This window comes from Vibrio marinisediminis (genome assembly GCF_014050145.1).
GTDB lineage: Bacteria > Pseudomonadota > Gammaproteobacteria > Enterobacterales > Vibrionaceae > Vibrio > Vibrio marinisediminis.
Genome location: NZ_JACFYF010000005.1, coordinates 55,600 through 113,270, shown reverse-complemented (window position 1 = coordinate 113,270; position 57,671 = coordinate 55,600). Strand labels below are relative to the sequence as shown.

Annotated in this window: 48 protein-coding genes and 1 pseudogene (1 of these 49 running past the window's edge); 32 read left to right on the top strand and 17 right to left on the bottom strand. The window is 45.3% G+C overall.

Annotated elements, in window-relative coordinates; all coding sequences use genetic code 11:
• Window positions 1-16: 16 nt before the first annotated feature.
• The 3 genes from metF to H2O73_RS10505 form a co-directional block, all read right to left on the bottom strand.
• Window positions 17-907: a methylenetetrahydrofolate reductase gene (metF, locus tag H2O73_RS10515; protein WP_182108799.1), complete on the bottom strand. Its 891-nt coding sequence runs from the start codon at window positions 905-907 to the stop codon at window positions 17-19.
• 255 nt (window positions 908-1,162) lie between these two features.
• On the bottom strand, window positions 1,163-3,574 hold the full coding sequence (locus tag H2O73_RS10510) for a bifunctional aspartate kinase/homoserine dehydrogenase II (RefSeq protein WP_182108798.1): 2,412 nt from the start codon (window positions 3,572-3,574) through the stop codon (window positions 1,163-1,165).
• Entirely contained in the window at window positions 3,575-4,741 is a 1,167-nt protein-coding gene (locus H2O73_RS10505; protein WP_182108797.1) for an O-succinylhomoserine (thiol)-lyase, read from the bottom strand.
• Window positions 4,742-4,962: 221 nt separating this feature from the next.
• On the opposite strand from H2O73_RS10505, the gene metJ reads away from it, so the two are divergent.
• Window positions 4,963-5,280: a met regulon transcriptional regulator MetJ gene (gene metJ / locus H2O73_RS10500; protein WP_053410191.1), complete on the top strand. Its 318-nt coding sequence runs from the start codon at window positions 4,963-4,965 to the stop codon at window positions 5,278-5,280.
• A 160-nt stretch (window positions 5,281-5,440) separates the two neighbouring features.
• Here metJ and H2O73_RS10495 read toward each other — a convergent pair whose 3' ends face one another.
• Window positions 5,441-6,715: a malic enzyme-like NAD(P)-binding protein gene (locus H2O73_RS10495; protein WP_182108796.1), complete on the bottom strand. Its 1,275-nt coding sequence runs from the start codon at window positions 6,713-6,715 to the stop codon at window positions 5,441-5,443.
• A gap of 229 nt (window positions 6,716-6,944) precedes the next feature.
• Window positions 6,945-7,163: a 50S ribosomal protein L31 gene (rpmE, locus tag H2O73_RS10490; RefSeq protein ID WP_040987186.1), complete on the bottom strand. Its 219-nt coding sequence runs from the start codon at window positions 7,161-7,163 to the stop codon at window positions 6,945-6,947.
• Between the two features lie 329 nt (window positions 7,164-7,492).
• Here rpmE and priA point away from each other — a divergent pair, with 329 nt between their 5' ends.
• The 3 genes from priA to H2O73_RS10475 all read left to right on the top strand — a co-directional run bounded on the left by priA (window position 7,493) and on the right by H2O73_RS10475 (window position 11,676).
• Window positions 7,493-9,694: a primosomal protein N' gene (gene priA, locus H2O73_RS10485; RefSeq protein WP_182108795.1), complete on the top strand. Its 2,202-nt coding sequence runs from the start codon at window positions 7,493-7,495 to the stop codon at window positions 9,692-9,694.
• A gap of 229 nt (window positions 9,695-9,923) precedes the next feature.
• Window positions 9,924-10,985, top strand: a complete 1,062-nt coding sequence (gene cytR / locus H2O73_RS10480; protein ID WP_368737158.1) for a DNA-binding transcriptional regulator CytR — start codon at window positions 9,924-9,926, stop codon at window positions 10,983-10,985.
• A 154-nt stretch (window positions 10,986-11,139) separates the two neighbouring features.
• The gene (locus H2O73_RS10475) at window positions 11,140-11,676 is read left to right on the top strand and encodes an SPOR domain-containing protein (protein ID WP_182108793.1); all 537 of its coding nucleotides are present in this window, start codon (window positions 11,140-11,142) and stop codon (window positions 11,674-11,676) included.
• 237 nt (window positions 11,677-11,913) lie between these two features.
• On the opposite strand, the gene galE is transcribed toward H2O73_RS10475, so the two are convergent.
• The gene (gene galE, locus H2O73_RS10470; protein WP_182108792.1) at window positions 11,914-12,930 is read right to left on the bottom strand and encodes a UDP-glucose 4-epimerase GalE; all 1,017 of its coding nucleotides are present in this window, start codon (window positions 12,928-12,930) and stop codon (window positions 11,914-11,916) included.
• A 179-nt stretch (window positions 12,931-13,109) separates the two neighbouring features.
• Between galE and hslV the strand changes: the two genes are divergently transcribed.
• The 3 genes from hslV (at window position 13,110) to H2O73_RS10455 (ending at window position 16,998) form a co-directional block, all read left to right on the top strand.
• Window positions 13,110-13,652, top strand: coding sequence for an ATP-dependent protease subunit HslV (gene hslV, locus H2O73_RS10465; RefSeq protein ID WP_182108791.1), 543 nt, complete (start codon window positions 13,110-13,112; stop codon window positions 13,650-13,652).
• A gap of 40 nt (window positions 13,653-13,692) precedes the next feature.
• Complete coding sequence (gene hslU, locus H2O73_RS10460; RefSeq protein ID WP_182108790.1) at window positions 13,693-15,027, top strand: ATP-dependent protease ATPase subunit HslU; 1,335 nt, start codon at window positions 13,693-13,695, stop codon at window positions 15,025-15,027.
• 360 nt (window positions 15,028-15,387) lie between these two features.
• A complete protein-coding gene (locus tag H2O73_RS10455) occupies window positions 15,388-16,998 on the top strand; it encodes a BCCT family transporter (RefSeq protein ID WP_182108789.1) in 1,611 nt (536 codons plus the stop codon).
• A gap of 76 nt (window positions 16,999-17,074) precedes the next feature.
• On the opposite strand, the gene frdD is transcribed toward H2O73_RS10455, so the two are convergent.
• The 4 genes from frdD to frdA are packed head-to-tail and all read right to left on the bottom strand — an operon-like array spanning window position 17,075 to window position 20,427.
• Window positions 17,075-17,452, bottom strand: coding sequence for a fumarate reductase subunit FrdD (gene frdD / locus H2O73_RS10450; protein WP_182108788.1), 378 nt, complete (start codon window positions 17,450-17,452; stop codon window positions 17,075-17,077).
• Window positions 17,453-17,462: 10 nt separating this feature from the next.
• Window positions 17,463-17,846 carry a fumarate reductase subunit FrdC gene (gene frdC / locus H2O73_RS10445; RefSeq protein ID WP_182108787.1) on the bottom strand — a complete coding sequence of 128 codons (384 nt, stop codon included), beginning with the start codon at window positions 17,844-17,846 and terminating at the stop codon, window positions 17,463-17,465.
• Window positions 17,847-17,848: 2 nt separating this feature from the next.
• Window positions 17,849-18,613 (bottom strand): succinate dehydrogenase/fumarate reductase iron-sulfur subunit, encoded by a 765-nt coding sequence (locus tag H2O73_RS10440; protein WP_182108786.1) that lies wholly within the window; start codon window positions 18,611-18,613, stop codon window positions 17,849-17,851.
• A complete protein-coding gene (gene frdA, locus H2O73_RS10435) occupies window positions 18,613-20,427 on the bottom strand; it encodes a fumarate reductase (quinol) flavoprotein subunit (RefSeq protein WP_182108785.1) in 1,815 nt (604 codons plus the stop codon). Before frdA ends, H2O73_RS10440 begins: the two co-directional genes overlap by 1 nt.
• A 413-nt stretch (window positions 20,428-20,840) precedes the next feature.
• Between frdA and epmA the strand changes: the two genes are divergently transcribed.
• The 5 genes from epmA (at window position 20,841) to cysE (ending at window position 25,078) form a co-directional block, all read left to right on the top strand.
• Window positions 20,841-21,806 (top strand): elongation factor P--(R)-beta-lysine ligase, encoded by a 966-nt coding sequence (gene epmA / locus H2O73_RS10430; protein WP_182108784.1) that lies wholly within the window; start codon window positions 20,841-20,843, stop codon window positions 21,804-21,806.
• Between the two features lie 155 nt (window positions 21,807-21,961).
• Window positions 21,962-22,396 carry a rhodanese-like domain-containing protein gene (locus tag H2O73_RS10425; protein ID WP_182108783.1) on the top strand — a complete coding sequence of 145 codons (435 nt, stop codon included), beginning with the start codon at window positions 21,962-21,964 and terminating at the stop codon, window positions 22,394-22,396.
• 147 nt (window positions 22,397-22,543) lie between these two features.
• Window positions 22,544-23,014 carry a protein-export chaperone SecB gene (secB, locus tag H2O73_RS10420; protein WP_182108782.1) on the top strand — a complete coding sequence of 157 codons (471 nt, stop codon included), beginning with the start codon at window positions 22,544-22,546 and terminating at the stop codon, window positions 23,012-23,014.
• A gap of 171 nt (window positions 23,015-23,185) precedes the next feature.
• Window positions 23,186-24,220, top strand: coding sequence for an NAD(P)H-dependent glycerol-3-phosphate dehydrogenase (gene gpsA, locus H2O73_RS10415; protein WP_182108781.1), 1,035 nt, complete (start codon window positions 23,186-23,188; stop codon window positions 24,218-24,220).
• Window positions 24,221-24,256: 36 nt separating this feature from the next.
• Window positions 24,257-25,078, top strand: a complete 822-nt coding sequence (gene cysE, locus H2O73_RS10410; RefSeq protein ID WP_182108780.1) for a serine O-acetyltransferase — start codon at window positions 24,257-24,259, stop codon at window positions 25,076-25,078.
• Between the two features lie 88 nt (window positions 25,079-25,166).
• Here cysE and H2O73_RS10405 read toward each other — a convergent pair whose 3' ends face one another.
• The 3 genes from H2O73_RS10405 to argE form a co-directional block, all read right to left on the bottom strand.
• On the bottom strand, window positions 25,167-25,706 hold the full coding sequence (locus tag H2O73_RS10405; protein WP_182108779.1) for a PadR family transcriptional regulator: 540 nt from the start codon (window positions 25,704-25,706) through the stop codon (window positions 25,167-25,169).
• A gap of 444 nt (window positions 25,707-26,150) precedes the next feature.
• Window positions 26,151-28,784 carry a phosphoenolpyruvate carboxylase gene (gene ppc / locus H2O73_RS10400; protein WP_182108778.1) on the bottom strand — a complete coding sequence of 878 codons (2,634 nt, stop codon included), beginning with the start codon at window positions 28,782-28,784 and terminating at the stop codon, window positions 26,151-26,153.
• A 333-nt stretch (window positions 28,785-29,117) separates the two neighbouring features.
• On the bottom strand, window positions 29,118-30,257 hold the full coding sequence (argE, locus tag H2O73_RS10395) for an acetylornithine deacetylase (RefSeq protein ID WP_182108777.1): 1,140 nt from the start codon (window positions 30,255-30,257) through the stop codon (window positions 29,118-29,120).
• A 147-nt stretch (window positions 30,258-30,404) separates the two neighbouring features.
• Between argE and argC the strand changes: the two genes are divergently transcribed.
• The 4 genes and pseudogenes from argC to argH all read left to right on the top strand — a co-directional run.
• Complete coding sequence (gene argC, locus H2O73_RS10390) at window positions 30,405-31,406, top strand: N-acetyl-gamma-glutamyl-phosphate reductase (RefSeq protein WP_182108776.1); 1,002 nt, start codon at window positions 30,405-30,407, stop codon at window positions 31,404-31,406.
• Window positions 31,407-31,428: 22 nt separating this feature from the next.
• Window positions 31,429-32,220: an acetylglutamate kinase gene (argB, locus tag H2O73_RS10385; RefSeq protein ID WP_182108775.1), complete on the top strand. Its 792-nt coding sequence runs from the start codon at window positions 31,429-31,431 to the stop codon at window positions 32,218-32,220.
• A 55-nt stretch (window positions 32,221-32,275) separates the two neighbouring features.
• Window positions 32,276-33,493: an argininosuccinate synthase gene (locus H2O73_RS10380; RefSeq protein ID WP_182108774.1), complete on the top strand. Its 1,218-nt coding sequence runs from the start codon at window positions 32,276-32,278 to the stop codon at window positions 33,491-33,493.
• 133 nt (window positions 33,494-33,626) lie between these two features.
• Window positions 33,627-34,994: pseudogene (argH, locus tag H2O73_RS10375) on the top strand (argininosuccinate lyase); the annotation flags it as partial.
• A 902-nt stretch (window positions 34,995-35,896) separates the two neighbouring features.
• Here the strand turns inward: argH and H2O73_RS10370 are convergent.
• The 3 genes from H2O73_RS10370 to H2O73_RS10360 form a co-directional block, all read right to left on the bottom strand.
• On the bottom strand, window positions 35,897-36,145 hold the full coding sequence (locus tag H2O73_RS10370) for a DUF3624 domain-containing protein (RefSeq protein WP_182108772.1): 249 nt from the start codon (window positions 36,143-36,145) through the stop codon (window positions 35,897-35,899).
• Window positions 36,146-37,008: 863 nt separating this feature from the next.
• Window positions 37,009-38,481: a dihydrolipoyl dehydrogenase gene (locus tag H2O73_RS10365; RefSeq protein WP_182108771.1), complete on the bottom strand. Its 1,473-nt coding sequence runs from the start codon at window positions 38,479-38,481 to the stop codon at window positions 37,009-37,011.
• 220 nt (window positions 38,482-38,701) lie between these two features.
• Window positions 38,702-39,430, bottom strand: a complete 729-nt coding sequence (locus H2O73_RS10360) for a glutathione peroxidase (RefSeq protein ID WP_182108770.1) — start codon at window positions 39,428-39,430, stop codon at window positions 38,702-38,704.
• Between the two features lie 165 nt (window positions 39,431-39,595).
• Here H2O73_RS10360 and oxyR point away from each other — a divergent pair, with 165 nt between their 5' ends.
• Window positions 39,596-40,483 carry a DNA-binding transcriptional regulator OxyR gene (gene oxyR / locus H2O73_RS10355; RefSeq protein WP_182108769.1) on the top strand — a complete coding sequence of 296 codons (888 nt, stop codon included), beginning with the start codon at window positions 39,596-39,598 and terminating at the stop codon, window positions 40,481-40,483.
• Between the two features lie 111 nt (window positions 40,484-40,594).
• Here the strand turns inward: oxyR and H2O73_RS10350 are convergent, their stop codons facing one another.
• Complete coding sequence (locus tag H2O73_RS10350; RefSeq protein ID WP_182108768.1) at window positions 40,595-43,147, bottom strand: penicillin-binding protein 1A; 2,553 nt, start codon at window positions 43,145-43,147, stop codon at window positions 40,595-40,597.
• A 141-nt stretch (window positions 43,148-43,288) separates the two neighbouring features.
• On the opposite strand from H2O73_RS10350, the gene pilM reads away from it, so the two are divergent.
• The 15 genes from pilM to astA form a co-directional block, all read left to right on the top strand.
• Window positions 43,289-44,287 (top strand): type IV pilus assembly protein PilM, encoded by a 999-nt coding sequence (gene pilM / locus H2O73_RS10345; RefSeq protein WP_182108767.1) that lies wholly within the window; start codon window positions 43,289-43,291, stop codon window positions 44,285-44,287.
• Entirely contained in the window at window positions 44,277-44,855 is a 579-nt protein-coding gene (locus H2O73_RS10340; RefSeq protein WP_182108766.1) for a PilN domain-containing protein, read from the top strand. Before pilM ends, H2O73_RS10340 begins: the two co-directional genes overlap by 11 nt.
• Window positions 44,848-45,438 carry a type IV pilus inner membrane component PilO gene (locus H2O73_RS10335; protein WP_182108765.1) on the top strand — a complete coding sequence of 197 codons (591 nt, stop codon included), beginning with the start codon at window positions 44,848-44,850 and terminating at the stop codon, window positions 45,436-45,438. The genes H2O73_RS10340 and H2O73_RS10335 overlap by 8 nt, the downstream gene beginning before the upstream one ends.
• Complete coding sequence (locus H2O73_RS10330; RefSeq protein ID WP_182108764.1) at window positions 45,428-45,943, top strand: pilus assembly protein PilP; 516 nt, start codon at window positions 45,428-45,430, stop codon at window positions 45,941-45,943. The genes H2O73_RS10335 and H2O73_RS10330 overlap by 11 nt, the downstream gene beginning before the upstream one ends.
• A gap of 22 nt (window positions 45,944-45,965) precedes the next feature.
• Window positions 45,966-47,702 (top strand): type IV pilus secretin PilQ, encoded by a 1,737-nt coding sequence (locus H2O73_RS10325; protein WP_182108763.1) that lies wholly within the window; start codon window positions 45,966-45,968, stop codon window positions 47,700-47,702.
• A 164-nt stretch (window positions 47,703-47,866) separates the two neighbouring features.
• Window positions 47,867-48,385 (top strand): shikimate kinase AroK, encoded by a 519-nt coding sequence (gene aroK / locus H2O73_RS10320; protein WP_182108762.1) that lies wholly within the window; start codon window positions 47,867-47,869, stop codon window positions 48,383-48,385.
• A 30-nt stretch (window positions 48,386-48,415) separates the two neighbouring features.
• A complete protein-coding gene (aroB, locus tag H2O73_RS10315) occupies window positions 48,416-49,504 on the top strand; it encodes a 3-dehydroquinate synthase (RefSeq protein ID WP_182108761.1) in 1,089 nt (362 codons plus the stop codon).
• 33 nt (window positions 49,505-49,537) lie between these two features.
• Window positions 49,538-51,007, top strand: coding sequence for an SPOR domain-containing protein (locus H2O73_RS10310; protein ID WP_182108760.1), 1,470 nt, complete (start codon window positions 49,538-49,540; stop codon window positions 51,005-51,007).
• A 133-nt stretch (window positions 51,008-51,140) separates the two neighbouring features.
• Window positions 51,141-51,971: a Dam family site-specific DNA-(adenine-N6)-methyltransferase gene (locus tag H2O73_RS10305; protein WP_182108759.1), complete on the top strand. Its 831-nt coding sequence runs from the start codon at window positions 51,141-51,143 to the stop codon at window positions 51,969-51,971.
• Window positions 51,972-52,162: 191 nt separating this feature from the next.
• Window positions 52,163-52,834 (top strand): ribulose-phosphate 3-epimerase, encoded by a 672-nt coding sequence (rpe, locus tag H2O73_RS10300; RefSeq protein WP_182108758.1) that lies wholly within the window; start codon window positions 52,163-52,165, stop codon window positions 52,832-52,834.
• Between the two features lie 9 nt (window positions 52,835-52,843).
• Window positions 52,844-53,524 carry a phosphoglycolate phosphatase gene (locus H2O73_RS10295; RefSeq protein ID WP_182108757.1) on the top strand — a complete coding sequence of 227 codons (681 nt, stop codon included), beginning with the start codon at window positions 52,844-52,846 and terminating at the stop codon, window positions 53,522-53,524.
• 184 nt (window positions 53,525-53,708) lie between these two features.
• Entirely contained in the window at window positions 53,709-54,725 is a 1,017-nt protein-coding gene (trpS, locus tag H2O73_RS10290) for a tryptophan--tRNA ligase (RefSeq protein WP_182108756.1), read from the top strand.
• 137 nt (window positions 54,726-54,862) lie between these two features.
• Window positions 54,863-55,441, top strand: a complete 579-nt coding sequence (locus H2O73_RS10285) for an aminodeoxychorismate/anthranilate synthase component II (protein ID WP_182108755.1) — start codon at window positions 54,863-54,865, stop codon at window positions 55,439-55,441.
• A gap of 421 nt (window positions 55,442-55,862) precedes the next feature.
• Complete coding sequence (locus H2O73_RS10280; RefSeq protein ID WP_182108754.1) at window positions 55,863-57,077, top strand: aspartate aminotransferase family protein; 1,215 nt, start codon at window positions 55,863-55,865, stop codon at window positions 57,075-57,077.
• Between the two features lie 98 nt (window positions 57,078-57,175).
• Window positions 57,176-57,671, top strand: the start of a protein-coding gene (gene astA / locus H2O73_RS10275) for an arginine N-succinyltransferase (RefSeq protein WP_182108753.1). The gene runs 524 nt beyond the window's last position; only the first 496 of its 1,020 coding nucleotides appear in the window; the start codon lies at window positions 57,176-57,178; its stop codon lies beyond the right edge, outside the window.

Sequence of the window (57,671 nt, the reverse complement as noted above, 5' to 3'; positions counted from 1 at the left end):
TTTGAAGAGGAAGGTTTTACTCTTCAGGGCGAACACCTAATGTGTGGCACAGTGCGTAAGTCATTTCCGCTCGGTTAAGCGTATAGAAGTGGAAATCTTTGACGCCTTCACGGCTAAGAATACGTACCATATCGATGGCTTGGCTTGCACCAACTAACTGGCGTGTGGTTGGGTCATCATCGAGCCCTTCAAATTGTTTTGCCATCCAGCCCGGTACTTTTACTTGGTTTTGCGCAGCAAAGCGGGAAGCTTGTTTGAAGTTAGATACTGGTAGAATGCCTGGCACAATTTCCACATCAATACCCGCCGCCACACAACGGTCACGAAAACGCAGGTAGCTTTCTACATCAAAGAAAAATTGCGTGATGGCTCGGTTAGCGCCAGCATCGACTTTACGCTTTAAGTTAAGTAAATCGGCTTGAGCGCTTTTAGCTTCAGGATGAACTTCAGGAAACGCCGCAACCGAGATATCAAAATCGTGACGCGATTTTAATAGTTTTACTAGGTCAGAGGCATACATCTCTGGCGCCCCTCCGCCTGGTGGGATATCACCGCGTAGTGCCACAATGCTTTCGATACCATTTGACCAGTAATCATCGGCAATTTGGATTAGCTCTTCACGTGATGCGTCAATACAAGTTAGGTGAGGGGCGGCGATTAATCCGGTAGATGACTTGATCTCTTTGATAATTGAGTGGGTGCGGTCACGTTCGCCTGAGTTTGCTCCATAAGTAACAGAGACAAATTTAGGTTTAAGTGTTTTCAAGCGGTGTACCGAGTTCCATAGTGTTTCTTCCATCTTTTCACTGCTTGGTGGAAAAAACTCAAATGACACATTGATATTGTCTGATAATTCAGCAATATTTTGATTTAGTGCGTCGATATGACTGGCATGCGTGTATCCCATCTTGATCTCCCTGTGGCAACCTTTGCCACCCTCAATTATGTAATTCCTTTTGACGTTTAGACGTCTATATGTCTACAGGTTGTCTTGAATAGAGTTTAAAGTCAACAAAGTGGTTATGAATTTTATTCAAGTTGATAATTAATCTATTTCAAGTTGCTACCTGCAACTCCAACTAGTTTGGCTATATCCTCCTTCAAAGGAGCCATAAAATGAAAAAAGGTGTCATGGTTACCCATCACACCTCAAGTTTCACTATTACAGTTGGCTCGAAAGCAAATTCAAATCAGATTGAATTGCCCCCGCCGTGACTTCACGCCCAGCCCCGGGGCCTCTTATGACCAGCGGATTGTCTTTATACCACTTACTCTCAATGGCGAAGATATTATCGCAAGGTAGTAAGTTCGCGAGGGCGTGCTCACGAGAAAGTGCTTCAACGCCAACAGTAGCTTTGCCATTTTTCTCAAGTCGAGCAACGTAACGAAGTACCTTGTCTTCTCGTTGTGCCTTCTTCAAACGCTCAGCTAATAGCTCGCTGAGGATATGGCCGTTATCGAGAAAATCATCGAGTGACAACTCTGTTAGCTCGTCAGGGACTAAGCTCTCCACTTTGACCGCTTCCGGCTCCAGCTCTAGCCCTGATTCGCGTGCGAGTATCACCAACTTGCGCATCACATCTGAGCCATCAAGATCGTGTCGAGGGTCTGGCTCGGTTAAGCCTTGTTGCCAAGCCAAATCCAGCAATTCTGCAAATGGGATGCTGCCATCATATTGCTGAAATAACCAAGATAGGGTGCCCGAGAAGATGCCAGAAAGAGCCACAATATCGTCACCGCTTTCACGTAGGTCTCGAACGGTATGGTTGATCGGCAGTCCTGCACCAACAGTGGCATTGTAGAGCCAGTGGCGGTTAATTTTGGCAAAGGCATCTTGCACTTGGTGGTAGTACTCGCTTGATGCGGAGCCCGCCACCTTATTGGCAGAGATCAAATGCATGCCTTGCTCTGCAATATCAATATAAGATTCTGCGAGCTCTTGGCTGGCGGTGACATCCAGTACTACCGCATCGTCATAACCTTGTATTGCGCCGAGTTGTTCTATCCATTCGCCGGGTTGGTAGGCTATCGCTTCTGTCTCAAATTGTGCGTTTGCTTTAGTAGCATCAATGCCTTGAGGATTGAACCAATAGGTTTGGCTGTCGATGATGGCCACCAATTCAAAGTTCATTCCACGGCGCTTTTCCAGTTCCAGTTTTTGTTCAGCGAATAGTGAAAGCCAACTGCTGCCAATATTGCCTTTACCGCATAGGGCAATTGCAATACGTTTCTGTGCTTGAAAAAGCTGTTTGTGAACCCCTTGCACCAAAGCGTCCGTATCGGTTTTGCGTAGCACCGCCACTAAACTCAACCCTGAGCTGGACTCACAAATAAACTCAACAGGAGCGGTTTTTAGTTGTTGGTAAAAGCCGTAACAGTGGTTAGGGTTTTTAGTCACCCCCGCACCAACGGCTGCGACCATTGAGTAACCTTCTTTTAATTTAAGCTCTGCTTCTGTAGCAGTATCTTGCAAGTAGCGCATTGCACCACCAACAATTTCAGAGGTATAGGTTAAACGCAGACAATGTTGGTCGTCTTGTACTTCAAATGCGAGAGGTTCAAGCTGTGCTCGTGTCAAACTGGCAATGGTCTCTTTGCTTTGGCGCAAGAAATCATGACCAGAGGAGTAGTGCAGCTCAATAATCAGCACTTCATTTAATGAAGAGATGATTTTTGCTCCGCGACCAGAGGCGAGCACGCGCTCGATACGAGTTGAGCCAGACTCAGGCTCATAGCTGCAACGTAAATGGCAATCCATGGTGCTTTGAGCAACTGGCTGTAATGTGCGGCTATGTAGAACTGGGGCAGCTAAGCGAGCAAGCTCACTGGCTTCATCCAAGCGTAATAGTGGCAATAGGCAAGCGTCAGCGACTAGGCGAGGGTCGGCGCTGTAAACACCTGCCACATCGCTCCAAATGGTTACACGAGAAACTTCAGCCAGTGCGCCGATAACCGTGGCAGAATAATCTGAGCCATTGCGCCCCAGCAATACGGTTTGCCCCTGGCTATCTTGTGCCATAAAGCCGGTAATCACCACTCGATGATGTGCGTGCTGTGCCAGTATCTCTTTAAGTAACGGGTATGAGGCACCGCGATCAACCTCTGGTTGTGTTGCAACTTCAGCGCGTAAAAATATTCGCGAGTCTTGCGCTCGGGCTGCGAGCTTATTTTGATTGAGTAGCGCAGCTAGTAAACGTGAAGACCAACTTTCGCCATGACCAAGCACACAAGCTTGCTCCGCTTCGCTTAGTGGCGCTGTTAATTCGCCTAACAGTTTGAACTCATCGTTCAATTGAGCGAGTAAATTGTCTTTATCTTCACCTTCGAGCAGCTGTTCTATCAGGTCGAATTGGAATTTTTTCAGCTCTTGTAGTGCTTCATGGGCGAGTCGACCATCTTTATGTAGCCCATCGATAAACTCGATAAGACGGTTGGTGGTTTTGCCTGCAGCGGAAACAACGATCAGATCATCTTGTTTCGAATACTCTTTGAGAATATTAACTACACGGCGATAGCACTCTGGGTCAGCCAAGCTGCTACCACCAAATTTATGTAGCTGTCTCTCAACGCTCATTTAATTCTCCTCCAATGCCAACTTAAACGCTTGCTCAAGGTCAGCAATTAAGTCTTGTACGTCTTCTAAGCCTACCGATAGGCGCAGTAATTGCTGGGTGACTCCCGCAGCGGCGAGAGCCGTCTCACCCATGGCTCGGTGTGTCATGGATGCGGGGTGGCAAATCAAACTTTCAACGCCACCTAAAGATTCTGCCAGAGAAAATAACTTAAGTGCGCCAACAAATGTTTTTAGTTGTTCAAAATTGCCAGCAAACTCAAAACTCAGCATAGAACCAAAGCCAGATTGTTGCTTGATAGCAATTTGGTGCCCAGGATGTTCTGGCAAACTTGGGTGGTAAATCGTCCCGACGGTAGCATGAGATTTCAGGTATTGGAGAATTTGCGCTGAGCTCTCTTCATGTACTTTCATGCGAGCGCCAAGCGTACGTAAGCCACGCAGAGTCATATAGCTGTCGAATGGGGTGCCGGTAGCACCAATACAGTTGCCCCACCAAGCTAATTCCTCAGCATGTTGCTCGCTTTTGGTGATCACCACACCGCCAATCACATCGGAGTGACCGTTAATATATTTAGTGGTTGAATGGATAACAAAGTCAGCGCCAAGATCTAAAGGCTTTTGGAACACAGGTGTCAAAAAGGTATTGTCGACCGCCACTAAAGCATCAACTTGATGAGCCTGTTGGCAAACATCTTCAATATCCACCACTCGAACGAGTGGGTTTGAGGGGGTCTCGATGAGCACAAGTTTTGGTTTTTTTTCCAAGGCTTCAGCAAGGGCTTGTGGATCCGATTGGTCAACAAACAAGACTTTAAAATCGCCTTTTTGCGCTCGAGTGTTAAACAAACGATAAGTGCCACCATAACAGTCATGCGGCGCGACAATTAAATCATCAGGACCTAAAAAAGTGGTCACCCACAAGTTGAGTGCAGAAGTACCGCAGTTGGTAATAATCGCCCCTTTACCACTTTCTAACTCATACAGCGTTTGTTCTAACAAGCCTCGGTTGGGGTTGCCTGAGCGGGTATAATCGTATTTTGGTACATCGCCAAAAGCAGGAAAACCGTAATTGGTCGAGAGATAAATAGGTGGAACCACAGCATGGTGTTGGGTATCCGACTCTATACCAGTGCGGACCGCGATTGTTGCAGGCTTGCGGGTGCTCATAAGTGTTTCCTTCCAAACAATAGTGACTTGTCAGTTTGAATGCGTTATATCTACACAATACTTGTTGATACAATGCGTTCACAATCCATTCACTCTACTTTACTGCTGTTAAATTAAGACGTCAACACATCTAGACGTCTATATGTCTTTGCTTGTAGCCTTAAAAGCCGCTAAAATTACACTTTGCATAAATTACTGACTAACAATAACGAAGGTGCACAATGGCAGACTGGAATGGCGAATACATTAGCCCATATGCTGAACATGGAAAGAAGAGCGAACAAGTAAAGAAGATTACCGTTTCAATTCCATTGAAAGTATTAAAGGTATTAACTGATGAACGTACACGTCGCCAGATTAATAACCTACGCCATGCAACAAACAGTGAGCTGCTATGTGAAGCATTTTTGCATGCTTATACAGGGCAACCATTGCCAACAGATGAAGATCTACGTAAAGACCGCCCAGATGATATCCCAACAGAAGCAAAGCAACTGATGACTGAAATGGGCATTGAATTTGAAGCGTTTGACGACTAATTGTTAGAAGCTGGAATTAGCACCACTTCAGCTAAAATCAAAAAACCGCAGATAATTGAGTCTGCGGTTTTTTGATCGCCTAACATATAGACCTAGAGGGAGTATCGCTGAGCGACCTAAGCTATATAACTCAACCCCACATAGTTCTAAGCCATATGCTCTATAGCATATAATTTTCTGGCATCTCGATACGAGCCACACCAGAATCAACAGCCGCTTGTGCGACGGCTTTAGCCACTTTAGGCAGTAGGCGAGGGTCCATTGGTTTAGGAATGATGTATTCAGGTCCAAACTCTAATTTTTCTTCACCCGCCGCGGCAAGCACTTCCGCTGGTACAGGTTCTTTTGCTAACTGACGAATGGCATCAACCGCTGCGAGCTTCATTTCGTCATTGATCTCACTGGCACGCACATCGAGTGCACCACGGAAAATAAATGGGAAACAAAGGACGTTATTGACTTGGTTAGGGTAATCACTGCGACCTGTACCCATGATCAAATCATTACGAACTTGGTGAGCAAGCTCAGGTTTGATCTCTGGATCAGGGTTAGAGCACGCAAACACAATCGGCTTATCAGCCATGAGCTTCAATGCATTTTGCGGCATTAAGTTAGGGCCTGATACGCCTAAGAAAATATCTGCGCCTTCAATTACATCTTCTAGAGTACGTTTGTCTGTATTGTTGGCGAACAGTTTTTTATATTCATTCAGATCATCACGTCGAGTGTGGATCACACCTTTACGATCCAGCATGTAGATTTTTTCACGCATCGCACCACATTTGATCAGCAGTTCCATGCAAGCAACCGCGGCAGCGCCAGCGCCAAGACAGACAATAGTCGCTTCTTCGAGTTTCTTGCCTTGCAGTTCAATGGCGTTAAGCATGCCTGCTGCCGTAACAATCGCGGTGCCATGTTGGTCGTCGTGGAAGACCGGTACATCACAACGTTCAATTAGCTGTCTTTCAATCTCAAAACAATCCGGTGCTTTGATATCTTCGAGGTTTATACCACCAAAGGTATCAGCAATGTTTGCTACGGTATCGACAAACTCTTCAATGGTGCGATGCTTTACTTCAATATCAATTGAATCGAGACCAGCAAAGCGCTTGAATAGTAGAGATTTACCTTCCATTACTGGTTTTGAAGCCAGTGGGCCTAAATTACCCAAGCCAAGAATTGCGGTGCCGTTTGAGATAACCGCGACCATGTTGCCTTTAGCCGTGTATTTGTATGCGTTGTCAGGGTTTTGTGCGATTTCTCGAACAGGCTCTGCAACACCAGGGCTATAGGCGAGCGCTAGGTCTTTGGCGGTTTCTGCGGGCTTAGTGAGTTCGACAGAAATTTTACCGGCCACGGGATAGGCATGATAGTCCAGCGCTTGCTGACGGAATTGTTCTTCGGCGGTGAGTTCTTGAGCTTGGTCGTCTGACATAGTGGATGTTTCTCGTTATCGTGGATTGTTAAGCAGAAGTTATTCTAGTGGAAGCAAATCAAGCTGCATAGGTAAGATTGCGACTGATAAGGATATTATAGAGAGATTGGTTGCAGATAAGACCAGATAGCTCGCATTTTTAGCAAGGAAAAGTGGGAGTAAGGAAAGTTTAGGGAAATAAAAAAGGACGCCGAAGCGTCCTTTTTTTAATTCATTATCACAGCAGAAATTACTTCTTGCTTGATAGAGCACCGAAACGCTTGTTGAAGCGATCAACACGGCCGCCTGTATCAACGATACGTTGCTTACCAGTGTAGAATGGGTGACATTTGTCACATACGTCTAGGTGGATAGAATCCTTAGCTAGAGTAGAGTTGAACTCGAAAGAGTTACCGCAAGAACAAGTAGCGCTTACAGCTTTGTATTCTGGATGGATGCCAGTTTTCATGGGAGAACCTCAATTAGGCCGCGTCGCTATCCGATTCTAAGCCGGACACCACACGTAGTTAATAAAAAATATTGCCCTACCGCTTGGTGAATAGTTCTTCAAGCCATAGCGCTAAGGCGCAGTATATTAATGAATCTGCACTATGGGATCAACTGATTTACTTAAATTGTTGCTACTTTTTTCACCATAGTCTTACGGCAAAGTATTCGGTAACGTGACAAGTGCTGATTTCAAAGCTTAAGCATAGTAAACGGGGAGAAAATAGAATAGCGCTCCGTTTTGCTTTAGACTTGTCTGCGTTTATTACTCAATAGTATCTAGCCCTTTTTATGCGTCCAACCATTGCCCGAGTCGCTTTGCCAGTTCCACTGGATAAACAGTTTGATTACTTAATTCCTAACCACTTTTTTCCGGTGATTGGTGGGCGTGTGTCTGTGCCTTTTGGTCCTAAGACACTGATTGGTATTGTGACGGAGTTAACTAATCACTCTGATTTTAAACAAAGCCAATTGAAATCATTGAAGCAGGTGCTAGATACACAACCAGTTTGGTCCGACTCACTTTATCAATTGCTAAAGTGGTGCAGCCAATTCTATCAATACCCACTTGGCGATACGCTCGCCAATGCCATGCCGTCGGCATTACGTAAAGGAAAGCCTGCTGATTTCTCTACTTTGGTCGAATGGCAATTGACCGCCCAAGGTAAAGACCAGTTGATGGTGGGGTTTGGTCGAGCAGTAAAGCAAGAGCGAGCGATGCGTGCGCTAGAATACGGTGCGGTGTCGCATCAGCAGTTACTTGATCAAGAAATCAGTGGCACGGTACTAAAAGCACTACAAGAAAAGGGCTGGGTTGAATCTATAGAGCGCAAACCTGTGATTCAAGCATGGGCTGATCCAGTTGAAGCGGACGTAGAAAAACCAAAGTTAAACCAAGAGCAGGCAGTGGCGATAGCCACAGTGAATAGTGCACAAGGCTTTGGCTGCTATTTACTAGAAGGCGTTACTGGCTCAGGTAAAACAGAAGTGTATCTTAACCTGATAAAACCGATATTAGAGCAAGGCAAGCAAGCTTTGGTATTGGTGCCTGAGATTGGCTTAACACCACAAACCATCAACCGTTTTCGCCAGCGTTTTAATGTGCCGGTTGAAGTGATTCATTCCGGTCTAAATGAAACTGAGCGTCTGAATGCTTGGCTTTGCGCCCGTGATAAAGCAGCAGGTATTGTGATTGGCACTCGCTCAGCACTGCTGACCCCTTTTGCTGATCTCGGCATCATTATTGTCGATGAGGAGCACGACAGCTCTTATAAACAGCAAGACAGCTTGCGTTATCACGCTCGTGATGTTGCGGTAATGCGCGCTAACAAAGAGCAGATCCCAATATTACTTGGTTCAGCCACGCCAGCATTGGAAACATTACACAATGCTTTAACCGGTAAATATCACCACTTGCTGTTGTCTCAGCGCGCGGGCAATGCCAAACCCACCACTAATAAAGCGCTCGATGTGAAAGGGTTGTATTTGGAAAGTGGTCTGTCTGCGCCATTGATTGCCGAGATGCGCAAACACTTAACCGCAGGCAACCAAGTGATGCTGTTTCTTAATCGACGCGGCTTTTCACCCGCATTGATGTGCCACGAGTGTGGCTGGATTGCAGAATGTAAACGCTGCGATGCTTACTATACCTTTCACCAATACAACAATGAAATCCGCTGCCACCATTGTGGCTCACAACAGCCGGTGATTCATCAGTGTCAAGGTTGCGGCTCGACTAACTTAGTGACCGTTGGGGTGGGAACAGAACAGCTTGAAGGGCAACTCAAAACCCTTTTTCCTGATTACAAAGCGATTCGTATTGACCGTGATAGCACGAGACGAAAGGGCAGTTTAGAAAGCGCTCTAACCGCAATTCGAAAGGGTGAATATAAAATTCTGATTGGTACGCAAATGTTAGCGAAAGGGCATCACTTCCCAGATGTCACTTTAGTCGCATTGCTGGATGTAGATGGTTCGCTGTACAGTAGTGACTTCAGAGCGTCTGAGAGATTGGCTCAGTTATTCATACAAGTTGCTGGTCGTGCAGGGCGAGCGAGTAAGCCGGGTGAAGTGATTTTACAAACTCATCACCCTGAGCATTCGCTATTGCAAGCGTTACTGAACCAAAGTTATCGCCATTTTGCTCAAGCGGCATTACAAGAAAGAAAGGTGGCGATGCTGCCGCCCTATACTTATTTAACACTGTTTAAGGCAGAAGCTAACAGCAGTGAGGTGGTTGAAGACTTTTTACGCCAGGTCCGTTACACGCTTGAAGCGCACCCATTATTTGATGGTGGTTGCCAAGTTTTAGGCCCGACACCAGCACCATTGGCGAAGAAAGCCGGTAAGTTTCGTTGGCAGTTGCTGTTGCAAACGCAAACGCGACCAATGATGCAGCGTTTGTTAGCCAGTGCGAAACCAGCTATTGAGTTATTGCCTAATAGCAAAAAGGTGCGTTGGTCGCTAGACATTGAGCCGCAAGATCTAAGCTAGTTACCATTTTACAATGTTACGTACGCTAGACTAGAAAGTAATTTTGTGACGTACATCTCTATGTCGGGTTGGGTTTTGTTAATTATCCCGTAACTTTATAGCTCGAAATAAATAAACTAGTACTTAGGTAATTACGCATCACAGTGAATATTTCAGAAAGTAGCAGCGAACTGCACTTTCTGGTTGTGAATCGACACAATTAAGAGTGGGTATTAGCCCATCAATATTAATCAGGTTTGGGTGGCTAAGGCTACTAACAAGGAAATTAAAGAGGGTTACATTTATGGCGACAATGAAGGATGTTGCCCAGCTCGCGGGGGTTTCAACAGCGACGGTATCAAGAGCGTTGATGAATCCCGAAAAGGTCTCATCTGCAACGCGTAAGCGTGTAGAGGATGCTGTTTTAGAAGCTGGTTATTCACCAAACTCACTTGCACGCAATTTGCGTCGCAACGAGTCTAAAACTATCATCGCGATCGTTCCAGACATCTGCGATCCATATTATACCGAGATCATTCGCGGTATTGAGGATGCGGCAATGGAGCATGGCTATATTGTTTTACTTGGTGACAGTGCTCAACAGAAAAAACGCGAGAACTCTTTTGTTAACTTGGTTTTCACCAAACAAGCTGATGGTATGTTGTTGCTTGGTACGGACTTGCCGTTTGATGTGAGTAAACCTGAGCAGAAAAATTTACCGCCAATGGTCATGGCCTGTGAATTTGCTCCTGAGCTTGAATTGCCAACTGTCCATATTGATAACCTAACATCTGCTTTTGAGGTAGTGAATTACCTTACTCAGCTTGGTCATAAACGTATTGCGCAGATTTCAGGTCCGCAAGCAGCCGTGCTGTGCCAATTCCGTCAACAGGGTTATTTGCAAGCTTTGCGTCGTGCAGGAATTAGCATGAACCCTGCTTATAGCATTCATGGGCAGTTCACTTTTGAAGATGGGGCGAAAGCGGTGCGTCAACTACTGACGTTACCTGAGCCGCCAACCGCTATTTTCTGCCACAATGACGCCATGGCGATTGGTGCAATTCAAGAGGCAAAGCGTTTAGGCTTACGCGTACCACAAGATCTTTCGGTAGTGGGCTTTGATGATATTCAATTTGCTCAGTACTGTGATCCACCGTTAACCACTATATCTCAGCCGCGTTATGAAATTGGACGCCAAGCCATGTTGATGATGCTGGAAATTCTACGTGGGCATGATGTTCGTACTGGTTCTCGATTGCTAGAAACCAATTTAGTAGTGCGTAAGAGCGCCGCGCCCCCGCGAGTGATCTAACGAAAAAACAAACGGCGCTCATTGAGCGCCGTTTGTTTTGCAAACTTGTGTCAAAATTTCCACTTCATTCAGTCATGAATAGACCTCTAAGCTATTATCCTATGTCGTTCTGGATTAAGATACCGCGAGAACTTACTGATTTTATAGTACAACTGTGGCAAGTAGAGATTACGTAAAACGTGGTGCTAGCAAAAGGCCCGCAAAGAAAAAGCCTACACCAAAGCGCAAGCCTTGGCGTAGTGGTTTATTGGCGCTTATTATTCTGAGTGGCTTTGGTTATGGGCTATACACCCTAAGCCAAGATCCTGAGCCGCCTGCGCCAGTTGTACAAACAGAAAAGCCAGCCAAAGCAAAACCAGCTAAAGTTATTCCGCCACCGCCAGAAGAGAAGTGGGACTACGTTGATAGCCTGCCAAATCGAGAAGTGGAAGTGAAAGCGAAAGAGCAAGTGGTCTCTGAAATTCCTTACATCATGCAGTGCGGTGCCTATAAGAGCGCGCAGCAAGCCGAAGCTCGTAAGCTGGATGTTGCGTTCCAAGGTATTAATAGCCAAATTCGCAAGAAAGAAGGCAGCTCTTGGTACCGAGTCGTGCTAGGTCCGTACAAACTCAAACGTGATGCAGAACGTGATAAGCATAAGCTGCAACGCGCCAAGATTGAACCATGTGCTATCTGGAAAGAAACACAATAGCGTATACCCGTCCTACTTGAAGTTGCAGCGGTGTTGTCGACGCTTATTCACCCCAATCACCTAGTTTATCTAGGCTCATGGGGATTCTCGCACTTGCCGCCTACCTGCATCTTCAAGTCATTTGGGTATAGATGGCATCTTGACTGTATAGTCATGACGGCGAATTGAATAAAAAGAGGCATATCGATTGATATGCCTCTTTTTATGTTGTCCGATCTGAATGACGATCAGTTCGAGTTATTCATCAGAAAAACCGAGTGGGTTATTCGATTGCCAGCGCCACGAATCTTGCGTCATCTCTTCTAGCGTGCGAGTCGCTTTCCAAGCTAACTCCTTTTCCGCTTTGCTTGGATCTGCCCAGCACTCCGCAATGTCACCAGGGCGACGAGCGACCAGTTGGTAAGGTATTCGCTTATCGCAAGCTTTTTCAAAGGCGTGGATCATATCCAGAACACTATAACCTTTGCCGGTGCCTAAGTTATAAATATGCAGCCCCGCTTTTACTGCGACTTTTTCAAGGGCAGCTACATGACCGTCAGCGAGATCCATAACATGGATATAATCACGAACACCGGTGCCATCTTTAGTTGGATAATCACTGCCAAAAACAGACACAAACTCTCTTCGACCCACCGCAACTTGAGAAACGAACGGCATTAAGTTATTTGGGATGCCTTGAGGGTCTTCACCCAACTCACCTGACGGGTGGGAGCCGACCGGATTAAAGTAGCGTAGCAGCGTAATGCTCCAATCTGGATTGGCTTTTTGAAAATCGGACAGACATTCTTCGACAATTAATTTGCTGCGACCATAGGGGTTTGTCGCACTGGTTGGGAACTCTTCAGTGATTGGCACGCTGGCTGGATCGCCATAGACAGTAGCGGAAGAACTGAAAATTAGTTTTTTTACTCCAGCTTCTCGCATCGCATCAACAAGCACTAACGTACCATTGACGTTATTGTCATAGTATTCAAGTGGCTTTTCTACTGACTCTCCAACTGCTTTCAGTCCGGCAAAGTGGATTACCGCTTCGATATTGTGACTTGTGAGTACATTAACCAGTGCATCTTTATCACGAACATCGGCTTGGATAAATGTTGGTTGGCAGTTACTGACTTGCTTAATCTTTTTAAGAACTGCCACTTTGCTGTTATGTAGATTATCCACAATTATCGGAGTGTAGCCTGCCGCAAACATTTGAATACAAGTGTGGCTGCCAATGTAACCCGCTCCACCAGTGACTAAAACCTTCATTTGATACCTTTGCAGAATCTTTATTTATCGCTTAATTGTACATCTTTCTGCGAGTTATGCTCAAAGAGATGTAGCAGACAAGTGAGTTCGCTCATTTGGGCAAAAGCTCCCTTGAATTCTCCTGATCCGATCCGCATATAATGATTAATAGCGAATTTTAAAAATAAGAGGCCCTACTCGTGACTACCATCGTATCAGTACGTCGAAATAATAAAGTTGTCATCGCGGGTGATGGACAAGTATCACTTGGTAACACGGTGATGAAAGGCAATGCGCGCAAAGTTCGTCGTTTATATAACGGCAAAGTGCTGGCTGGTTTTGCTGGTGGTACCGCAGATGCTTTCACCTTGTTTGAACGTTTTGAAAGCAAGCTACAAATGCACCAAGGTCATTTAACTAAAGCCGCGGTTGAGCTGGCAAAAGATTGGCGTAGTGATCGCGCTCTGCGTAAGCTTGAAGCACTGCTTGCTGTGGCGGATGAGACCGCGTCGTTAATCATTACTGGTAACGGTGATGTTGTGCAGCCTGAGCATGATCTGATTGCGATTGGTTCCGGTGGTAACTTTGCACAAGCAGCGGCAACAGCGTTATTAGAAAATACAGAATTAGATGCGCGTGAAATCGCAGAAAAAGCACTGACAATTGCCGGTGATATCTGTGTGTTCACCAACCATCACCACACTATTGAAGAACTAGAAGCTCCAGCTGAAAAAGCGGAATAAAACCAAAGATAGTGGCACGACTCTATAAGGAATTTTGATTATGTCTGAAATGACACCTCGTGAAATTGTTCATGAACTAAACCGCCATATCATTGGCCAAGATAAAGCTAAACGTTCAGTTGCTATTGCACTGCGTAACCGCTGGCGTCGTATGCAGCTTGAAGAGAGCTTGCGTGCAGAAGTATCACCAAAAAATATTTTAATGATTGGTCCAACCGGTGTAGGTAAAACTGAGATTGCTCGCCGCCTAGCAAAGCTAGCAAATGCCCCATTTATTAAAGTGGAAGCGACTAAGTTTACCGAAGTTGGTTATGTGGGTAAGGAAGTGGAAACCATTATCCGTGACCTGACTGATGTGGCGATCAAGATGACTCATCAGCAAGCGATGGAAAAAGTAAAATTCCGCGCCGAAGAACAAGCAGAAGAACGCGTTCTTGATGCTCTACTACCACCGGCACGTGATGCATGGGGTCAAAATGAGCAACAAGACTCAAGCAGCTCAAACACACGTCAAATCTTCCGTAAGAAGCTACGTGAAGGTCAGTTAGACGATAAAGAAATCGAAATTGATGTTGCTGCACCACAAATGGGTGTTGAGATCATGGCTCCTCCGGGCATGGAAGAGATGACTAACCAATTGCAAAGCATGTTCTCAAACCTTGCGGGTGATACTAAAAAGCAGCGTAAACTGAAAATCAAAGATGCTTTGAAGGCGCTGGTTGAAGAAGAAGCAGCGAAACTGGTTAACCCAGAAGAGTTGAAAGAGCAGGCGATTTTCAATGTAGAAAACAACGGTATTGTGTTTATCGATGAGATCGACAAGATCTGTAAGCGTGGCGAAAGTTCAGGTCCTGATGTTTCGCGTGAAGGCGTACAGCGTGACCTATTGCCATTGATTGAAGGCAGCACGGTATCGACTAAGCATGGCATGGTGAAAACAGACCATATCTTGTTTATTACCTCGGGTGCATTCCAAGTGGCGAAACCATCGGATTTGATCCCTGAACTTCAAGGTCGTCTACCGATTCGTGTTGAACTTGAAGCACTTTCAAGCCATGACTTTAAGCGTATTCTGACTGAACCTAAAGCGTCGCTAACAGAGCAGTACATTGCGCTAATGAAGACCGAAGAAGTCGACATTGAATTTACCGAAGAAGGTATTGTGCAGATTGCCGAAGCGGCATGGACAGTCAACGAGACCACTGAAAATATCGGTGCTCGCCGCTTGCATACCGTGATGGAACGTTTGATGGATGAGATCTCATTTGAAGCAACGGACAAGCCAGGCACTAAGATGGTGATTGATGCTGCATATGTTCAGCAACGTCTAGGCGAGTTTGTGGAAGATGAAGATCTAAGCCGCTTTATCCTATAATCGTTTTAGCTGAAATATCGATTAGATTGGTTGCTATCTGTAATGTAGAAGAACCATCGTATTACTAGCCTCACCATTTGGTGGGGCTTTTTTATGCCTTTTATCTACCCAGATTGAGGTAATCTCAACATTTTTTATACAAAGTGTGGATTGCGATAAATTGACTGGATATTAGGGGTTTATGGAGCAAACCTTACATAATTTAATTACTTAGTTAGAGATTAACTCTGGCTAGCGGTGTGCAATTTGATAAAACTGTATGTATGATAGTTCGCTTTTGTGATCATCCTCGCGTTCTGGACGAGCTGTGAGGGAAATACGCCTAACCCGTTAATTCGGGCCAATAAAAGCGAGACTATAATGTCTAAAGGCACTTTGGCGGCAGGACTTACCTGCGTTTCTGAGGTCGAATATTCGACCGATTCGTTTACTGAACCCAGTAAACCTTCTATCCGCTCCCAATTGGAGCTGTCTAACCCTGTTCTATGGTTAAGTGGATCATTCCTAACCATTTTCGTTCTATTAGCGATTCTTGATGCCCAACTACTGACTTCTTTAGTTAACACCGGTTTTAGCTACGCAACCCAATGGTTTGGTGGCTACTGGCAAATTTTACTTTTCGCCAATTTCATCATCGGTCTATTCCTTGCCTTAGGGCAAACTGGTTACGTTCGTTTAGGTGCGCTTTCAACACCTGAAATGGACACCTCTAAATGGCTTTCGATTGTTCTTTGTACCTTATTGGCTGGTGGCGGCGTGTTTTGGGCTGCGGCTGAGCCGATTGCACATTTTGTTTCTGCCCCTCCTTTTTACAGTGCGCACGATAGCTCAATTAGTATGCGAGATATGGCGATCAACGCTTTATCACAATCCTTTCTTCATTGGGGGTTTTTGGCGTGGGCCATTCTTGGCTGCCTATCTTCGATTGTGTTGATGCACCTTCACTATGATAAAGGTTTACCACTTAAGCCGCGTACGCTGCTTTATCCGGTTTTTGGTCAACGTGCGATAGAAGGCTGGTTAGGCAATTCGATTGATGCCCTGAGTATCATCGCGGTAGCCGCTGGTACTATTGGACCAATAGGCTTTCTTGGCTTGCAGATCAGTTACGCGCTCAACTCACTATTTGGTCTGCCAGATCAATTTGAAACGCAAACACTGGTCGTTGTACTGGCGATGGTTTGTTATACCTTATCGGCATTGAGTGGCTTGAGCCGTGGTATCCAACTGGTTAGCCGCTATAACATTGTTTTGTCACTGGCATTGGTGGTCTTTATTTTGATTGCCGGTCCAACGAGCTTCATCATTGATGGCTATATTCAAGGTGTCGGTCGTATGGTTGATAATTTTGTGCCGATGGCTCTGTATCGTGGTGACACCGGATGGCTTAGCTGGTGGACGGTATTTTTCTGGGGTTGGTTTATTGGCTATGCACCCATGATGGCAATTTTCATCGCCCGAATTTCGCGTGGACGTACCATTAGGCAGCTTATATTAGCAATCAGTATTGCCGCGCCACTCATTACTTGTTTCTGGTTTAGTATTGTTGGTGGTAGTGGGCTTGCTTTTGAGTTAGCGAATCCAGGTAGTATTCAAGCAGGTTTTGAAGGGTTTAATTTACCGGGTGCACTGCTGGCGATTACTCAGCAATTGCCATTCCCAACTCTGATTTCTATTTTGTTCTTGATTCTGACCACCACATTCATTGTGACAACGGGTGACTCAATGACCTACACCATCAGTGTGGTGATGACAGGCAGCAGCCAACCTAACGCACTTATCCGCACTTTTTGGGGCGTGGTGATGGGCACGGTAGCCATCGTACTTATCTCGATGGGGGATGGTGGTATATCGGCATTGCAATCTTTCATTGTGATTACCGCAGTACCGACTTCATTTATCATTCTACCTTCTTTGTGGAATGCCCCGAAGATTGCTCAGCAGATGGCAAAGAAGCAAGGCTTGCTCTAAGAGCTTAAGCGGCGATGAAATGACAAATAAAAAAATCCCCCTTTGATAGGGGGATTTTTATTGCTAGTCAGTCAAGTTAAATCATGAAGATGAAAATAACGGACAGTGCAGAGATCAAACCAGCAAAGGCGTAACACAGCACTTTACCAACCACGCCTGCATGAATCTTCAGATCATGCATACCGTGGTGAAGGCGGTGCATCGCATGCCACATTGGTAGCGCAAGCGTACCTATGATGAACAGTGCGCCGATGATGCTAGTAGCAAATTCAGCCACACGCTCGTAGCTCAATGCTTCCGCATCAATAATGCCAAGCGGAGCAAGAATACCAAGTACTAATACTGTGATTGGCGTGATCATGGCAAACCATGTGCCGCCAGCGCCAAATAGGCTCCACCAAATAGGCTCATCTGAACGACGTGGAGCGCGATCAACTTTGAAATTCGGGGTCATAACGTAGCTCCTAAACAATGATCAGAACAACCAGAGAAATGAAAGCAACCGCCGCCCACTGAGCAAGGACGATTAATTTCTTATCTACCGGTTTGCCTTTGATGCGAATTGGCATCACTTGCGGCATCATGCTAAAGAAAGTTTGAGCATGAAGTAGGCTACCAGCCAGTGCCACGATGTTGATTGCGACAACGACCGGGTTAGCCATAAATTCTAGCCAACCTTGCCAAGTTTCAGGACCTTTCACCAATGCACCCAAACCAAAGGTTAGGAATAGAGTGAATAGGATCAGCGGTAGAATCGTCGCTTCACGCAACATGTAAAAGCGGTAGAAAGGACTGCTTTGCCACCAAGTACGTTTCATCTCACGTACATAAGGTTTACGATTACTCATCCTTAAGCCTCCTCAGTACTTTTTGCTGGTGTGCCATCAGGCTTTAGCATCGCAATAACGAAGTCCATTGAAGACTCCACTTTGCCTTGGTTTACTGCCGCCGCAGGATCGACGCTCTTCGGACAAACTTCAGAACAGTAACCCACGAACGTACAACCCCAAGCGCCGTTTTTACCATTGATAAGCGGCATACGCTCCGCTTTACCATTGTCACGACTGTCTAGGTTGTAACGGTGAGCGAGAGTCAGAGCTGCCGGACCAATAAACTCAGGGTTTAAACCAAACTGAGGACAAGCGGCGTAACACAAACCACAGTTGATACAGCCGGCAAACTGTTTGTATTTTGCCATTTGCTCCGGAGTTTGAATGTTGGTGCCATCTTCTGGTTTGCGATCGTTACCAATAATGTAAGGTTTAATCGCTTCAAGACGCTCAATAAATGGCGTCATATCGACAATCAAATCTTTCTCGATAGGGAAGTTCGCTAGAGGTTCGATTTTTACGCCATCTGGGTATTCGCGTAAGAAGCTTTTACACGCAAGCTTAGGTACGCCATTGACCATGATGCCGCATGAACCACAAATAGCCATACGACAAGACCAGCGGTAAGAGAGATCTTTATCAAGATGATCTTTTACATAACCCAGCGCATCAAGCACAGACATGGTTTCATCAAACGGTACTTCAAAATTTTGAAAATGCGGTTCTGCATCTTGTTCTGGATCGTAACGCAGAATATCGACTTTTTGGATGCGGTTTGCTGACATTATGCTTGCTCCTCTGCGTTTTTCTCTTCAGCCGCTTTTTCTGCTGCTGCGGCTTTCTCTGCGGCTTCACCGTATAGACGTGCTTTAGGCTGTGACTTAGTGATGGTTACATCGCTGTAGTCAATGCTTGGCGCCGCATCGGTTTGGTAGAATGCCAGAGTATGCTTAAGGAAGTTTTCATCATCACGTTCAGTGCAATTCTCATCAAGACGTTGGTGAGCACCGCGAGACTCTTTACGTAGAATCGCAGAGTGAACCATCGCTTCCGCAACTTCTAAGCCGTAGCCCACTTCAATTGCGTAAAGTAGGTCAGTGTTGAACACTTTGCCTTTATCTTTAATGCTAATGCGCTTGTAACGGGCTTTTAGCTCAGTGATCTTGTCGATAGTGGCTTGCATCAAGTCTTCTTGACGGTAGATACCACAACCCGCTTCCATTGAGTGACCCATCTCGGTGCGGATATCCGCCCAGTTTTCATCACCTTCTTGGTTCATTAGCGCCGCAATGCGTTCTTCTATCGCTTTAACTTGTGTGGCAATAGATTCGTCATTCCAGCCTTTGAATTCCGCAGCGCGTTTCACCGCATGCTCACCAGCCACACGACCAAATACCACGAATTCAGCCAATGAGTTTGAACCTAAACGGTTTGCACCGTGTAAGCCAACGGAAGCACATTCACCCACAGCGAACAGGCCTTTAATACGAGTTTCACACTGCTTGTCTGTTTCGATACCACCCATGGTGTAGTGAACCGTTGGGCGAATAGGGATTGGCTCTTTAGCTGGGTCAACGTTAACGTAAGCTTTTGCTAGCTCACAGATAAATGGTAAGCGTTCTTGCAGGTACTCTTCACCAAGGTGGCGAAGGTCAAGGTGTACCACATCACCAAGAGGATGCTTGATGGTGTTGCCTTTTTGCTGCTCGTGCCAGAATGCTTGTGAAACTTTGTCTCGTGGACCCAGTTCCATGTATTTGTTTTTCGGCTCACCAACCGGTGTCTCAGGTCCCATGCCGTAATCTTGCAGGTAACGGTAACCGTTTTTGTTCACGATAATACCGCCTTCACCACGACAACCTTCGGTCATCAAAATGCCGGTGCCCGGTAGACCAGTTGGGTGGTATTGGACAAATTCCATATCACGTAGTGGCACACCGTGACGATAAGCCATCGCCATGCCGTCGCCAGTCACAATGCCGCCATTGGTATTACAGTGGTAAACACGACCTGCGCCACCTGTTGCTAGTACAACAGACTTCGCTTTAATGGTAACTAATTCACCTTCCGCCATGTGAATTGCAACTAAGCCTTGCACTTCACCATCATCTACCAGTAGGTCCAACACAAAGTATTCATCAAAACGTTTGATGTTTTGGTACTTCATCGAAGTCTGGAATAGGGTGTGTAGCATGTGGAAGCCAGTTTTATCGGCTGCGAACCAAGTGCGTTCGACTTTCATACCACCGAAGCGGCGTACGTTAACTTCTCCGTTTTCTTTACGACTCCATGGGCAGCCCCATTGCTCCATTTGGATCATTTCACGTGTCGAGTTTTCAACGAAGTATTCAACTACATCCTGCTCACATAGCCAATCGCCACCACCAACTGTATCGTTGAAGTGATTATCTAAGCTATCTTCATCCTTGATAACAGCTGCTGAGCCACCCTCTGCTGCGACAGTGTGAGATCGCATCGGATAAACTTTAGAGATCAGTGCGACTTCCAAGTCAGGGTTTGCTTCTGCTGCTGCAATTGCAGTACGAAGACCAGCGCCGCCAGCGCCGATGACTGCGATATCTGTGATAATAGTTTTCACAGTTACCCTCCAGTGTGTTGTTAGTGCGGTTGGACCGCTTTGTTATAATTAAGAGAACCGGAATAGATGGTTATTTTCTAGCTTGAAAATAACGTGCTACACATGGCTCAAAAGTGTTACTAAGCAGTGTAAGAGAGGGCTAGGGGGCAAAAATTGATTTGGTCCGGTTTTTAAAGCGGTAATGCATTTGAGAGCATAGATTTTATAAGATATGTGAGGCTTGTCACGGCGTGCCATAGCGGGGGTATTGAAGGGCTTCTGCTTGGTGTTAATTCGATGTGAGAAGTAAGTTTAATTTCCTTGAGTGTCGGTTTATCAAGGCGTTAGCTTAGTGTAGTTTTCTAACACTTGCGTCAGACTAGAAAAATGATATGTTCGCCGACCATTGAACAGATTGATATAAAGGTAGCGAGATGAGCTGGCAACCAACCGCATCGATTGCATTACTTAAAAAGCGCGCTGAACTTCTCAGCCAAATCCGAGACTTCTTCTCCCAACGAAATGTTCTGGAAGTGGATACGCCAGCAATGAGCCATGCCACAGTGACAGATATTCATTTGCATACCTTTCAAACTGACTTTATCGGTCCGGGTTACGCCAATGGCAGCAAGCTATTTTTGATGACCAGTCCTGAATTTCATATGAAGCGTTTGTTGGCAGCAGGAAGCGGCTGTATTTACCAAATCAACAAAGCATTTCGTAACGAAGAGAATGGGCGTTACCACAACCCTGAGTTTACGATGTTGGAGTGGTACCGAATTGGATTTGATCATCATAACTTGATGGATGAAATGGATGCTTTATTGCAGTTGGTGCTAAAAGTAGGGCAAGCCGAGCGCATGTCCTATCAACAGGCTTTTATTTCCGTTTTAGGTGTATGCCCACTAGAGGGTAGTATGGATGAGCTAAAGCGAGCGGCTGGTAAACTCGGCTTAAGTGATATTGCTGACCCAGAACAAGACCGCGATACCTTGCTACAACTGTTATTTAGTGTTGGTGTAGAGCCGAAGATTGGTCAGCAAGTCCCTGCGTTTGTTTATGACTTCCCAGCTAGCCAAGCAGCATTAGCGAAGATCAACCAAACAGACTCTCGCGTCGCGGACCGCTTTGAGGTTTATTTTAAAGGGATTGAGCTGGCAAACGGTTTTCATGAATTAGACAACCCGGCTGAGCAATTGGCGCGTTTTGAGCAAGACAATGCTAAGCGAGTTGAAATGGGGTTAACGGCTCAGCCGATTGATTATCACCTCATCGAAGCGCTAAAATCGGGCTTACCAGAATGTGCAGGTGTGGCACTAGGGGTTGATCGTTTGATCATGCTGGCATTGGATTGCGATCATATCGATCAAGTCACCGCGTTTCCGTTTCCTAGAGCCTAAAGTTTTCAATTAAATATTGCGATAAAGCGTGGTAGTGATCTCCGATTCTTTCAGTTCTAGACTCGCCTAGAGCTGACAAGCCCGTTATACTCCCAGTCTGATTTTAAAACTGGGGCTACCGGTTAGCCCCTCTTATCTATACAAGAGCACAGGATATGCAAGAGTACATCGCGTTTTTCCAAGAAAATATGATTATGTCAGTGGTATGGGTTGGCCTTGTGGTTGCGCTTATCATGAATATCGTTAAAACATCGACAGCGGCTTATAAAGAGATCACTGCTGGTGATACGACACAAAAGATCAACCGTGAAAATGGTGTGGTTGTAGACATTCGCTCAAAAGATGAGTTTAAAAAAGGTCATATTACCGAAGCAGTTCACATTTTACCGTCTGATATTAAAGCGGGTAATTTCGGTAGCCTTGAAAACCGTAAAGCTGACCCAATTATTGTGGTATGCAAAACAGGTCAAACAGCCCAAGAAAGTGCTAACCTTCTAGCGAAAGCTGGCTTCGAGCAAGTATTTGTAATGAAGAATGGTTTGGTGACTTGGAGCGATGCTAACCTACCGCTAGTACGCGGCAAGAAATAATAGTTGCGAACAACGTTGATCGATTAATCGACGTTTGACCAAGAGAGATGTGAACTGCAGCACGGATTTCATCGTTTAGTTAGAGCTAAACACATCTCTCCGCTAGTCTCGAGCATAGTTTGAAATTAAGGATTAAAGGACTCAATAATGGCTGAAGCAGCACCACAACAAGAAGCGCAAAATTTTGTTATTCAACGCATCTTCCTAAAAGATGTTTCTTTCGAAGCGCCAAACTCTCCAGAAATGTTCCAAAAAGATTGGAACCCTGAAGTGAAGCTAGATCTAGACACGCAAAGCCGTGAGCTAGGTGAAGGTGTGTACGAAGTTGTTCTTCGCCTTACTACGACAGTGAAAAACGCGGAAGAGACTGCGTTCCTATGTGAAGTACAACAAGGCGGTATTTTCTCAGCTGAGAATATGGAAGCTGGTCAACTTGCACATTGTCTAGGTGCATTCTGCCCGAATATCCTATTCCCATACGCTCGTGAAACGATTTCAAGCCTAGTGATGAAGGGTACTTTCCCTCAACTAAACCTTGCTCCAGTTAACTTTGATGCGCTGTTCATGAACTACCTACAGCAGCAAGCGCAGCAAGGCGAAGCTCAAGAAGAAGCATAATTAACGTTATTTTTTAATACGTTAAGTTCTAACTAGAATGCACAAGGCATCGCGAAGTGAGCATGCGTTGTGCATTTTTTGTTTTAAGCCTCCATTGTTATACCTAAGCGGCTTTTTTAGCTAAAGGTCATTTAGGTATAACAACTAGATAAACAGTGAACAGGCGGACGAATGACAAATTCAAACATCAATAATGCCTACGGAAAAGAGATCGCAATGACGGTATTAGGAGCGGGCTCTTATGGTACCTCGTTGGCTATCTCTCTTGCTCGTAATGGCGCCAATGTGGTGATTTGGGGGCATGAGCCTGAACACATGGCGAAACTAGAAGCCGATCGCGCTAACCATGAGTTTTTGCCAGGGATTGATTTCCCAGACTCGTTAATTGTTGAGTCGAACTTAGAAAAAGCCGTGCAGGCTAGTCGAGATCTATTGGTTGTCGTACCAAGCCACGTATTCGGTATTGTGCTAAACGACGTCAAACCACATTTACTGAGTAACTCTCGTATTTGTTGGGCAACCAAAGGGTTAGAACCTGAAACGGGTCGCCTGTTGAAAGACGTTGCCAACGATATTTTAGGCGAAAGCTATTCATTAGCGGTATTGTCCGGTCCTACTTTTGCCAAAGAGTTGGCGATGGGGATGCCTACTGCAATTTCGGTAGCCTCACCAGATGCGCAGTTTGTGGCTGATTTGCAGGAAAAAATTCACTGCGGTAAGACATTCCGCGTTTACGCAAACAGTGATTTTATCGGCATGCAATTAGGCGGCGCAGTGAAAAACGTGATTGCGATTGGCGCTGGTATGTCTGATGGTATTGGCTTTGGTGCGAATGCACGTACAGCATTGATTACTCGCGGTTTGGCTGAAATGTGTCGCCTTGGTGCAGCTTTAGGTGCGCAAAAGGAAACCTTTATGGGTATGGCAGGTTTGGGTGACCTTGTACTAACCTGTACGGATAACCAATCACGTAATCGTCGTTTTGGTTTGGCTTTAGGGCAAGGTAAAGATGTCGACACCGCTCAACAAGAAATTGGTCAAGTGGTTGAGGGTTACCGCAACACCAAAGAAGTGTGGATGTTGGCACAGCGTATGGGCGTAGAGATGCCTATCGTTGATCAAATTTATCAAGTACTGTATCAGGATAAAGACGCACGAGAGGCCGCTAAGGACTTATTGGCGCGCGATAAAAAAGCAGAAGCGTAAGAAAGGAAGCAAGTCGTTTAGGAAGGTTCTATCAATATGAAGCATTGTGAAAAAAAACAGATATGGCAAACCATTATTCAAGAAGCGCGTGAGCAATCTGAACAAGAGCCAATGCTAGCGAGTTTCTATCATGCCACTATTATAAAGCATGATAGCTTGTGCGCTGCACTGAGCTACATTCTTGCCAATAAGCTTGAAACTGTCTCGATGCCGTCAATGGCGGTGCGTGAAGTAGTTGAAGAAGCATTTGCTGCTGATCCAAGCATCTCTGAAGCGGCGGCTTGCGATATCTGTGCAACAGTCAATCGTGACCCGGCAGTCTCAATGTATTCAATCCCGTTACTTTACCTTAAAGGCTACCACGCTTTGCAGGGCTACCGTGTTGCAAACTGGCTGTGGAAACAAGGTCGAGTGGCACTGGCAACGTACCTGCAAAACCAAATTTCAGTGGCGTGCCAAGTGGATATTCACCCAGCCGCGCGCATTGGTCGTGGCATCATGCTCGATCACGCAACTGGTATCGTGATTGGTGAAACGGCGGTAGTTGAAAACGATGTATCGATTCTACAAGGTGTGACTTTGGGTGGTACGGGTAAAGAGTGTGGTGATCGCCATCCTAAGATCCGTGAAGGCGTAATGATTGGTGCTGGTGCGAAGATCTTGGGTAACATTGAAGTCGGTGAAGGGGCGAAAATTGCCTCAGGATCAGTGGTACTGCAAGAAGTTCCTCCACACACGACCGTGGCTGGTGTTCCAGCGAAGGTGGTTGGGCGACCTCAATCAGATAAACCGTCACTTGATATGGACCAGCAGTTTAACGGTAAGTCGCAAAACTTTGAAAATGGTGATGGTATCTAGCCACCAGTGCGATATTCAGCGGATAGTAAAAAGGTTGGCGATGATGCCAACCTTTTCTTTACCTGTATTACTTTAACAGTAGCTAAACTTACGCAAGTGCTTTTAGTTCAGCTAAAACTTCATCAGCCCATACTACCCACGCTTGGCGCAGAAGTAAGTTACGACGGAGTGTTAAACGTTCTAAACGCTGCTGCTTGTCCAAGGCTGCAATGTTAGAGTAGTACGCGTTTTCGATTTCTTTATAGTGCTCAACAAGCTTGCGAGATTCTTCAACCAAGCTTGCAAGTTGATCATTGAAAGGCGCTGAAGGTTGTACCGAACACGCCATCAATTTTGCTGAAAACTCATCACGTACAGTTGGGTGAGCGGTAGGTTGGTCAAACCATTCCCCTAACGCAATGCGTCCGGCATCTGTAATCGAATACACTTTACGATCTGGCTTGCCTTCTTGAGGTTCTAATACGCACGTCACAAGGTGGTTTTGCGCCATCTTGTTTAGTTCACGGTAGACCTGTTGATGGCTCGCTTTCCAGAAGTAGCCGATAGTAGCAGAAAATTCTTTGGTGATGTCGTATCCAGTTGCATCGCGAGTGCTAAGAACTGTGAGAATTACGTGTGGTAATGACATGTCTTCAATCCAAATGGTCAATAAACTCAATTCAACTGCCAACACCTAAGTGTGCTTCTATAGGCACGTGTGTTATGTCGATGTAGGCAGTACCAACAAAAGTTGGTCATGTCACCTTAATAAAGCCGCTATTCACCTAGTTCGGTATCATCTACCGAAAACTGCGATCTATTGATTTTATATGTATCGCAGCGGAGCGATATTATATCTAAATAATAAGCATAAAGTGGAATACTTGGGGCAAACTCAATAAAAAACTGATAAAACTCTCAATAAAGCTGGTCAGTCGAGTTATATGCTATAAAAGTGGTTTTTTATGTCTCTAGGCTGAAATTTTATATCATGGCTTGCGAAATGCTTGTGATTTGTATCACTGGCACAAATCGGATGTGTAATAAAAAGGCCACTCAAAGAGTGGCCTAAGACTGCTAGCTCGCGAAGAGGTTAACCGGTATTGCGCATACCCGCGGCAATTCCCGCAATAGTGACCATCAAGGCTTCTTCAAGCTCTGGTGATGGCTCATCCATTTGACGAGTACGATATAGCAACTCAGCTTGCAGCATATTGAGTGGCTCAACGTAGATATTACGTAGACGAATCGACTCTTGTCCCCACGGATCGCTTTGCATCAGGTTTTCGTTGTTTTCGACATTCAAAACCGTTTTGATGTCTTTTTGCAACTGCTCACGTAGCCTGTCACCTAAAGGTAGTAGGGCAGGATCAGCTAGGCGTTCATCGTAATAACGTGAGATGCCGATATTACATTTTGAATAGACCATCTCAAGCATACCTAAGCGAGTTGAGAAGAATGGCCATTCGCGGCACATCTCTTCCAGTAACTCTTGTTGACCCTGGTCAATGGAGTACTGAATCGCCTCACCAGCGCCCAGCCATGCTGGTAATACCAAGCGGTTTTGGCTCCATGAGAATATCCATGGAATTGCGCGCAAGCTTTCCACGCCGCCATTTGGGTTGCGTTTTGCAGGGCGAGAGCCTAGAGGCAATTTACCTAGTTCTAGTTCAGGCGTTGCTTGGCGGAAATAAGGCACAAAATCAGGCTCACCACGAACCACACTGCGGTAAGCTTGGCAGCTCATATCAGAGAGTACGTGCATCAGATCGCGCCATTCTTGTTTTGGCTCTGGTGGTGGCAGTAGATTTGCTTCAAGAATGGCACTGGCGTACATATTGAAACTGTTCACTGCGACTTCTGGTAAACCAAGCTTAAAGCGGATCATTTCGCCCTGTTCAGTTACACGCAAACCGCCTTTTAAACTCTTCGGTGGTTGAGACAGTAGTGCTGCGTGGGCAGGAGCACCACCGCGACCAATCGTACCGCCGCGACCGTGGAATAGAGTGAGCTCAATGCCTTCTTCTTCCGCGACTTTTACCAATGAATCCATGGCATGGTACTGCGCCCAGCCTGCTGCCATTACACCGGCATCTTTGGCTGAGTCAGAGTAACCAATCATCACCATTTGGTGGTTTTGGATAAAGCCACGATAGAGATCGATGCTCATTAACTGCTTAATAACGGCTTCGGCGTTGTTTAAATCGTCGAGCGTTTCAAACAGTGGGCAAACATCCATACGATATGGACAGCCTGCTTCTTGCAGCAATAGGTGCACGGCCAATACATCAGACGCTGTGCGTGCCATAGAAATTACATAGGCACCAAAGGCGTCACGTGGTTGACCGGCAATAATTCGGCAGGTGTCGATCACTTCTTGAACCGGAGCCGACGGTTCCCAGTCACGAGGCAATAGTGGGCGTTTTGAACTCAGTTCTTGAGTTAGGAATGCAATCTTATCTTGCTCGCTCCACTGATCGTAATCACCAATGCCCAAGTAACGAGTTAGTTCAGAAATCACATCTGAATGACGAGTACTTTCTTGGCGAATATCATGACGAACAAGATGGACACCAAACGCTTTCACGCGTCGTAGCGTATCAAGTAGAGATCCGTCAGCGATCACGCCCATACCGCACTCATGCAGAGATTGGTAACAAGCGTATAGCGGTTGCCAAAGCTGTTCTGAGTTTTGTAGTGGGGCTTTTACCGCCAACTTCTCACCATTAATCTTGGCATCCAAGATATCTTTGGTGTCGTTCAAGAGCTTACGTAGCTGCTTTAAAATAGCACGGTAGGGTTCGTGTACATCGTCGCCAGCCAATTCGCGCAGCGCGTCATTACAACGAGTCATTGATAACTCGCTGACTAATTCATTGATATCACCTAAATAGAGGTCAGCCGCTTTCCAACGAGAAAGCAGCAGTACTTCGCGGGTGATGGTATGGGTAACAAATGGGTTTCCGTCGCGGTCGCCGCCCATCCATGAGGTGAAATGGACTGGTGCAGCATCAATCGGTAGCCCCTCACCAAGGTAAGACTCTAAGCGTTCATCAAGTTCACGTAGGAAATCAGGAATCGCTTCCCATAATGAGTTTTCGACCACGGCAAAGCCTGATTTCGCTTCATCTAGCGGTGTTGGGCGCTGTTGGCGAATGACATCGGAATGCCAGCTTTGAGCAATTAGCTGCTCTAAGCGACGTTCGGTTTTTTGGCGCTCTTTGACCGAAAGATCACTCAATTCGAGTTTCGATAAACACTCATTGGTTTTGACCAACTTATTGATCATGGTGCGACGGGTAATTTCAGTAGGGTGTGCCGTCAATACGAGTTCAATATTGAGGTCACGTACCGCTTGAGCGGTATCGAACTTGCTGATGCCGTTTTGACTTAACTTTGCAAACAGAGTGTTGATGGCGTCAGGTTCGCAAACATGAGCATCACAATGACGTGAAATAGTGTGGTATTGCTCTGCCATGTTGGTCAGGTTTAAAAACTGATTGAATGCATGAGCAACAGGAGTGAGTTGTTCGTTCGGTAAACTTTTGATTTCTTCAATCAAATTATCGCGATCTGCTTTATTGCCTGCTCGAGCAGATTTAGAAAGTTTACGGATCGTTTCTACTTTATCAAGAATCACCTCTCCGTGTGCATCCTTAATAGTATTACCGAGTATGTGACCTAACATATTCACATTACTTCGCAGAGCAGAGTATTTCTCGTTCATTATCATCCTGCCTTGTAAAAAAATTACATCCATTGTTCCCTGTTGATTAACAATCTAGCGAAAAATATCGCATTGAGTCAATTGCTGTCTGCTAATTTTCCATAAATGGTGCTAATGGCGTTAATTCGAACAATATGACTATTTTGCCTAAATTACTGAAAATTTATTACAAAAACAATGAGCTTTGTGGGCTACGTCACTTTACTGCTTTTTGCCATTTCACCCTATTGTTCTTTAGTCTGAGCAGTGCTTCGGCTGTGAGCCTTTTCTCTCTTTTGAATAGGTAAAAAGCTGGCGAGGTGCCAGCTAAATTTTTAACGATATAAAGGGTTGTTAGTCAAAACAATATTGATAAATCGACTTGGACAGAATATTGATGGTTGGGTCGATAAACTCGAAAGCCAAGAATTCATCAGGCTGGTGAGCTTGTTCAATTGAGCCTGGACCAAGCACTAGGGTTGGGCATAATTGGCTTAAGAAAGGCGCTTCGGTACAGTAATTCACCGTTTGAGAGGGAGTATCACAGAGTTTTTCTACGCCGCTTACAAACGGGTGCTCATGGCTACACTCAAAGCCTGGAACGGGATCATGTAGTGGCTTGATCTCAATCCGACCCGGCCATTTGGCTTGTACTTCATGTAAAGCACCACGCAGCATGTTGTCTAAACCATCCAAACTAATCCCCGGCAATGGACGTACGTCGTAATGCAGCTCGCAACAGCCACAGATTCGATTGGCACTATCGCCACCATGGATATGTCCGAGATTCAGAGTAGGGCTAGGGATGGCAAATCCTGGGTGGTGATATTCTTTGATTAACTTATCGCGCAGTTGCATTAAGGCGAATAGCACTTCATGCATGATCTCAATTGCGTTGACTCCTAATGCAGGATCAGACGAGTGACCTGATTTACCTGTCACTCGCACCGCATTGGCGACATGCCCTTTGTGCCCGCGAATGGGTACTAGGCTGGTGGGCTCACCAATAATGCAGTAATCCGGCTTGATTGGTGTGGTATCGGTAAAGTGTCGCGCACCGAGCATTGAGGTTTCTTCATCACAAGTGGCGAGAATATAGAGCGGTTTGGTTTGCTTACTCCAATCGACTTTCTTGACCGCTTCAATAATAAAGGCAAAGAAGCCTTTCATATCAGCAGTGCCTAAGCCGTAAAAGCGATTGTTCGCTTCAGTTATGGCGTGAGGTTCAAAATTCCAACGCCCCTCATCGTAGGGAACTGTATCGCTGTGACCCGCCAGTAACAAACCCCCTTCGCCTTGTCCTTTTTTGGCGACAAGATTGAATTTACTAGGAGCGGCTTCGATAACGTCGACCTCAAAGCCAAGGTCTTTCAGCCACGTGGCCAGTTTTTCGATGACTAGTTGGTTTCCTTCATCCCAACTCGGATCGGAAGAGCTAATAGAAGAGGTTGAAATTAGGTCGCGATAGACCTCAATAAAACTGGGTAGATGCATATTATCTTCGTTTCCTTGTTGACAGATGTTAACTAAGAAGGTAAAACATAATAAATCATTTTTAATGAATAAAAAATCATTAAAAAGCAAATTGAATAGTTTTTTAGTCACATTGAGTGACATTTAATTACGATACGGATGTCAAAAATGCTTAAAACAACCATCATTGGTGCCACTGGCTACACTGGAGCAGAACTTGCACTGATGGTGCACAAACACCCAGAGCTTACGCTATCAGGTTTATACGTTTCCGCCAACAGTGCCGATGCCGGTACGGCAATTTCTGCGCTGCATGGAAAGTTAGCTGGATTGGTCGATGACGCAGTTCAACCGCTAGTGGATGTAGAAGCGGTGGCAAAAAATGCGGATGTTATTTTTTTAGCGACAGCTCATGAAGTCAGCCACGATCTAGCACCAACATTGCTTAAGCATGGCTGCCAAGTGTTTGACTTATCGGGCGCTTTTCGTGTTAAGAAGAGCGATTTTTACCCGACGTTTTATGGTTTTGAACATCAACACGAACAATGGCTAGATAATGCGGCTTATGGTTTGGCTGAATGGGCAAGTGATGAGATAAAACAGAGCCAATTAGTGGCGGTGCCGGGGTGTTACCCAACCGCATCACAGTTGGCAATAAAACCGCTCAAGCAAGCCGGCTTAATCGATACCAACCAATGGCCAGTAATCAACGCAACTAGTGGCGCCTCAGGTGCTGGTCGTAAAGCAACGTTAACCAACAGTTTGTGTGAAGTGAGCTTGCAACCTTATGGCGTATTTACTCATCGCCATCAGCCTGAAATTGCGACGCACCTTGGTTGTGATGTCATCTTTACCCCTCATCTAGCGGATTTCAAACGTGGCATTTTAGCCACCATTACCATGAAGCTTGCTGCAGGCGTTTCAGCAGAGCAAGTCGCGAGTGTTTACCAATCGGCTTATCAAAATAAACCTTTAGTTCGCCTTGTCGATGGCATGCCTAAGTTGCAGAACGTGCAGTTTACCCCTTTCTGCGATATTGGCTGGCAAGTACAAGGTGAGCACATCATCGTTTGTGCGGTGATAGATAACTTGTTGAAAGGTGCATCAAGTCAAGCGATGCAATGTTTGAACATCCACTATGGATACCCAGAGTTAACGGCACTGATTTAATCAGTCATATCAAGGAGCAGTTATGACAGATAGTAAACAAACACCATTGGTGATCAAGTTGGGCGGCGCAGCGCTCTCTTGTACAGACACGCTAAGCCAAGTTTTCGGCGCTATTGCGAAATATCAAACTCAGGCTCAGCGACCTATCGTAATTGTGCATGGTGGCGGTTATCTGGTGGATGATTTGATGAAGCAGTTGCAATTGCCAACAGTGAAAAAGCAAGGTCTACGTGTCACGCCTTATGATCAGATCCCTTTAATTACTGGCGCGCTGGCAGGCACTGCGAACAAACAGTTACAAGGTCAAGCAATCAAAGATGGTTTGAATGCGGTTGGTTTGAGTTTAGCGGATGGCGGTTTGTGCCAAGTTGAAGAGCTTAACCCAGAGCTTGGCGCGGTAGGTAAAACCACACCGGGTAATGCCACCGTACTTCAAGCGATTTTGGCAACCGGCGCGCTGCCAATTATTAGCTCTATCGGTTTAACCTCTGATGGACAACTGATGAATGTCAACGCCGATCAAGCTGCGGTTGCTGTCGCAGGAGCATTAGATGCAGAGTTAGTTTTGTTATCAGATGTGAGCGGTGTATTGGACGGCAAAGGCAATTTGATCAAGAGTTTAGATGAGCAAAAAGCCAATCAATTAATAGATGGTCAAGTGATCACCGATGGCATGGTCGTGAAGGTACAGGCAGCACTACAAGCCGCTAATGACCTTGGTCGTCCGATAGAGGTTGCAACTTGGCGCTACCCAGAAAAATTAGCCCAGCTCTTTGCGGGTGACAGTATCGGCACTCAATTTTTGCCGCAGTAAACATTAACAAGGATTAGTCCCTAAGCCGAAAAAGCTTAGGCTCGGAGAGTTAAAAATGAGCAAAGTAAACGTAAACAAAGTAGTTGTGGCTTATTCTGGTGGTCTAGATACCTCAGTGATCATTCCATGGTTAAAAGAGAATTACGATTGTGAAGTGGTGGCGTTTGTGGCCGATGTCGGTCAAGGCTACTACGAGCTTGAAGGCATTGAAGCTAAAGCAATTGCGTCAGGTGCTTCAGAGTGTTACGTGATGGACCTGAAAGAAGAGATGGTTGCACAATACATCAATCCGACACTAAAAACCGGTGCTTGCTATGAAGGTAAATACCTACTGGGTACTTCAATGGCTCGTCCAATTATCGCTAAAGCTCAAGTGGAAGTTGCACGTAAAGTGGGTGCGGATGCGCTGTGTCATGGCTGTACCGGTAAAGGTAATGACCAAGTTCGTTTTGAAGGTGCATTTGCAGCACTTGCACCAGATCTTAAAGTGATTGCGCCATGGCGTGAGTGGGATTTGGTTAGCCGTGAAGAGTGTTTGGATTACCTTGAAGAGCGTAACATCCCTTGTTCAGCATCAATCACTAAGATTTACTCGCGTGATGCAAACGCATGGCACCTTTCAACAGAAGGTGGCGTACTAGAAGATACTTGGAATGCCACTAATGCGGATTGCTGGGCATGGACAGTTGATCCAGAGCAAGCGCCAAATGAAGCAGAATACGTAACGCTTAAAGTTGAAAAGGGTGAAGTTGTCGCAGTCGATGGTGAAGCGATGACGCCATATAACGCGCTGGTTTATCTTAATGAAAAAGGTGCCAAGCATGGTGTGGGTCGTATCGACATCGTGGAAAACCGTTTGGTTGGTATGAAGTCTCGTGGTTGTTATGAAACTCCAGGAGGCACCATTATCATGGAAGCGCTTCGTTCAGTTGAGCAATTAGTGCTTGATAAGACATCATTTGAATTCCGTGAAGAACTGGGTGTTAAAGCGGCTCAACTTGTATACGATGGTCGTTGGTTCACGCCACTTTGTAACTCAGTATTGGCAGCGGCTGAAGAGTTAGCCAAAGACGTTAACGGTGAGGTGGTGATCAAGCTTTACAAAGGGCAAGCAATGGCAACTCAGAAACGTTCAGACAACAGCCTGTACAGTGAAGAATTTGCTACCTTTGGTGCTGATGAAGTTTACGACCAAAGCCATGCTGACGGCTTTATCCGCCTGTACTCGCTACCAAGCAGAATCAGAGCGCTTAACGCAGCAAACAAAAAGTAACTGAACCTACAAATTTGGCAGGTGAGTGATCACTTTGCCAGTTTGTATAAGCTCGGCGGAGTCCGAGTACGGTGTAGCCTTATTAGGATCTAGCTAGCATTGGCTGGATCCTTTCATTATCAGGAGAGATGCAATGGCACTATGGGGCGGTAGATTTACCCAAGCAGCAGATACCCGTTTTAAAGACTTTAATGACTCGCTTCGTTTTGATTATCGCTTAGCAGTACAAGATATTGTTGGTTCTGTGGCATGGTCAAAAGCATTGGTGACAGTCGGTGTTCTATCTGATCAAGAGCAGCAGCAACTAGAGCAAGCATTGAATGAACTCAAACAAAGTGTTGAGCAAAATCCAAAACAGATCTTAGCATCTGACGCGGAAGATATTCATTCATGGGTAGAGCAGCAACTGATCGCGAAAGTCGGTGATTTGGGTAAAAAGCTGCACACTGGGCGTTCGCGCAATGACCAAGTCGCGACAGACCTAAAGCTATGGTGTCGTGAGCAAGCGGACGTACTGCTAACAGCATTGGAACAGCTTCAGCAGCAACTGATTACCGTCGCTCAGGCGCATCAAGCAACCGTACTGCCAGGTTACACCCACTTACAGCGTGCACAGCCCGTAACTTTTGCTCACTGGTGCCTGGCTTATGTCGAGATGTTTGAGCGTGACCACTCCCGTTTGAAAGATGCAGCGGCTCGCCTTAATACCTGTCCGCTCGGTTCTGGCGCTTTAGCAGGCACAGCTTACGCGATGGATCGTGAACAGATCGCACAAAACCTTGGCTTTGCTCGTGCTACTCGTAACTCTCTGGATTCGGTTTCTGACCGTGATCATGTGATGGAGTTGATGTCGGTAGCTTCTATTTCGATGTTGCACCTTTCTCGCCTCGCCGAAGATATGATTTTCTACAATTCAGGTGAAGCAAACTTTATTGAATTAGCCGATACCGTGACATCGGGTTCTTCGCTGATGCCACAAAAGAAAAACCCTGACGCACTAGAGTTGATCCGTGGCAAAACTGGACGAGTTTATGGCTCGCTGGCAGCGATGATGATGACGGTTAAGGCTCTGCCGCTGGCGTATAACAAAGACATGCAAGAAGACAAAGAAGGGCTGTTTGATGCGCTCGATACTTGGTTTGATTGTATTGCTATGGCAGCGCTCTGTTTTGACGGCATCAAGGTAAACGGTGAGCGCACATTAGAAGCGGCACAGCAAGGCTACGCGAATGCCACAGAGCTGGCAGATTACCTAGTGGCTAAAGGCATTCCATTTCGTGAAGCACACCATATTGTTGGTGTTGCTGTGGTTGGTGCCATTGAAAAGGGCAGTGCATTAGAAGCGCTTTCAATTGACGAACTCAAAGCGTTTTCGCCAGTGATAGAAGAAGACGTATATGCCATTTTGACTATTGAATCTTGCCTAGCTAAACGTAATGCATTGGGCGGCGTGGCACCAGAGCAAGTTGCCTTTGCTACTGAGCAGGCGCAAGCTCGACTAAAGTGATCTAGTAATAAAAAAGAATCGATTAACCATTGTTTTTAAAAGGGTTAATAAAAAGATCAAAAAAGATCGATAAAAAATTGAACCATCAGGAAAAGGCTCGGTCTATATGAATACCACTGCTTTTTCTTAGATGAATCTAAGAGAGCCCCGAAACCTGATATTGGTTTCGGGGCTTTTTTCTTTTCCCCTTCCTAATTGACGCTACAGCGTTGTTAACCTGCATTCGAAAATCTCATCACATAGTATTCCTATGCTCAGAGACTTTTCTCAATTGATTGCCTAGCTGTAACACCAATTAGATTGGGGAAGGCTTTGCGACTACAAAGATTCTTGAGTGCCTAGTTGAAGCCACAGCGTTGTTAACCTGCATTCGAAAACCTCATCACATAGTATTCCTAGCTGTGAATCTAATTAGTTTGAGGAAAATTTTTGGTATTGGTGTGACAACGCTGTTATTCCAGCGAATCTGACAACATCAAGCGTTTAAAGATACGCAAAGATGAGTAACACACTAGGTAAAAATTCAGGACGAATTTTTAGGTTTTCGGTGTCTGGAACGCCTAAAACCGACCGGACCACAGCATCAAGACAAAGCGCCTTTCTGGTGACTCTTTGGCGCAGCAAAGAGTTATTGGACCGCTGGTGTAAGGGGAAAGAGAAGCACCGGACTTATAAGCGGGACATACACATTCCTCTGCCTAATTGAAACCACAACGTTGTTGAGCCGTATTCGAAAACCTCATCACATAGTGTTTCTATGCTCAGAGGCTTTTCTCATTTGCTCGCCTAGCTGTGATTTTAATTAGTTTGAGGAACCTCTTTGTAGCCCCAATCAAAAACCATAGCGTTGTTGACCAGCACTCGAAATCTCATCAGTGTGCCAACCGTGGCGCGAGCTATTTTCTTTTGCTCGACTTTAGGGGGAGCACTACCCATCGCATCCATAAATGCATGGCTAGCAAGCCAGTGAAAGCTGCGATGGCGGCAAGTAGGGCGATAGATTCAATGCTTTTTGGGTTGTCTCGAAATACTAGCCACCAGATTGCAACGCAGATGGTCGACAGAGCTGCCAATTGATAGACACAGCGCATACAGTGACCAATCTTTTTCCAAAACCAGTTTTGTTGGCAAGTAGAGCAGCTCATATTTTCTGATAGTAGAGAGAGTAAGGGCGATCATTGTAATCGCATCTTCGATGAGATGGTTAATTTAAAAGTATGCATCTTGAGGGCGATCAAAAATGAAAAGTAAGCTTCGCCAGATATTAGTGGCACGTATTTAATGTACCTTACTTGCTTCAAAAATAATCAAAACAAACTTTGCTCGCGTAATGGCGGGATAGAGTTGAGGAGAAGTAAAGTGAGTACAGAATTAAAAGCAGCACTAGTAATGGGTTCAAGCTGGTTTGTTATTGGGGCAGCAGCAATCATCTTGGTCAGCCTACACGCAATGCACTAAATTCCCTGCCTAATTGGAGCCTCAGCGTTGTTGACCTGCATGCTTCCTCTTCCTAATTAAACCCACAGCGTTGTTGAGCTGTATTCGAAAACCTCATCACATAGTGACCTATGCTCAGAGGCTTTTCTCATTTGCTCGCCTAGCTGTGAATCTAATTAGTTTGAGGAAGATTTTTGGTATTGGTGTGACAGTGCTATTGTTTCAACGAATCTGACAACATCAAGCGTTTGAAAATGCGCAGAGATGAGCAACACACTAGGTAAAAATTCAGGACGAATTTTTAGGTTTTCGGTGTCCGGAACGCCTAAAACCGACCGGACCACAGTATCGAGCCAAAGCGCCTTTCTGATGACTCTTTGGCGCAGCAAAGAGTTATTGGACCGCTTGTATTAGGGTTAAGAAAGCACTGGACTGATAAGCGGGACATACATACCCCTCTGCCTAATTGAAACCACTGCGTTGTTGACCGGTATGCTATAGCTCATCAAATACAACAAAGCCTCGCAATGCGAGGCTTTGTTGTATTACTGATAAAAGTGAGTGCCGAGGATTAACAACCTGGACCGCAATCTAGACAGTGTTTAATCACTTCTGGTCCTAAGTGCAACTTAGCATTCAAGTCACGTAGTGCAGTACGTACACCTTCTTCTATCACTGGGTGGTAGAAAGGCATGTCGAGCATTTCTGAAATCGTCATCTTGCTTTGGTGTGCCCAAGCCAATAAGTGCGCTAAATGTTCGGCATTTGGTCCCATCATTTCTGCACCTAGGAAGCGACCTGTTCCTTGCTCACCGTAGACATGCAATAAGCCTTTATTGCGTAGCATTACTCGTGAGCGGCCTTGGTTTTCAAAAGAAACCTCACCAATCGCGAAACAACCACAACTGCCTAAACGAGTTTCTAACTGTTTACGTGTCTCGCCTACCATCGCAATTTGTGGGTCAGAGAATACTGCTGAGATCACTGAGCGACGTAGTCCCGCGCGGATGTCAGGGTAGCGACCCGCATTATCACCGGCGATGCGAGCTTGATCTGCGGCTTCATGCAGCAAAGGAATTTGATTGCTTGCGTCACCCGCAATAAAGATACTTGGTACCGAAGTTTGCAGTGTGTAGTAATCCGCTGTTGGAACGCCACGCTCATCTAAAACCAGTGAGGTATTTTCAATGGCGAGTTTGTCCACATTAGGGCGACGACCCGTTGCTGCTAATACGTAGTCGACAATAAAAGTTTCTAACTCACCATCATGATTAACGAATTTGATCTCAACTTTGTCGTGATTGCTATCGTCTGATGACGCTATGCGTTTCATGCTTTCGACCTGAACGTTCGGGTCTAGGTAAAACTCTTGTTGAAAAGCTTTGGTTGCGTAAGCCATTACATCAGGGTCGGTTAATGGACCCACTTGTCCACCCAAACCAAATACTTTCACCTTAACACCTAAGCGATGAAGCGCTTGACCAAGCTCTAAGCCAATGACACCCGGTCCAAATACAGCGACAGACTCTGGTAGGTCATCCCAATCAAATACGTCATCGTTGATCACTAGGCGATCACCCAATTCGTTCCAAACCGCAGGATAAGCAGGACGAGAACCCGTAGCAATTACAATACGGTTAGCTTTGATTTCAGTATGGTCATCAACGATAAGTGTATTGTTATCGATGAATTTAGCGTAGCCAGAGATTTTGTCTTCAGCGGGTATTTCATCCACGCCTTCTAGAACAAAACCTACAAAACGATCACGTTCGCGTTTTACTCGGTCCATCACTTCACGACCGTTGATTTTGATCTCACCTTGAGGGTGAACACCGAAGCCTGGTGCTTTTTCAATTTGGTGAACACTTTCAGCCGCGGCAATCAACAGTTTTGATGGCATGCAGCCAACACGCGCACAAGTTGTACCGTAAGGACCGCCTTCAATAATAACAACGTTATCTGCGTGCGCTTTTGCGGCGCGATACGCGCCTAGACCTGCAGTACCACCACCAATAACGGCAACATCAACAATTAACTGTTTCATATGGATTCTCGCTTTCTATTCTTTCCAAGCGTTCTATTTGAACTGGATGGAAAGAATTAAATTTCATGTAAATCTAGATAAATAGAGACCCTTCGATAAGGTGGCTACTTATCTAGATTGGTGTTTAGGATTTTAAGGGGTGCCTCCCGGAGCTAATTATTCCGGGAGGCGATAGGCTTGAAGTTTGGGGCTGGTTAGCCAGCCTATCAGGCTAAGTCAGTTAGCCTAGGAATGCTTCTAGCTCTTCGCTACCACCGATGTGTTTACCACCGATGAATACTTGAGGAACAGTAGTACGACCTGAGATTGCACGTAGACTTACTGTTGTTGCATCTTTACCTAGTACCACTTCTTCGTAGTTCAGACCTTTGTCGATTAGGTTCTGTTTTGCTTTCATACAGAATGGGCAACCAGGTTTAGTAAATACAGTGATTGACTCTTGTTCTTTGTGCTCTGGTGCAATGTAGTTAAGCATAGTGTCAGCATCAGAAACTTTGAACGGGTCACCCGGTACATCTTCTTCTACAAACATTTTCTCAACCACGCCGTTTTTCACTAGCATGCTGTAACGCCATGAACGTTTGCCAAAACCTAGGTCATTTTTGTCAACCAGCATACCCATGCCATCAGTGAAGTCGCCATTACCATCTGGGATGAAGGTGATGTTCTCTGCTTCTTGGTCGGCCTTCCATGCATTCATGACAAACGTGTCGTTAACTGAAACACATAGGATGTCATCAACACCATTTTCTTTGAATACAGAATGCAGCTCGTTGTAACGAGGTAGGTGGCTAGATGAACATGTTGGTGTAAACGCACCTGGTAAGCTAAATACGATTACCGTTTTGTTTTTAAATAGTTCATCAGTGGTTACGTTAACCCAAGCATCACCTTGACGAGTAGGGAAAGTAACTTGTGGTACAGATTGACCTTCTTTAGATGCAAACATAATGGTTTCCTTTTCAATATAATTCGGTAAGAGCTTAGTCTTTTTTTCTGCTCTGTTTCGTTTTGTTGAGCTCATTATTAAAAAAAAACTTTGATAGCTCTAATCGTTTGGTGCTATGGTTTTGATAGATTTATCCTATCGATAGTTGTGGGAAGGAAATAGATTATGAATATTCGTGATTTCGAATACCTAGTGGCGTTAGCTGAACACAATCATTTTCGTAAAGCAGCAGAAGCCTGCTTTGTTAGCCAACCAACCTTAAGTGGTCAAATTCGTAAGCTTGAAGATGAGTTGGGGACATCGCTATTAGAGCGTAGTAGCCGCCGAGTACTGTTTACTGATGCCGGTTTACAGCTGGTTGAGCAAGCGAAGAAAATTCTCAGTGAAGTGAAGCTTTTCCGAGATATGGCGAGTGATCAAAGTGGCGCAATGACCGGTCCAATGCATATTGGCTTTATCCCTACGGTCGGTCCTTATATTTTGCCAAGAATTGTCCCTAAGCTGAAAGAGCAATTTCCTGAGTTGGAGTTGTACTTACATGAAGCGCAAACTCAGCAACTGATTCACCAACTAGAAGAAGGCAAGCTAGATTGCTTGGTGTTAGCTTCGGTGGCAGAGACGGCACCATTTAGAGAGATAGAGGTGTATAGCGAGCCTCTAAGCGTCGCTGTGCCATGTGAACATGAGTGGGCAACGTTAGATGAAGTGAACATGTTAGAGCTTAATGGACGTACTGTACTGGCGCTGGGTGATGGTCACTGCTTAAGAGATCAAGCCTTGGGTTTCTGTTTTGCTGCTGGCGCAAAAGATGATGAACGCTTTAAAGCCACCAGTTTAGAGACGCTGCGTAATATGGTCGCTGCCGGAGGCGGGATCACCTTATTGCCTAAGTTAGCCTTGCCTAAAGAAAAAATTAAAGATGGAGTGTGCTACTTGCGTGCGGTTAACCCTGAGCCTACTCGCAGCATTGTGGTGGCGTATCGTCCTGGATCACCATTTAGATCGCGCTTCGAACAGTTAGCTGAAACCATCAAGCAGCAGCTAGGAGTGTAAGCTTAAAATTTCTTTTAGAAGTATTAGTGTGCATTTTTGCTGGTGGATAAAGAAAGAGGTTGGCATTTGCCAACCTCTTTTACTTTACGACTGATATTTTCGATAACTCGATTAGAACAGCTCTTCACCTTCATCGCTGGTGTAGATAGTGTCAGTGAGTTCATCAGAAACGTACTCTGTAGGCTCATGTCCTTCACGGAAATATTCAAACATTGAACTGCCATCAACCTTGTTGGTCAGTAGACCAGAATCACGGTCGATACGAATACGGACAATACCTTCTGGAATGGATTTCTCTTGCTCTGCATTGAATGATAATGCTGTGTGCATGAAATCAACCCAAGCTGGCTCTGCCGTTTTCGCCCCTGCTTCTGCTCCGGTTATTTGGTCTTTGCCAAGGTTGCTGTTACGTGTAGTTCTACCTAGTTTGCGGCTGTGATCATCAAAGCCAACCCAAGCGACGGCAACAACTCCCGGACCGTAGCCATTGTACCAAGCATCTTTAGAGTCATTGGTGGTACCGGTTTTACCACCGATATCTCGGCGTTTTAGTTTCTGAGCTCGCCAACCTGTACCGTTCCAGCCAGTACCATCACGCCAGCTACCACCACCCCAAATGTTGCTGTACATCATTTCACGAACGAGGAATGCACTCTGTTCAGAAATCACTTGTGGAGCGTATTGTGGCTCATCTGCGTTTTCTTCAGTGATGTCTTGCTCATTAAACACACTATGACCATCTGCGCTCACGGTTTCAGACTCGGTGACTTCTGCCACGGTAGTGACAGGGCAGTTCTGTTGGCAAATGGTTTTCGGTGATGCTTCAAACTCTACATCGCCATAAGGACCCACTATTTTTTCGATATAGTAAGGCTCGACGTAGTAACCACCATTGGCGAAGACTGAATAGCCTTGAGCCATTTTGATTGGCGTTAAGCTGCCAGCCCCCAGAGCGATAGTTTCTGAGCGTGGAACATCTTTAATATCAAAACCAAATCGAGTCAGGTATTGACGCGTTTCATCTAAGCCGACTTCGCGTAATACGCGCACGGCCATGACGTTTTTCGATTGAGCAAGACCAATACGAAGACGGGTAGGACCGACATAAGTTGGTGGCGAGTTCTTTGGACGCCATGCTGTACCTTGGCTCTGATCCCATTGGTTAATCGGAGCATCGTTAATTAAGGTTGCTAGGGTTAAACCTTTATCGATGGCTGCTGAGTAGATAAAAGGCTTAATACTTGAACCTACTTGGCGTACCGATTGAGTGGCACGGTTAAACTTGTTGTGCACAAAGTTAAAGCCACCCACCAGCGACATTACCGCGCCATTTTCAGGGTTCATTGCCACAAAAGCGGTGTTGGCATTTGGCACTTGGCTCAATTGCCAGTGATAAACCACATCACCTTCCTCTTGTTGGCTTTCAACTTCGCGGACCCAAATTTGTTCGCCCACTTCAAGCACATCACTGGCTTTCTTCGGTGCAGAACCTTGGCGCTCATCGGTGCGGAACTGGCGAGCCCATTTAATGCCATCCCAGTTGATAGTCGCTTCACCGTTGTTTTTAATCGTCACATCGGCTGACTTAGCTGAAACCGCCGTGACAACCGCTGGCGTTAATTCACCGTAGCTTGGCACATTACGCAGTGTTTTTACGATTTCTTCTGCGCTCATTGGCGTCGCATTTGGTTTCCACAGTACCTTTTCGGCACCTCGGTAACCGTGGCGCTCATCGTAAGCCAGTAGATTATTAATGGCAGCGTCGTTAGCGGCGTTTTGCAGTTTGGAATTTACTGTGGTGTAGACATTCATGCCAGAGGTGTAAGCCTCTTCACCATAACGTTCCACCATCCAAGCGCGGGCAAGCTCTGCTACATAAGGAGCATTTAACGCGATCTCGGCACCGTGATAGCGAGAGATAAGCGTCTCTGAACGTGCTTGGTCATACTCTTCTTGAGTGATGTATTTCTCATCCAACATACGCGCCAATACCACATTACGGCGGTGAGTCGCACGCTCAAGTGAATAGATTGGGTTCATGGTGGATGGTGCTTTAGGCATACCCGCCAAGGTAGCTAATTCACTCAGCGTTAGTTGGTTAAGATCTTTACCGAAGTAAACACGAGCAGCAGCGCCAAAACCATAAGATCGGTGACCAAGGAAGATCTTGTTCACATACAGTTCCATGATCTCTGGCTTGCTTAAAAGTTGTTCAATGTGGATGGCGATGAAGATTTCTTTAATCTTACGCATGATTTTCTTCTCATTTGATAAGAAGAAGTTACGCGCAAGCTGCTGTGTAATAGTGCTCGCCCCTTGCTTGGCGGAGCCAGACATTGCCACAACGATCGCCGCACGGGTAATACCAATCGGGTCAATACCGTAGTGTTCGTAGAAACGGCTATCTTCGGTGGCAATTAGTGCTTCGATTAGATGTTGTGGGATTTCATCATATTTCACCGGGATACGGCGTTTTTCACCAAATTGCGAAATCAGCTTACCGTCTTGGCTGTAGACTTGCATTGGTGTTTGCAGTTTCACATCCCGTAAAGTTGCTACGTCTGGTAATTCTGGTTTGACATAGAGATAGAAACCGAAAATCGTTCCTACTCCAAGAATCATGCAAACCAATGTGAAAATGAGCAATCGCTTTATGAACTTCACCGGATATTCCCTGATTGATTGAGGTATTCGAGGCACGATGCCTTGTAATCTTAGCTAACAATTTAGCTTGCGTTATTGTTGTGCATTCTTCGGCAACAGTGCGATTTACGCAAATGTAACCGATGCCTGGAGCACAGCGATATGAGTTTATCATTTATCACCGGGATTGATATTGGTCACTACAGCATCAAAGCCGTTGCCATTAAACCAGTGAAAGGCACTCTGGTACTCTCGGATTTCCGAGAGTTGGTGATCGAAGAGCGTATTTTCGCTGATAACCACCTGTTAAATTATCAGAAAATTGTAAATAAACTAAAAGAACTAAGGAAGGCTTTACCTTTACTTAGTCGAAAAGTCGCATTATCGGTACCTGATAGTTCGGTTATTTCTAAAGTTCTACAGATAGATAGAGACTTATCTGCACAAGAGAAAGAGTATGCCATTATTGAGGCTTTTTCTCATCAATCTCCCTTTGATATTGATGAAATCTCTCTGGATTACTGTACTCTTCCTCTGACTAAGCCGTCCGCACTCACTGAACCCATTCAAATCTATGCCACCAAGAAAGAGGTGGTGAATAACCGTATTGATGTTTGCCGAAAAGCTGGATTGACGCCGATATTATTGGATGTTCACGCTCACGGTTTAGTGCGGTTATGGCAGGAAATAGCGCTCTCTCAGCAACGGGATCATTGGTTGTTGCTTGAAGTTGGGCATACGCGATCTTCCATGGTGATGGATTTCGATGAACAAGCTCCGTGGTGTAAAGAGTTGGCTGTTGGACTCGACGTGATTAGCCATACTATGGGCGAAGAGAGTGCAATGCGTCATGACGCTACCATGCACTTCATCGATACATTAATTGAACGAATTCAACGGCAATTACAGCTCATCGGCTCGATGGAGAAGCAACAATTGCAAGGTATATGGTTAACGGGAGGCGGTGCAAATACCCCGATGTTGGCGGAAGAGCTCGCAAGAAGGCTAGGTGTCGATTGTGAGCTATTCAATCCCCTGTCGTTGTTTACCCACAGTAAGCGAGTCAAACACCAGCAAATGTCTGCTGGTTATAGTTATGCCTGCGCCACAGGGATAGCACTACAAGGACTCGATTGGATGGAGCAAGGCCATGCTTCATAGAATTAACTTACTGCCATGGCGTGAGCAGCAACGCATCGCTCACAAGCAACGTTTCATCGCCTTAGTCATAGGCTGTTTGATACTGACGGCGCTGGTTCAATGGGGGAGTGGTTTTTACATTGAGCAGCAGAAACAGATACAGCATCAGCGCTTGGCTTTTTTACAAGCTCATATCGCGAGCCTTGATTTTCGCATGCAACAGCTGAAAACAGTGGCGCAAGATCATCAAGAATTACTCACTCGTTTAAAAGTGGTTGAAGGGTTGCAGACCCAGCGCAACAAGACCACCGAACTGATGAACCTATTGCCAGGATTGATCCCGGAAGGGGTCTATGTAGACAAAATTAAGATGAGCGGTCAACAGATTGAAATTACTGGAATTAGTGATGCCACTTCCCGTTTGGCAACCATGCTTGACCATCTGGAAAACGCTTCGCAGTTACATGATGTGACCATGCATTCAATCGTTCACGATAAAACTCGGTTTTCGAAGAAGTTCCAAACATTCAGAGTCTCTTTCTACTTCCAACTGCTTAAAGAAAGCTCCAAGGAGGTGGGAGATGGCTAAATATACCGAACTTGATGTTGAGGATATTGTCCATTGGCCTTTACCTGCTCAACTCGTGGTATTAGCGGTTTTGTTCAGCGTCCTTCAGGTGGTGGGATACCACTGGCACCTTGATGGCAAACTTAGCGAACTGAGCAAATTGCAACAGCAAGAGCAAAGCTTAAAGCAAACCGTTCAACTTAAAACTAATAAAGTCGCGACATTGCCTGTTGTTCGGGCACAACTTGAAGAGCTTTCTCAGCGCTACGACTACTTATCTCAACAACTGCCAGTGCAAAAAGAGTTAGCCACTATGCTGGCTTCAGTTAATGAGCAAGGGCTGCAAAACAACCTGACATTTACCCGCATTGATTGGGGAGCAAAAGAGAACCAGCAATTTCTTTATCGATTACCGCTCAATATTGAATTGACCGGTCGATACGACGATATAGGTCAATTCTCTCAAGCGATAGCAGCCTTGCCACGAGTGATTAATTTTACTGATGTCGAATGGCAACGAGTGAGCTTAGAAAGTAGCGTACTGCATTTTCGTGTGCGCGCTTATACCTATCAGTTTAAGCCTGAGGTGAAAGATGATGGTTAGATGGAGTGTGTCACTGCTGGTCGCGATAGCGATGAGTGGTTGTCGGGCTAATCAGCAATCGCTCGATGAATTTATTACACAAACTCAGCAGCAAGCTCAGTTTGAGTCGGTTGCGCTTAGTTCAGTGCCAACATTTGACATTACCGACTACCAAGCTCATTCAGAGAGATCTCCCTTTGTGTTACCTAAAGCCGCCCTGAGTGCGAGCCAATCAAAGCAACGAACTGATTGTTGGCAACCAAAAGCGAGAAATAAAACCGGGCAATTGGAGCGATATTCTCTCGATAAATTGAGTTTGAAGGGAGTGATGAGCCGTGGAGGAATGAAATCTGCGCTTGTTCAAACACCCAATGGGCAAATCATCAAAGTCACGGCAGGTCAGTATGTTGGCTTAAACAATGGCAAGGTCGAGAAAGTCACGGCTTCTTATATTCAAGTTAACGAAACGCTACCGGATGGGTTGGGTTGTTGGACTCGTCGTAACGTTAAATTAGCACTTAGATAGATAAAATTACTGGGATAACGTAATGATAAATAGATTGAAATTCCCTGTTCAATGGCAAGTTCGAATTGGAATGATTGCCAGCTGCATACTTTTTTCGACGGTCGTGTTAGCACAGCAAGTCAGTAACGAATTAACCAGTGTCGATTTTCGTGTTGACGAGAAGCAAAACGGTTTGATCATTATTGAGTTTAGCGATGATCAGATCGTCGTCGACTTAGAAAAAACAGAGCAAGGGTTGAGCATCGAACTACCTAATGCAGCAATAACGGAAGAGATGTTAAAACTGTTTGATGTAAAAGATTTTGCTACCAATGTGCAGACGTTAGAGCTATTTCGCCAAGCTGACAGGATACAACTACTGGCGCAAATCAAAGGCAATTTTGATTATCAATACTCGTTAAATCGACATGTATTGCAAGTGACAGTGAGCAAAGCGAAACCAAAACAGCCGCAAGACAAAGCATCGTTTTTGGACCAACCAGCAAAGAAAATAGCCATCAATTTCCAAGATATTCCGGTGCGAAATGTCTTACAGCTTATTGCTGACTATAACGACTTTAATCTTGTGGTATCGGATTCCGTTTCTGGCAATCTTACCTTGCGTCTAGATGGTGTGCCTTGGCCCCAAGTACTGGACATTATTCTGCAAGTCAAAGGCTTGGATAAACGAGTGGAAGGCAACGTTGTACTCGTCGCGCCAAAAGCCGAGCTCGACCAAAGAGAGCAACAACGCTTAGAAAATGCTCGCTTGGAAGATGAGTTGGGGGAGCTTAAATCAGAAATCATTAAAGTGAATTTTGCTAATGCCAGCGAGATAGCCGATATGATTGGCGGAGGAGGGGCGATTAGCATGTTATCAGGGCGTGGTTCTATTACTGTTGATGACCGCACCAACTCACTGCTGATCCGTGACTTGAAAAGTAATATCGATGTGGTGCGAGGCATTGTTGATTCACTCGATATCCCAGTTAAACAAGTTCAGATAGAAGCCAGAATTGTGACTGTTAATGAAGGTAACTTAGATGAGCTCGGTGTTCGATGGAGCATCAACTCAAGTGGAGGCAAAGTTGGCGGCTCTTTAGAAGGTAATTTTTACGAACGAGGGTTATACCAAGGGCTTGATTCAGACGAAGAGAGCAAAGGGTCGATATCTCCAGATGATATTGGTGATTTCCTTAATGTGAATTTAGCGGCAACGGCGGGGAATGCATCGACCATTGCTTTTCAAGTTGCCAAGTTGGGATCGGATACTTTGCTCGATTTGGAGCTGTCGGCACTTCAACGAGAATCGAAAGCTGAGGTCATTTCCAGCCCAAGATTAATCACGACCAACAAAAAACCGGCCTATATTGAGCAAGGAACCGAAATTCCTTATTTAGAATCTTCATCAAGTGGCGCGACTTCGGTCGCATTTAAGAAAGCGGTATTAAGTCTTAAAGTAACCCCGCAAATTACCCCAGATAATCGCTTGGTTTTAGACCTAAGTGTGACGCAAGACAGACCGGGTGAAGTGGTGAAAATAGGCACAGGTGAAGCGGTGTCAATAAACACGCAACGCATTGGTACTCAAGTGCTGGTGGACAATGGCGAGACGGTGGTGCTAGGGGGGATTTTCCAACATAGCGTGACCGATACCATGGACAAAGTACCACTGCTTGGCGACATCCCTTTACTCGGTGCTTTGTTCCGCAGAAGCTACCAACAAATGGGTAAAAGTGAGCTACTAATCTTCGTTACACCAAAAGTAGTTGTGCAGTAATTAGAAAATAAATTTGCATTAGGTCGACCTTATCTAGATAATTTCGGGTCTTATCACGAAACATCTGTGAGGAATAGGTGTCACAAGCATCTTCTAAGTCAGCCTAGTGCTGTCCCTTCTTGTGGCGATGTCATTGAATTAACGTTGTAAATTACTGCTAAAACATGGCTGAGAAACGCAATATTTTCCTTGTTGGCCCAATGGGAGCCGGCAAAAGTACAATTGGTAGACATCTAGCTCAACAGCTTCATATGGAGTTTGTTGACTCAGACACTGTCATCGAAGAACGCACAGGCGCGGATATCGCTTGGGTTTTTGATGTTGAAGGTGAAGAAGGTTTTCGAGTTCGCGAAGAAAAAGTGATTAACGACCTAACCGAAGAACAAGGTATCGTTCTTGCTACGGGTGGTGGTTCAATCATGAGCAAAGAAAACCGAAATCGTCTATCTGCTCGCGGTATCGTTGTATACCTAGAGACGACAATTGAAAAACAACTTGCACGTACAAACCGTGACAAGAAACGTCCACTGCTGCAAACAGATAAACCGCGTGATGTGCTCGAGGCTTTGGCCGAAGATCGCAACCCGCTGTACGTAGAAATTGCGGATTATACTGTACGTACTGACGATCAAAGTGCAAAAGTGGTAGCCAACCAGATCGTAAAAATGCTAGAAGAGAGATAAGAATTATTTATCTTGAATTGGAGCATAACCATGGAACGGATTACGGTCAGCTTAGGCGAGCGTAGCTATCCAATATCAATTGGTGCCGGATTATTTAATGATCCGGCCCACCTTTCCTTCTTAACGGCAAAGCAAAAAGTAGTTGTGATCAGTAATGTCACAGTTGCGCCGCTATACGCCGAAAAAATCCTTTCAATATTGGCGCATCAAGGTTGCCAAGCTTCGTTGCTTGAATTACCTGATGGAGAGCAATACAAAACCCTAGATACATTTAATGCCGTCATGAGTTATCTACTAGAGCATAACTTTAGCCGTGATGTGGTGATCATCGCACTTGGTGGTGGTGTTATTGGTGATTTAGTCGGTTTTGCTGCATCGTGTTATCAGCGCGGTGTTGATTTTATTCAAATACCAACCACTTTGTTATCCCAAGTAGACTCGTCTGTAGGCGGAAAAACAGCGGTGAACCACCCGTTGGGTAAGAATATGATCGGTGCGTTCTATCAGCCAAAATCAGTGATTATTGATACCAACTGTCTTACTACTTTGCCAGCACGTGAGTTTGCTGCGGGTATGGCAGAGGTGATCAAGTACGGCATCATTTATGACGCGGAGTTTTTTTCGTGGTTAGAGCAAAACTTAGAAGCGCTTTATGCGCTGGATGAGAAAGCTCTGACATACGCGATTGCGCGTTGTTGTGAAATCAAAGCCGAAGTGGTTGCTCAAGATGAAAAAGAGTCAGGTATCCGTGCGCTATTGAATTTGGGGCATACTTTCGGTCATGCGATTGAAGCTGAACTCGGTTATGGCAACTGGTTACATGGCGAGGCTGTGTCATCGGGAACGGTGATGGCAGCAAAAACGGCACAGTTGCGTGGTGAGATTACGCCAACTCAGCTTGAGCGCATCATTACGTTGTTGAAGCGCGCTAAACTGCCGGTACATACGCCAGAAAGCATGGCTTTTGCTGACTTCATGCGTCATATGATGCGTGATAAAAAAGTGCTCGCTGGTGAGCTACGCTTGGTTTTGCCAACTGACATTGGCAGCGCTGAAGTCGTTAAAGGTGTACCAGAAAGCATCATCCAACAAGCGATCGATTTTGCCCGCGGGCTTTAATTAGACACTGTCTTCGTCTCCTTAGGTTGTTATATGAGTTTGACACATCAATCCAGAGTGCTGGAGTTGGGTACACAAATTGAGTTATTAGAGCGTCTGCAACTGTTAACTCACTTTACCTCCAACTTCATTACTGTTTCAGGTGCGGCAGGTGCCGGCAAAACTTGGCTAGCGCAGCGCTACTTAGAAGCGTGGGCGGATGATAAAAACCAAGCACTATTGATGTGTCACCCGAATCAATCTGATGAACAGCGTCGTACCACGATTCTGACTCAAGTGCTGTCTGAACCGTTATTTAATCCGGCAGACAGCATGGTGGAAAGTTTTGCACGCAATATGGAACATGAGTCGTGCAATATTGTGATTGTGGTTGATGATGCGCACTTGCTCAGTGAAGCTTTGGTTTCTGAGTTATGGTTGCTGATGATGCGTGCTCAGCAGCAAAATCGTTGGACGATTAACATCGTATTGTTCAGCCGAGTAGCTAGCCTAGATTCACTGTTTAAGCGCTTAAGCCATGGACAAGATATCAAGCCAATAGAGCTTGAAATAGAGTCGCTTACCTCGCAAGAAGCGGATCGATTCTTTGAACAATTGGTGATGCGTTTTGTCGAAGACGATATGGAGAGAAGGGTGCGTAATGCCTATCGTACTGTTGCTCGTCGTCCGGGAGAGATCATGGCTTTAGGGGATCAGAAAGTGGAAAAGAAGATTGTTATCCGTTCGATTATTGGTTCGCCACTCAATATTGCACTGGTGATATTCGCGCTGCTGGCGCTGATTGGTGGTGGGTATTGGTGGATGATGGATCAGCCAACGCCCGATGAAACTGCAAAACAAATCACCGAGCAAGTCGAGCAAACGGTCATACCGACACTTGAAGAGCCTGAGACCTCCGTGAGTGATGCGATTACGAGTGAGGCGGATGCGACCAGCAATACAGATAGCGATACAGAGCTGGCATTAGACAACGCTGAAGATGACTCTAGTGCACTCCCACCGGAAGTGACTGATGTGACAGCGAGTGTTGGAGTGATTGAAGATAACTCTCAACGGGTGGTGATCACTTCTGAAGTGGTTGATGCATTGTTGGAAAACGAAGCCGAACAAGTGGATACCACTGAAATAGAGAAAATTGTGGAAGATTCGCGTGAGGTGACTCCAGCGGAATCAAGTGCCAAATTTTTTACGCCAATCACCTTTAAGTTTGCCAAAGATGAATTGAATAACTACTCACCACGTAGTTACACTTTGCAATTAGCCGCGGTTCGCAGCCGCATTGAGGTGCAGAACTTCCTCAATCGATATGAGTTGGATGACAAAGTCTATGTTTATCCAACCACGCGTGATGGCATTGAGTGGTTCATTATTACCTATGATAATTACCCAACGATTCAAGTCGCGCGCGATGCGGTAGCTCAATTGCCTGAGCCTTTGCAAAAATTCGAACCTTGGGCTAAATCTCTAAATCAAGTCCAGCGCGAAATCGCTCGTAGCAATTAATATGATGAAGGTTGAGTGAAACCAGAGACTTTCTGTTCGCTCAGCCTAAATGACCAAGCCAATTGCTTTGGGTATGGCGCTAAATATGTTACATTCCGCAGCCTTAATTTGTGGTTGATAGATAGAGCAGTCGATGAAAAAGCAGCGTGCCTTCCTGAAATGGGCTGGTGGTAAATACGGACTAGTTGAAGATATTCAGCGTCATCTGCCTGAAGCGCGCAAGTTGGTAGAACCGTTTGTTGGTGCTGGCTCAGTTTTTCTCAATACTGACTATGAACAATATCTATTGGCAGACATTAATCCCGATCTGATTAATCTCTACAATCTACTTAAAGAGAGCCCAGAAGACTACATCGTCGAAGCAAAACGTTGGTTTGTCCCTGAGTTCAATCGCAAAGAAGTTTACCTAGATGTTCGAGCACAGTTTAACCAAACTGATGATGTGATGTATCGCTCGCTCGCATTCCTCTATATGAACCGATTTGGTTTTAATGGCTTATGTCGTTACAACAAAAAAGGTGGCTTTAACGTGCCATTTGGTTCGTACAAGAAGCCTTATTTTCCTGAGAAAGAGTTGGAATTTTTTGCTGAAAAAGCCAAGAGAGCCACTTTTGTTTGTGAAGGCTACCAAGATACCTTTAAGCGTGCCCGCAAAGGATGTGTTGTCTACTGTGATCCACCGTATGCGCCTCTTTCTACTACGGCAAACTTTACCTCTTATGCCGGCAATGGTTTCTCGCTTGATGATCAAGCCGATTTGGCCAATATTGCTGAAACCACAGCCAATCAGCGTGGCATTCCCGTGTTGATTTCTAACCACGATACAACCTTAACTCGTCGCCTTTACCATGGTGCAGAGTTGAATGTCGTGAAAGTTAAACGCACCATCAGCCGCAATGGCGCGGGACGTAACAAAGTGGATGAGCTGCTCGCATTGTTTAACTCGAGTAGAGATGCAACTTAACCCCGTCGGGTCTGCAAGGTGATCAACTGAAAAGCCTCTAAGCATAGACAGCTATGTGATGAGGTTTTTTAATGCCCGTCACTACATCTAGAGCACACATTTCTTAACCTACCACTATCATATACCTGACCGCTTAGGTAGAATTGCGCCAAATTTAAGCAATGAAGCCAATTTAATTTTTGAGGTCAGGTATGAAAGATTTCCTTATTGCTCCTTCGATTCTGTCTGCGGATTTTGCTCGTCTTGGTGAAGATGTAGAAAAAGTACTCGCAGCCGGTGCCGATGTAGTGCACTTTGATGTTATGGACAACCACTATGTGCCAAACCTGACTTTTGGTGCGCCAGTGTGTAAAGCATTACGTGATTACGGCATTACAGCGCCAATCGATGTACACCTAATGGTCAAACCGGTTGATCGCATTGTGCCTGATTTTGCTAAAGCGGGTGCATCGATGATCACTTTCCACATCGAAGCGTCTGATCACGTTGATCGCACACTACAGTTGATTAAAGAACACGGTTGTAAAGCTGGTGTTGTGCTTAACCCTGCTACCCCACTTTCTCACCTTGAATACATCATGGATAAAGTAGACATGATTCTACTGATGTCAGTAAATCCAGGTTTTGGTGGTCAGTCATTTATCCCGAATACACTCGAGAAGCTACGCGCTGTACGTAAGATGATTGATGAGTCAGGTCGTGATATTCGCCTTGAAATCGATGGTGGTGTAAAAGCCGAAAATATTCGAGAAATCGCTGAAGCGGGTGCGGATATGTTTGTTGCCGGTTCTGCTATTTTTAGTCAATCAGACTACAAAAAAGCGATTGACGAAATGCGCGCTGAATTAGCGAAAGTACAGTAGGGCAGTGCGTTGACAGAACTTAAACTGATTGCCTTTGATCTTGACGGTACGCTACTTGATAGCGTGCCCGATTTAGCAGTAGCAGCCGATCAAGCCGTAAAGGCGCTTGGTTTTTCTGGTGTTACTGAAGAACAAGTGCGTGATTATGTCGGCAATGGCGCCGATATTTTAATTGGTCGCGCATTAAGCCAAAGCTTAACCATCAACCCTGAGTTTAGTCCAGAGCTACTCGCCAAAGGTCGTGAATTGTTTGATGATTACTACGAACAAAGTGGTCACAAATTAACGCACTTATACCCTGCGGTAAAAGAGACCTTGGCTGAACTGCAACAAGCGGGTTTTACACTCGCGTTGGTAACCAATAAGCCATCGAAATTTGTACCAGAAATCTTGGCACAACATGATATCGCAAAATACTTTGCGGATGTGTTGGGTGGTGATGCTTTCCCTGAGCGCAAGCCAAATCCTGTAGCACTGAATTGGCTGCTGGAAAAGCACGGTTGTACTGCCGATGAAATGTTGATGGTTGGAGATTCTAAAAACGATATTCTGGCAGCGAAAAATGCCGGTTGTCGTTCATTTGGTTTAACCTACGGGTATAACCATGGCGAGCCTATCTCTGCCAGTAATCCAGATTTTGTCGCTGACAACATTGCACAATTACTCGAAGTGATCGCTGTTTCTGCTTAAGTGAAACAAAATCACTAGCAAAATAGTCATTAAAATGAGTAAACTGGAAAACCGTACCTCCTCTGATTTTTGCACGCTTTAGCTGCGCCGACTGCGCGCCTTGCTACGGCAGCCATAAATTTGAGGAGTGATTTATTGCGGTTTACCCAATTTATTCAAATAAGAAGTCAAAGGAATCATTCCCATGAGCAAACCCATCGTATTGAGTGGTGTTCAACCGTCAGGTGAACTTAGTATCGGTAACTACTTGGGTGCTCTACGTCAATGGCAGCAGATGCAAGATGATTATGATTGCCAATATTGCGTAGTTGACCTTCATGCTATTACGGTTCGTCAAGATCCGAAAGCACTACATGAAGCAACACTAGACGCATTAGCAATCTGTCTGGCAGTTGGTGTTGACCCACAGAAGAGCACGCTATTTGTTCAGTCACATGTACCAGAGCACGCTCAACTTGGTTGGCTTCTTAATTGCTACACCCAAATGGGTGAGCTGAGCCGTATGACTCAGTTTAAAGACAAGTCTGCTCGTTACGCGAATGATATCAATGCCGGTCTATTTGCTTACCCAGTACTGATGGCGGCGGATATTCTACTATACGGCGCACATCAAGTGCCTGTTGGTAACGACCAAAAACAACACCTTGAATTAGCGCGTGATATCGCGACTCGCTTTAACAACATCTACTCTCCAGAGAGCCCAATCTTCACCATTCCTGAGCCTTACATTCCAACAGTGAATGCGCGTGTAATGAGCCTTCAGGATGCAACGAAGAAGATGTCTAAGTCAGACGATAATCGCAAGAACGTGATTACTCTGCTTGAAGATCCAAAATCGATCATTAAGAAGATCAACAAAGCGCAAACCGATGCTGAATCACCAGCACGTATTGCCAACGATTGGGAAAACAAAGCGGGTATTTCTAACTTAATGGGTCTGTACTCGGCAGCAACAGGCATGAGCTTTGAAGAGATCGAAGCGAAATACCAAGGCGTTGAAATGTACGGTCCATTTAAGAAAGATGTTGGTGAAGCACTGGTTGCAATGCTTGAGCCTATTCAAGCTGAATACCACCGTATTCGTGCTGATCGCGCGTACATGGACCAAGTGATGAAGCAAGGCGCTGAAAAAGCCTCTGCTCGCGCTGCTGTGACACTAAAAGAAGTCTACAAAGCGGTTGGTTTCGTTACTCGCCCGTAAGCGTTTGAAAATAAAGATAGGGTCAGCAATTTGCTGGCCTTATTTTTTTCTATGAACCATTTTTTGCTTGCCTTTGTGCTGCACTATTGCACAATACTCGCCCCAAGTAAGATTGATTATTGAGCTGTTTATCCGTCATGTTACTGATCATTGATAATTACGATTCGTTTACCTATAACCTTTACCAGTATTTTTGCGAACTCGGTGCCGAAGTACAGGTCGTACGTAATGATCAGATTGATATCCAGGGTATTGAAGCGCTCGAGCCAACACATCTAGTGATTTCTCCCGGTCCTTGTACGCCCAATGAAGCAGGGATTTCTCTTGAAGTAATTAAGCACTTTGCTGGTAAATTGCCGATATTAGGGGTTTGTTTAGGTCATCAAGCCATCGCTCAAGTATTTGGTGGCGAGGTAGTACGAGCACGCCGTGTGATGCATGGAAAAACATCACCGATTCGCCATACTGGCACCAGTGTGTTCAAAGGACTCAATAACCCGTTGACCGTCACTCGTTACCATTCGTTAGTGGTAAAGCAAGGAACCTTGCCTGAGTGTTTTGAGTTGACGGCATGGACAGAGTTGGATGATGGGTCGATGGATGAAATCATGGGCTATCAGCATAAAAGCCTGCCAATTGATGCGGTACAGTTCCATCCTGAGTCAATTAAGACTGAACAAGGTCATCAATTGCTAGCAAACTTCCTTTCTCGTTAGGTTTTCCATTTGCAGCGCGCTATTTCGCGCTGCAATTTCGATATAGATCACTATTTTTAACAATTAGTTTACACTTCATTTTATCCCCCTCCATTTGCAAGATTATTCGATTTACCACTATTGGTCTTACGTCATTGTTGCTCTTAGCTTAATAAAGCTCAGATTAGGATATTGATTGCTATTAATTACTTCATAAACGTGTCTTAATAGTGCATAAATAGTCACTATAGTCTGTGGGGTAATTTGCCTGTTAGACTGAAATAGCATAAAACACTATTGAAATGGTTAATTAAATGTAAATACAATGCCATGTCAGTGAGTACGTAACACAAAAAATTGTTTCTATACTTATTAGTAGTAATCAGAGCAAGGTACGGATACAGAACTTGCATTGGCATGCGGTAGCGAGAGGGAATGCGTGATGGCGTCAGAGATGAAAGTGGAACGTGAGCTGTTTGATGAGGTAATGGTACCTTGTTATAGCCCAATGGATATGATCCCAGTAAAAGGTGAAGGTTCGCGAGTCTGGGATGGTGAAGGAAACGAATACATTGATTTTGCAGGCGGTATTGCGGTCAGCTGTTTAGGACATTGCCACCCTGCAATGGTGGAAGCGCTGACTGAGCAAAGTCAGAAACTGTGGCACCTAAGCAATGTGATGACCAATGAGCCAGCGCTGCGCTTGGCGAAAAAACTCACCGAGTTGTGTTTTGCTGACAAAGTATTCTTTGCCAATTCAGGAGCAGAAGCCAATGAAGCGGCTCTCAAATTAGCACGTCGTTATGCCGCAGATGTTTATGGACCTGAAAAATCAGAGATTATCGCATTCAAACAAGGCTTCCACGGACGTACATTTTTTACTGTCACGGTTGGTGGGCAGGAAGCCTATTCTGATGGCTTTGGTCCTAAGCCGGGTAATGTGACTCATCTTGAATACAACAATGTGGACGCATTGCGTGAGCATATTTCTGATCGAACTTGCGCGATCATGATGGAACCTTTGCAAGGTGAGGGTGGTATTATTTCGCCAAGTGAAGAGTTTGTTCAGACCGTACGAGAGCTGTGTGATAAACACAATGCATTGCTGATTTTTGATGAAGTGCAAACCGGTAATGGTCGTACTGGTGATTTCTATGCATACCAAGGTTTAGGCATTACGCCTGATATTTTGAGCACCGCGAAATCACTTGGTGGCGGTTTTCCTATTGGCGCAATGCTGACAACAACCGAATTGGCAAATCACCTAAAAGTAGGGACTCATGGCTCGACATATGGTGGTAACCCACTCGCTTGTGCGGTGGCGGAAGCGGTGGTTAATATTGTGAGTGACCCACAAACTCTAGCAGGCGTAAAAGAGCGAGAAGCGTTGTTTCGTGATGGCTTAAGCAAGATTAATAGTAAATACCAAATTTTCAGTGAAATCCGTGGTAAAGGTTTATTGCTTGGCGCTGCTTTGAATGAGCAGTGGCAAGGTAAAGCTCGTGATGTATTGCTTGCGGCGGGAGAACAAGGTTTGATGGTCTTAGTGGCCGGTCCTAATGTTGTTCGCTTTGCGCCATCATTGGTGATCAGCAAGCAAGATATTGAGCAAGGATTAGATAAATTAGATAAAGCCATTGCGTCTTTAGTGGCATAGCAGGCGCTGAAAAGCGTCGAGAGACCAGTTTGTGAAAGCTTAAGTAATGAATTTAAGCACAACAGGCTGGTCTGTATAAGCATCAGGAGGGAGTATCGATGCTGGTTATTCGCCCTATCTCTATGTCAGATTATGATGCACTGCATACTTGTGCGGTCGAATCAGGACACGGATTCACATCTCTTCCGGTTAATGAAGAACTACTCACTAACCGAATCACCCACTCAGAATACAGCTTCAACAAACCTAATGTGACACAGCCAGGAGATGAAGGTTATCTCATGGTTGGTTTTGACAGTGATAGCAGTGAAGTGGCCGGCTGTACCGGCGTTGAAGCGGCGATAGGTTGGGATGTGCCGTTTTACTCGTATCACATCAGCACTATTGTTCATTCCTCACCGAAATTGGGCGTGAATAACATTGTGAAGCTGTTAACTTTCGGCAATAACTACACCGGATGCAGTGAAATATGCACACTGTTTTTGCGTGAAAAGTTTCGCGGTGGTCTGAATGGTCGCTTAATGTCGAAATGCCGCTTTTTGATGATGGCTGAGCATCCTCATCGTTTTTCTAATACCGTTTTCGCTGAAATGC

Coding starts and splice junctions, on each gene's coding strand:
- metF (WP_182108799.1), bottom strand. CDS start 907: ATGGGATACACGCATGCCAGTCATATCGACGCACTAAATCAAAATATT.
- ppc (WP_182108778.1), bottom strand. CDS start 28,784: ATGAACGAGAAATACTCTGCTCTGCGAAGTAATGTGAATATGTTAGGT.
- metJ (WP_053410191.1), top strand. CDS start 4,963: ATGGCAGACTGGAATGGCGAATACATTAGCCCATATGCTGAACATGGA.
- H2O73_RS10495 (WP_182108796.1), bottom strand. CDS start 6,715: ATGTCAGACGACCAAGCTCAAGAACTCACCGCCGAAGAACAATTCCGT.
- rpmE (WP_040987186.1), bottom strand. CDS start 7,163: ATGAAAACTGGCATCCATCCAGAATACAAAGCTGTAAGCGCTACTTGT.
- priA (WP_182108795.1), top strand. CDS start 7,493: ATGCGTCCAACCATTGCCCGAGTCGCTTTGCCAGTTCCACTGGATAAA.
- H2O73_RS10330 (WP_182108764.1), top strand. CDS start 45,428: ATGATGGTTAGATGGAGTGTGTCACTGCTGGTCGCGATAGCGATGAGT.
- H2O73_RS10455 (WP_182108789.1), top strand. CDS start 15,388: ATGTCTAAAGGCACTTTGGCGGCAGGACTTACCTGCGTTTCTGAGGTC.
- cysE (WP_182108780.1), top strand. CDS start 24,257: ATGAAGCATTGTGAAAAAAAACAGATATGGCAAACCATTATTCAAGAA.
- pilM (WP_182108767.1), top strand. CDS start 43,289: ATGAGTTTATCATTTATCACCGGGATTGATATTGGTCACTACAGCATC.
- aroB (WP_182108761.1), top strand. CDS start 48,416: ATGGAACGGATTACGGTCAGCTTAGGCGAGCGTAGCTATCCAATATCA.
- argC (WP_182108776.1), top strand. CDS start 30,405: ATGCTTAAAACAACCATCATTGGTGCCACTGGCTACACTGGAGCAGAA.
- H2O73_RS10425 (WP_182108783.1), top strand. CDS start 21,962: ATGCAAGAGTACATCGCGTTTTTCCAAGAAAATATGATTATGTCAGTG.
- epmA (WP_182108784.1), top strand. CDS start 20,841: ATGAGCTGGCAACCAACCGCATCGATTGCATTACTTAAAAAGCGCGCT.
- H2O73_RS10340 (WP_182108766.1), top strand. CDS start 44,277: ATGCTTCATAGAATTAACTTACTGCCATGGCGTGAGCAGCAACGCATC.
- argE (WP_182108777.1), bottom strand. CDS start 30,257: ATGCATCTACCCAGTTTTATTGAGGTCTATCGCGACCTAATTTCAACC.
- H2O73_RS10440 (WP_182108786.1), bottom strand. CDS start 18,613: ATGTCAGCAAACCGCATCCAAAAAGTCGATATTCTGCGTTACGATCCA.
- H2O73_RS10505 (WP_182108797.1), bottom strand. CDS start 4,741: ATGAGCACCCGCAAGCCTGCAACAATCGCGGTCCGCACTGGTATAGAG.
- H2O73_RS10335 (WP_182108765.1), top strand. CDS start 44,848: ATGGCTAAATATACCGAACTTGATGTTGAGGATATTGTCCATTGGCCT.
- gpsA (WP_182108781.1), top strand. CDS start 23,186: ATGACAAATTCAAACATCAATAATGCCTACGGAAAAGAGATCGCAATG.
- H2O73_RS10325 (WP_182108763.1), top strand. CDS start 45,966: ATGATAAATAGATTGAAATTCCCTGTTCAATGGCAAGTTCGAATTGGA.
- H2O73_RS10310 (WP_182108760.1), top strand. CDS start 49,538: ATGAGTTTGACACATCAATCCAGAGTGCTGGAGTTGGGTACACAAATT.
- H2O73_RS10360 (WP_182108770.1), bottom strand. CDS start 39,430: ATGTTTGCATCTAAAGAAGGTCAATCTGTACCACAAGTTACTTTCCCT.
- secB (WP_182108782.1), top strand. CDS start 22,544: ATGGCTGAAGCAGCACCACAACAAGAAGCGCAAAATTTTGTTATTCAA.
- galE (WP_182108792.1), bottom strand. CDS start 12,930: ATGAAGGTTTTAGTCACTGGTGGAGCGGGTTACATTGGCAGCCACACT.
- argB (WP_182108775.1), top strand. CDS start 31,429: ATGACAGATAGTAAACAAACACCATTGGTGATCAAGTTGGGCGGCGCA.
- oxyR (WP_182108769.1), top strand. CDS start 39,596: ATGAATATTCGTGATTTCGAATACCTAGTGGCGTTAGCTGAACACAAT.
- aroK (WP_182108762.1), top strand. CDS start 47,867: ATGGCTGAGAAACGCAATATTTTCCTTGTTGGCCCAATGGGAGCCGGC.
- rpe (WP_182108758.1), top strand. CDS start 52,163: ATGAAAGATTTCCTTATTGCTCCTTCGATTCTGTCTGCGGATTTTGCT.
- H2O73_RS10405 (WP_182108779.1), bottom strand. CDS start 25,706: ATGTCATTACCACACGTAATTCTCACAGTTCTTAGCACTCGCGATGCA.
- H2O73_RS10285 (WP_182108755.1), top strand. CDS start 54,863: ATGTTACTGATCATTGATAATTACGATTCGTTTACCTATAACCTTTAC.
- trpS (WP_182108756.1), top strand. CDS start 53,709: ATGAGCAAACCCATCGTATTGAGTGGTGTTCAACCGTCAGGTGAACTT.
- H2O73_RS10280 (WP_182108754.1), top strand. CDS start 55,863: ATGGCGTCAGAGATGAAAGTGGAACGTGAGCTGTTTGATGAGGTAATG.
- H2O73_RS10365 (WP_182108771.1), bottom strand. CDS start 38,481: ATGAAACAGTTAATTGTTGATGTTGCCGTTATTGGTGGTGGTACTGCA.
- frdD (WP_182108788.1), bottom strand. CDS start 17,452: ATGACCCCGAATTTCAAAGTTGATCGCGCTCCACGTCGTTCAGATGAG.
- H2O73_RS10370 (WP_182108772.1), bottom strand. CDS start 36,145: ATGAGCTGCTCTACTTGCCAACAAAACTGGTTTTGGAAAAAGATTGGT.
- hslU (WP_182108790.1), top strand. CDS start 13,693: ATGTCTGAAATGACACCTCGTGAAATTGTTCATGAACTAAACCGCCAT.
- H2O73_RS10305 (WP_182108759.1), top strand. CDS start 51,141: ATGAAAAAGCAGCGTGCCTTCCTGAAATGGGCTGGTGGTAAATACGGA.
- H2O73_RS10510 (WP_182108798.1), bottom strand. CDS start 3,574: ATGAGCGTTGAGAGACAGCTACATAAATTTGGTGGTAGCAGCTTGGCT.
- frdC (WP_182108787.1), bottom strand. CDS start 17,846: ATGAGTAATCGTAAACCTTATGTACGTGAGATGAAACGTACTTGGTGG.
- H2O73_RS10380 (WP_182108774.1), top strand. CDS start 32,276: ATGAGCAAAGTAAACGTAAACAAAGTAGTTGTGGCTTATTCTGGTGGT.